Below are 54563 nucleotides of genomic sequence, written 5' to 3' on the forward strand. Positions count from 1 at the left end.
TGGCCTCGTAGGCTTCGTCGAAGACCTGGGCCTCCGTCCTTGTCAGCTCAACGGCCCGCAGGAAGGTCTCCGAGGTCAGGGTTCCCGTGATCATGCCTAGGCCCGACGGTAGTCGGCGAGGGCCTCGTCCGGGACGTCCTCAAGGTTGACCACGAGGTTCTCCGGGGTGCGGGCGGTCAGCCAGACGAGTTCCTCGGTGATGGACATGTTCGCTTCGACGTGCGGCATGAACGGCGGCACGAACACCCAGTCGCCGGCCTTCATATCGATGAACTCTGAGTAGTTCTCACCGAAGTAGATCCGGCCGTGGCCGCGGAGGACGTAGCCGCCGGTCTCTGCTTCGCCGTGGTGGTGCGGGAGGGAGCGGTAGCCGGGGGTGTTGGACACCTGGCCGAACCAGATCTTGGTTGCCGGGGTGTGCTGGATGCTGACGCCAGAGACGCGGATGCAGTCCCCGGACTGTGCCGTGTTGGTGTCCTCCGCGCCGGCCCGGGTGACGACGGGGATTACCTTGCCGTCGGGCTGGGCGTAGATGGAGTTGTCGCCTTCGAGGCGGTATTCGGTGGTGGTCTGGCTCATGGGTTTCTCCTTTGTCTTTAGGCGGGGGTGGTGGCTGGAACGTGGATCCGGAACCGGTTCTCCAGCCGGCCGATCCCGTCGATTTCGGTGGTCAAGGTGTCGCCGTCCTGGAGGAAGCGCGGCGGGGTCATGCCCATGCCCACTCCCCCGGGCGTTCCCGTGAGGACAAGGTCTCCCGGACGAAGAACGGTGAACTGCGAGATGTAGGAAAGCAACTGTGCGGGGCCGAACACGAGCGTGCGCGTGTTGCCGTCCTGGACGAGTTCGCCGTTGACGTAGCCCTTGACCTGGAAGTGTTCGCCGGCCTCATCGGCCGTCACCATCACCGGGCCCACGGGGGTGGACCGGTCCCAGGCCTTGCCCTGGAACCACTGCAGCGTCCGGTTCTGCCAGTCCCGCATGGAGACATCGTTGGCCACGGTGTACCCGGCGATCGCCTCGCGGGCCTGGTCCTCGTCCGCCCGGTACAGCTCGGAACCCACGACGACGGCCAGCTCGGCTTCCCAGTCGACGCGGGCACTGCCATGGACTTCTACCGGGTCATTCGCGCCGACCAAGGTGTCCGCATACTTGGCGAACAGCGTCGGGTACTCGGGAAGCTCCCGGCCCATTTCCTGGATGTGGTCCCCGTAGTTCAAGCCGCAGCAAATCACTTTCCCGGCGTTGGGCAGCAGCGGGGCGAAGTCAGGGTTGCTGATGGTTTCTCCGTCGGCTGCTTCCACCACGGCCCGCCAGTTGTCCTGGGCCAGGAGTGCGCCCACATCACTGGCCGGAAGCGTTCGGCAAGTGCCCTCGCCCGTGGCGAGTGCCGCCGTCGTACGTCCGCCCGAGGTGCGCAGAGTGGCAAGTTTCATCGGCTGGTTTTCCCTTCGAGATTCGATGTGTCGACTTTTTTACGATCGTCACATATGCTCAACGTAGCAGGGCGGGAATGATCTGCATAGGGGCTTTTTAAAAGTTTTCGCAACTGCCACAACCGAGGAGGACCACCATGAGCCACAAGACCATCAACCCGGAATCGCTGCCCAAGCCGTCTGGTTTTGCCCACGGCATGCTCGCCGGAAACACCGTGTTCCTGGGCGGGCAGACCGCCTTGGACAAGGACATGAACATCGTGCCTGGCGGGATTGTTGAGCAGTTCACGCAGGCGTTTTCCAACGTCCTCACCACGCTCCGCGAAGCTGGCGGGCAGCCGGAGGACCTGGTCAACGTGACCATCTACCTCACCGACGTGGACGACTACATGGCCAATGGCCGCGAGATCGGGCGTATCTGGCGCGAGATGGCCGGTTCGCAATACCCGGCGATGGCCGGAATCGGCGTCACGCGCCTGTGGCAGAAGGAAGCCATGATCGAGATCCAGGGAATTGCGGTGATTCCGGAGCGCTGATCCCTGGACTTTGGGGCACGATGTTCCCTATGGGAACCGTTACCGAATACCTGGAGAATGTCAGCGCCACCAACCGCCCGGTCCTGGAGCGGATTGTCGAGATTGCCCGGGAGCTGGCGCCGGACGCCGAGGAAGGCACCAGCTACGGCATGCCTGCACTGTTGGTTGACGGCAAGGGCTTGGTGAGCGTGCTCGAAACCAAGAAGCATCTTGCCCTCTACCCGTTCAGCGGCCAGATCCTGCCTGACATGTCGGAAGAGCTGGGCGGATACTCGTGGTCGCCGGGGACTCTGCGGTTTTCTACGGAGAACCCGGTGCCCGACTCGTTGGTGCGCCGGATCCTGGAGACCCGGCTGGCGGCGATCCGGAAGTAACTCCCCTCACCCAACTGGGTCGCAGCAGAGCACGTTCTGACGGCTCAAAACGCGCACTACTGCGACCTAGTTGGGTCAGTGCTTGGCGGAGACGTCCTGGGAGATCGCATCCGCCGTGGCCACGACGGCCTCCCGCACCGAGTCAAGATAGTCCTCCGGCTGCGCGGCGACCGCTTGCGCCTGCAGGGACACGTTGATCGCCGCGACGGTGTCGCCGTTCTTGTGGTTGTGGACCGGCGCGGCGATGGACATCAGGCCGAGTTCCAGCTCCTGGTCCAGCAAGCACCAACCTTGCGTACGAACACGTTCGACGGCGGCCTTCAGCTCGGGCGCGCTGGCTACGGTTCGCGGGGTGAGTGGCTTGAGTTCGGCCTTCTCCAAGTAGGCATCCAGCTTTGCCGGGGGAAGTCCCGCAAGCAGGACCCGGCCCATCGACGTTGCGTAGGCGGGGAACCGGGTGCCCACGGTGATGCCCACGTTCATGATGCGCTTCGTGGCGACGCGGGCCACGTAGAAAATGTCCTGGCCGTCCAAGACGGCTGCCGACGTGGACTCCCCGAGTTTCAGGCTCAGTTCCTCCAGATGCGGCTGGGCGAGCTGCGGCAACGACAATGCCGAAAGGTACGAATACCCCAACTGCAGCACCTTGGCGGTGAGGGCAAAGGTCTTGCCGTCGGTGCGGACGTAGCCGAGCTCAACGAGCGTATGCAGGAAGCGGCGGGCAGTGGCGCGGGTCAGATCCGTGCGGGCCGCGACTTCGCTGAGGGTCATCACCGGGTTGTTCGCGTCGAAGGCCCGGATCACCGCAAGACCCCGCGCCAACGACTGGACGTACTGGTCGCTGGCCTGCGGGGTCGCTGCGGAGTCGCTCATGGTTACCAATCGTAGTTTGCGTTGCGGGGCCTACTCTGCGGGCATTCCGGACGAAATAGAACGTTTAGTGGGCCCCACAACGGGAAAGGCTCAACTTGCGGGGCCTACTCTGCGGGCATTCCGGACGAAAAGGAGCGCAGAGCGGGCCTCACAACGCGAGAGGCTCAAAATTGCGGGGCCTACTCTGCCTTCTTCAGCGGCAGCGGGACGAGTTCCTGGACTTCTTCGAAGGTGCAGCCAAACGTTTCGCGGACGGTCACACCCTGGGGGCCGGTGAGGAACACAGCTTTGTCCGTGTACACGCGGGTCACGCAGCCCACGCCGGTCAACGGGTAGGTGCAGGCCTCGACGAGCTTCGACGCACCCTCACGTGTCAGCAGGGTCATCATCACGAACACATCCTTGGCGCCGGTAGCAAGGTCCATGGCGCCACCGACGGCGGGGATCGCGTCCGGCGCGCCCGTGTGCCAGTTGGCGAGGTCGCCGGTGGCAGAGACCTGGAACGCGCCCAGGACACAGATGTCCAGGTGCCCGCCGCGCATGATCGCGAACGAGTCGGCGTGGTGGAAGTAGGACGCTCCGGGCAGTTCCGTGACGGGGATCTTCCCGGCGTTGATCAAGTCACCATCAACGGCATCCCCTTCGGCGACAGGGCCCATGCCGAGCATGCCGTTCTCCGTGTGGAGGGTGATGTTCTGGTCCTCGGTGAGGTAGTTCGACACCAGCGTCGGCTGGCCGATGCCCAGGTTCACGAACGAGCCCGGGGCGATATCGCGGGCCACCAACTGCGCCAGTTCATCGCGGCCCAGCGGCTTCTCGGACGTCTGGATGCTTGTTTGCGTGCCCATGCTCAGGCCACCTTTCCGTTCGAAGAAGCAGCAGCCGAACCAACCCGGACCACCGAATTCACGTAAATTCCCGGCGTCACTACGTTTTCCGGATCCAGCGAACCCGTGGGAACGATCTCCGAGACCTGCACAATGGTGTGCTTCGCTGCGGCAGCCATGATCGGGCCGAAGTTCCGGGCGGTCTTGCGGTACACAAGGTTTCCCTTGCCGTCGGCCTTGAGCGCCTTGATCAGCGCGACATCGGCGTGGATCGGGGTCTCGAACACCTGCCACTTACCGTCCAGGAACCGGGTTTCCTTGCCCTCGGCCAGCGTGGTGCCGTACCCGGTGGGCGTGAAGAACCCGCCAATACCGGCCCCGGCGGCACGGATGCGTTCGGCCAGGTTGCCCTGCGGAACAAGCTCCAGTTCGATCTCCCCCGCGTGGTACTTGGCGTCGAAGTGCCAGGAATCGGACTGCCGCGGGAACGAGCAGATCATCTTCTTCACCCGGCCTTCCTTGATCAGCAACGCCAGGCCCTGGTCGCCTTGGCCGGCGTTGTTGTTCACCACGGTCAGGTCCTTCGCGCCGCAATCCATGAGCGCATCGATCAGTTCGAACGGCTGCCCGGCATTGCCGAACCCGCCGATCATCACCGTGGAGCCGTCCTTGATCCCGGCCACGGCCTCGCCAACAGTGTCAATGAAATTCAACATCGCCCTAACCCTTCACAGAACCAGTTACGTTTTCCAGCACCACGGCCAGGCCCTGCCCAACGCCGATGCAGATCGCCGCGACGCCCCAGCGCTGGCCCGAAGCCTGCAGCGACCGGGCCAACGTCCCCAGGATGCGGGTACCGGAGGCACCGAGCGGGTGGCCCATCGCGATCGCACCGCCGTGGCGGTTCACGATCGACGGGTCGATCCCCCACGCGTCCACGCACGCCAGCGATTGCGCGGCGAACGCCTCGTTAAGTTCGACGGCGCCAACCTGGTACCAGCCGATGCCCGCCTTCGCGAGGGCCTTGTTAGCGGCCTCCACCGGGGCGAACCCGAAGAACTGGGGATCGTTGCCGTGCGCACCACGGCCGGCGATGCGGGCCAGCGGCTCCAAGCCAAGAATCGAGGAAGCAGCCTCGGAGCCGATCCACGCCGCAGAAGCACCATCGGACAACGGCGAGGCATTCCCGGCGGTGACCGTACCGCCGTCGGGCCCTGAGCCCTCGGGACGGAACACCGTCTTCAACCCGGCCAACTTCTCAGCTGAAGACCCGGCACGGATGCCTTCGTCCCGGACCAGGTCCGTCCCCGGAACCGCCGTAACCAAAGAATCGTAGAAGCCTTCATTCCACGCAGCGTCCGCCAGATTATGCGAATCCGCGGCAAAAGCATCCTGCCGCTCACGCGTGATCCCGTACTTCTCCCGCAACCGCTCGGTGGCCTCGCCCAGGGAAATGGTCCAGTCCTTGTTCATGGCCGGGTTTACCAAACGCCAACCCAGCGTGGTCGAAGCCAGGGTCATGTCACCGGCCGGGTAGGGCTTGGACGTCTTCGGCAGCACCCACGGCGCGCGGCTCATGGACTCCGCACCACCAACCAGCACCACGTCCGCGTCGCCGGCGTTGATCTGCCGCGAAGCGATGATCGCGGCGTCCAAGGACGAGCCGCACAAACGGTTCACCGTCGTCCCAGGAATCGAGACGGGCAGGCCGGCAAGCAGCGTCGCCATGCGCGCGACGTTGCGGTTTTCCTCGCCGGCACCGTTGGCGTTCCCGAACACCACCTCATCAATCCGCTCCGGGTCCAGGCCGGGTGCACGCTTAACGGACTCCCGGACCACGTGGGCCGCCAAATCGTCGGGACGGACAGCAGCAAGCCCGGAGCCGAACTTGCCAAAGGGCGTGCGCACGGCATCGTACACAAAAGCCTGGTTCATAAGATTTCCTTTGTTTCTTGTTACCCAACTGGGTCGCATTTGTGCGCGTTTTGAGGGGTCTAAACGCGCTTAACTGCGACCTAGTTGGGTGAGTTGGAGCTAGTTGGGGGTGGATGCAGCGTCGATTTCTGCGAATACTTTTTGGGCCGTCTTGAACGCCGAGTTGGCCGACGGCACACTGCAATAAATGGCGGTCTGCAGCAGGATTTCCTTGATTTCGTCCCTGCTCAGGCCATTGTTGAGGGCTGCCCGGACGTGCATGGCCAGCTCCTCCCAGTGACCGTGGGCCACCAGCGCCGTGAGGGTGACCGCGGAACGCATCTGCCGGCTCAGCCCCGGCCGCGTCCAGATCCCACCCCAGGCGATCCTGGTGATCATGTCCTGGTAGTCCTCCGTGAAGGAATCCTTTCCGGCGTTGGCTCGGTCCACATGCGCGTCCCCGAGCACTTCGCGACGGACCACCATGCCAGCGTCGTAAATTTCCTGCGCGGTGGCCTCAGGCTGAACGGCACCGTTGTGTTCAGAGGTCATCGCCCGTTCTCCTTCATGAAGTTCCGCATCAAACCAGCCACGACGGCGGGCGACTCAGCGGGCGCAAGGTGCCCGACGCCGTCGAGCGCTTCAGCCACAGCGAACGTGCCGCCGGCCCGGATGCCAGCGGCGGTCTCTGAAGCGAACGGCGGCGGCGCCACTGTGTCCTCGACGCCGGCAATCGCCTGGGTGGGAACCGTGATGCTGCCGAGCTGCTCGCGGACATCGAACGCAGCGAGGGCTTCGCAGCAGAACGAGTAGCTGAAGCGATCGGCGTCGCGGAGGGCGTGCAGGAGCCGGCTGCTGATGTCCGGCTGGCGGTCCATGAACCCCTTGGCGAACCAGCGTTCAGCCGAGCCTTGGATCATCACCGGCGTACCAAGCGAGCGAACGGTTTCCGCGCGTTCCAACCAGCCTTCCGGGGTGCCGAGCTTGGCGCCGGTGCACTGCACGGACAGGCTGCGGAGCCGGTCGCCGTGCTTGATCCCGAGCTGCAGGCCTGTGGCCCCGCCCAGCGAGACGCCCGCGTAATGGAACCTCGCGCCCGGCGCAACGGAATCGACAAGATCGACGACGGCGTCAGCCAGTTCCGCGACATCGAACCCTTCCGTGGCGGCCGGCGAAATGCCGTGGCCGGGAAGGTCCCAGCCGATGACGTCGTACTCGTCGCCGAGGAGCGCAGCGGTTTCGGTCCAGAGAACAGTGGACGTGCCCAGCGACGGGCCCACCACCAGCAGCGGTTTGGTTCCGAGTTCGCGCTGCGGTGAAAGCAGTACGGCCTTGACAGTTGGCTTAGTCATCAGAGGCTCCCTTCGTTGAAGCGGTGAAGTCTGGGTAGGCGGCGAGGATGCGGCGGCTGATTTCCCGGGCTTCGCCCAGGTAGCTAGCGGGATCCAACAACGCTTCAAGCTCCGCATCGGACACCTTGTCCGAGGGAACCGCGTCGCGGAGCAGCTTCCGGTAGGTGTCCGCCTGCTGGGCGGCGGGAGCCGCAAGGGTTTCGTCGACGACGGCCTGCAGCTTCTGCTTTCCGTCCTCGCCCAGGAGAGGCCCGACGGCGGCCGCCACACCTTCGCTGAGCAGCAGCGGACCCGAGATCTCGAGGTTCCTGCGCATGGCCTCGGGGAAAACCCGGATACCTTCTGCGAGCTCGCGCAAATGAAGTGCGGCACCAACAGCCAGGGCCAGCAGCCGACGGAGGGCCGGCCATTCCGTGTGCCAGGCACCGTCGGGCCGCTCATCGTTGAAGGTTGCAGCGGCCAGGTGGAGCTGCGATGCCAGCCCGGGAGCTTGGAGCGCCGCGCTGCGGATCAGCACAGAGAGCACGGGGTTCTGCTTCTGCGGCATGGCCGACGAGACACCACGGCCGGCAGCCAGAGGTTCGCCGAGTTCACCCAGTTCCGGACGGCTCAGGAACAGCAGGTCCGCGGCGATCTTGCCGAAGGCATCCAGCAGGGAAGCCAAGGAATCCCCGAGGGACGTCACGGCCAAACGATTGGTGTGCCACGGGGCCGGCGCCGGGGCCAGGTCCAGCTTGGCGGCCAGGGAATCGGCCAGCGTGAACGGCGTTGAGCCAGAGCCGGCAGTCAGCTTGGTCCCGGAGGCCAACGTCCCGCCAGCCCCGCCGAACTGCACCGGCAACTCAAGCGATGCCAAACGCGCAGCCCCAGCGGCCACCCCGTGGAACCACTGCGCAGCCTTGAGCCCGAACGTATACGGAAGCGCGTGCTGCGTCAGGCTCCTGCCCACGCACAGCGTGTCCGCATGCTGTTCCGCCAAGGTGGCGAGCGCCGTCGTCGTTCTCTTGGCCTCAACCAGCAGAGCCGAAACGGTGCGGCTAGCCAGCAGCATGAGTGCCGAGTCGAGAACGTCCTGGCTGGTGAGGGAGGTGTGGACGGCTTTGCCCGCGCCGACCCCGGCTGCGTCCAGGCTGCGCACATGTGCGCGGAGTTCGCCGAGGAGCGGGATCACCGGGTTGGCACCGCCCTGGGCACGTTCGGCGATGACGGCGAGGTCGTAGTGATCGGGGTCGGCGGCTTCGGCCACCACAGCTGCCGACCCTTCCGGGGCCAACCCGGCTTCCTCGAGGACGGCCGCCCAGGCGGCTTCGACGTCGAGGATCGCCGCAATCACGGCACGGTCGCCCGTCAACGCCGTCACCGCAGGCGAGGCAGTGACGGGGCTGAGGAGGCCAAAGTCGCCGTCGGTCATGACTGGTCCGAGGCCAGATCCAGCGAACCGTCCTGCTGGAAGTCCAGGAACACGGTCTCGTCACCACCCTGCAGGCGGATGTCCCACGTGAGTCCGCCGTCGGGATCGCGGCGGGCGATCAGCGTCTTGCGGCGTTCGGGGTCGAGGGAGCTCAGCAGGGGATCGTTCGCCAGCGCTTCCTCATTTTCCGGCAGGTACACGCGGGTGAAGAGGCGGTTCATGAGGCCACGGGCGAAGACCGCGACGGAGATGAAGGGCGCCGCTCCAGCCTTAAGAGGCCCAGGGTTGACCGTGGTGAACGTGTACACCCCGGAGTTGCCCACGGAGCCGCGGCCCCAGCCGGTGAAGGTGTAGCCGTCACGGACCAGTGAGCCGGTTCGCTGGACGATGTTGCCTTCGGAGTCCGGCTGCCAGATTTCGAGGATGGCGTCCGGAATGGTGTTGCCCGCGCCGTCGTACACCGTGCCTTGGAGGCGGATGCTGCCGGGGCTGCCGGGTGCCAGGAGTTCGTTGTCCTTGTTAAAGGGAAGGGCGTAGCCGTAGAAGGGGCCAACGGTCTGTCCCGGTGTGGGTGCCAGCTTGCTCATGCGCTTACTCCTCGTCCCCGGCGTCGCCGTATGCTTCGTTTTCGGTCCAGGTCCGCTTGGAGCCGGTCAGGATGATGTCCCACTTGTAGCCGAGGGCCCATTCGGGGCTGGTGAGTTCGTGGTCGTACTGGGCTACGAGGCGGTCGCGGGCATCCTGGTCCACGATCGACTGGTAGATGGGGTCCAGGGGGAACAGTTGGTCGCCCGGGAAGTACATCTGGGTGACGATGCGCTGGGTGAACTCCGAGCCGAACATGGAGAAGTGGATGTGGGCCGGGCGCCAGGCGTTCAGGTGGTTCTTCCACGGGTACGCGCCGGGCTTGATGGTGGTGAAGGAGTAGGAGCCGTCGGCACCCGTGATGCAACGTCCGACGCCGGTGAAGTTGGGATCCAGCGGGGCGGGGTGCTGGTCCCGCTTGTGGATGTAGCGGCCCGATGCGTTGGCCTGCCAGATTTCCACCAGCTGGCCGGCAACCGGGCGGCCGTCACCATCAAGGACGCGGCCGGCCACGATGATGCGCTCACCCTGCGGCTCGCCGTTGTGCTGGATGGTCAGGTCCGATTCCAGCGCGTGCACATCCTGGTGTCCGAACGCGGGCGAGTAGAGCTCGATCGTCTCCGGGTCCGCGTGGTGCAGGCTCTTGGTGGGGTGCCGCAGGATGCTGCTGCGATACGGAGCGTAGTCCAGGCGCGGCATGGTTTCCGGCGCCTTGCCGTTCTTCAAGGCCTCGGCGTACCGGTCTCCGATGGACTTGATCTCAGCACTGAGATCCCCTTGGGTTTCCACTTTCTTGGAATCGTGCGCGGCATGCGGCTCAGCGGGCGGCACGAGTTCCTCGGATTCTTCGAGAGCTTGTGCAGTGGTGTCTTGCGGCACAGCCGGCTCCTTTCGGTTGGTGGGTTCTTTGTCAGGTCCAGGCAGCTATGCCCGGTGGAGTGAGTCGTATTGGACGGCGTGGCGGACGGGGGCGTTCGGGGCTCCGTAGCCGTCGTAGTTGCCGCGGCGCTCCACCATTTCGAAGAACACGCTGCCCACAGTGGCGGTGTAGAAGTGGAGGAATTCGCCGTTGGCGTCCCGGTCATACAGCAGGTTGAGTTCCTGGAGGGTGGCCAGGAAGCCGGGTTCAAGATCGAACCGGGCGTCCAGGTCCTCGTAGTAATTGGCCGGAATCTGCAGGAACTCAAGGCCACGATCGCGGGCGGACCGGGCCGTGGCCACGAGGTCCCCCACAGCGAACGCGATGTGTTCCTGATAAGTCTTGGGTGTGGATGCCTGCTGCACTGGAGCCAGATTGAGCACCAGCCGGACCGCGCCATCAGTGGTTTCCATGACCTGCGAGCGCACCAGGCCGCTGGGGCTCGGGACCTCCGCGAACGGCTGCGGTTCCAGGGCCAGCGCGCTGGTGTAGAAGAGGACGGCTTCGTCGAAGTGCTGCCAGGGCTGGGCCAGGTTTACGTGGTCAATCACGGCGCTTTGATGTGCGCGGGGGTGTTCCAGCCCCTCGCCGAACTCGTGGGTCCACGCGGCGGTGCCGTCCGGGCTTCCCTGACACAGGAAGATTTCGGTGGAGTCCGGAGCGGAGATGCCTTGGAAGACTTCTTCGTCGGCCTGGACTTTGCGCGCAACCACGGGCGCCTTGAGTTGCTGGGCGCGAGCGGAGGCAATCACTGGCGAATCGACGTCGAACCCCAAAGCGGCGATAGCCGGTTCCGAGTGCGAGGCCGCCTGCTCGTTGATGATCACGCGGGCCTGGCCCATGGTCCAGAGCTGGACGTCCTTGGTGCGGTGGCGGCCCTCGAAATCGAAGCCGAGCTGGCCCAGGAGCTTCTCGAGCTGCGCGGTGTTGTCTGCTTTGACCTCTGCGAAGTTGAATCCGGCAGGTTCGTTCACCTTGGGCAGCGTGGCCAGTTCCATGGGATAACGACGGCGGCTGGCGGCTTTGTCTTCCAGCGCCCCGTCCGCGGGGTTGCCTGCCAGCCACTTGGCGCTCTGTTCTTCGAGCCAGATGAGCGAACGCATGGCATCCACGGCCGTGCGCTCCACATCCGACTGGCGGAACACATCGTTGAAGACCTCCAGGGAAACCGGGCCCGTGTAGCCGGCGCGGACCACGTGGCCCATGAACTTGGCGAGCTCGAACTGCCCCTCCCCGGGGAAAACCCGGTAGTGACGGCTCCACGAGAGCACGTCCATGGAGAGCTTGGGAGCGTCGGCAACCTGGACGAAGAAGATCTTCTCAGCGTTGATCTGCTCGATCGGTGCGGTGTCCCAGTCCCGGGAAAGGATGTGGAACGAGTCCAGGCACGTGCCCAGGTTGGGGTGGTCCACGGCTTCCACCAAGCGGTAGGCGTGCTCGTAGTCGTTGACGTACTTGCCCCAAGCCAAGGCCTCGTAGGCAACCTTGACGCCGTGGTCCCCGGCCAGTTCGGCGAGTTCGGCCAGCTGTTCGGCCCGCAGCCCGTCGTCGTCGATGGTTGCCGTGGCTACGTTGGAGCAGACCAGGATGGTGTCCATGCCAAGGCGGGCCATGAGCTTGAACTTGGCCTCCGCCCGCTTCAGGTTGGCCTTCAGCAGCTCCGGGGTGACGCCGTCGAAATCGCGGAACGGCTGGTACAGATCGAGGCCGAGTCCCAGGTCCGCAGCCATCTTGCGGACGTCTTCCGGGCTGAGCGAAGACGTGACGAGGTCCTGCTCGAAGATCTCGATGCCGTCGAAGCCCGCGATGGCGCAGGCCTGCATCTTCTCCTTAAGCGTGCCGGACAGGCAGACCGTGGCGATTCCGGTTCGCATCAGTGGGCCGCCTTCACGAGTGCGGATTCTTCGGCGGCGATGAGGTCCAGGAAGTGTTCACGCATGCGGTCGCGGTCAGCGTCCTTTCCGGTGAAGATTCTGAAGGCGTCGGCCGCCTGACCGACTGCCATCCGGCCGCCGTCGAGCACGTCGCAGCCCTTGGCGCGCGCCTCGCGGACCAGTTGCGTTTCGATGGGGCGGTAGACGATGTCCGCAACCCAGTGCCGGGGTTCCAGGAGGTGGATGTCCAGGGGCAGGCCCGGGTGGGCGGCCATGCCGATCGGGGTGCAGTGGACCAGGCCGTCGGCGAGGGGCATGACCTGCTCCAGCTCAGTGGTGCTGCGCGGGGTGACGCTTGCTGCCGGAAAGAGCTCGCTGAGTTCGGCTGCGCGTTCCGCAGCCCTGCTGGCGTCCATGTCCACGAGGTCAAGGTGCTTGACGCCCGCCTTGAGCAGCGCGTAAGCGACGGCGGAACCGGCACCTCCGGCACCGAGCTGGACCACGCGATCCAGCTTGGCGCCCGGAAGGCCGTCCGCGAGCGCAGAGCCGAAGCCGGAGAAGTCTGTGTTGTGGCCGATGAACCGGCCGTCCTGGATGAGGACCGTGTTGACGGCACCCAGGCGACGGGCGTCGTCGGAAATTTCGTCAAGGTGCTCCAGCACCAACTGCTTGCACGGATGCGTGATGTTGAGCCCGTTGAAACCCATCCGCCGGGCTGCTTCGAGGAGATTCCCGACGGCGGTGGCCGGCAGCGCGAGCTCCAGCAGGTCGATGGGGCGGTACAGCAAGCGAAGGCCCTGCACATCGGCCTCGCGTTCGTGCATGGGCGGAGTCAGCGAGGGCATCACGCCTTCGCCAATCAGGCCCACCAGAACGGATTCGGCTCGGTTGCTCATCCTCAAGCTCCTTTTACTTTCACGGCCTGCCCGAAGCGTTCAACGCTGTCCGGACCGAACGTATGATTCAGATTACTACAGTTGTTCATATTCCGCACGTATGTTCTTATAGCGAACATTCGTGGATTTCGCATATGCGTTGCGGGGCCTCGTCTGCGCTATTCCTCGCGCATGGGGCGCAAAGCGGGCCTCACAACGGCAGTGCCCAACTTGTGGGGCCTATTCTGCGCGCTATTCCTCGCGCATGGGGCGCAAAGCGGGCCTCACAACGGGGTCATCGCTGGGGCAGGCGGGCCGCGAGTTCAGCCGCGGCTTCCTGCAGGGTTGGCACGTGCGCAATGAGCTCCTCCATGGTCAGGCGGAACACGGGGACCGCAACGGCGAGGGATGCGAAGGCATGACCCTGGGGATTCAGCACCGGCACGGCGACGGCGCGCATGCCGATCTCGTTCTCCTCGTCCATCACGGCGTAGCCCTGGCGGCGCACCTGCTCGATCTCCTCGCGGAACTTGTCGCGGTCCGTGATGGAATGCTCCGTCAGTGCTTCAAGAGGAAGGTCCTCGAGCAAGCGCTTGCGTTCAATCTCGGATTCGAACGCGATGATCGCCTTGCCCACGGATGTCGTATGCAGCGCGCCGAGATGGCCAGGATCGCTCGTGACCCGGAAGGTCTTGGGACCGTCCACCTTGTTAACCGTGAGGTGGTGGTCGCCGTCGCGAACCGAGAGGATGGTGGCCTCATGTGTGCGCTCAGTAACGCGCTGCAGTACAGGCAGTGCAGTCGCAGCAAAGCCATGGTGATTGGAGACGCGCTGGCCGAGTTGGAACACGCGAAGGCCCAAGTGGTAGCGGCGACCATCCGGCTCATAGTCCACAAAGCCGTCCCGGGTCAGCGAGCCCAGCAAGCGGTACGTCGTGCTGAACGGCAGGCTTGCACTCCTCGCAAGATCCGCGGCGCTGGCGCCCTTCGGTTCGTTGCCCAGCAATACCAAAAGGCTCAAGGCCTTGCCGACCATGTCGGTCTTTGTGTCCTCTTTCACACTCATAAGTGAAATGCTCTCATATCGTGAGAGCTATTTCTAGATGGTGATTACTTCTCTTGACAAGTGACCCCACTCACAGCCACTATTGCTGTATTACACAAGTAGCTCTCACCATGTGGTTACTTATCGGGAAGATCCGGCCGCACCTCGCTTGGCACTCCCACTCAGCTTTACCGACATCGTCGTCACAGAAGGAACACCCCAATGAGCCAAACAATGCCGTCAGCGACGCCAGGCACAGCAACAACGCAGGGAACACCCAAGAAAGCGGCACTCGCCAGCTTCCTCGGCAGCGCCGTCGAGTACTACGACTTCTTTATCTTCGGATCGGCAGCGGCCCTGATCTTCCCGCACGTCTTCTTCCCGGATGCGGACGCCAACGCCGCGATCATGTCCTTTGCGACCTTCGGCTTCGCCTACGTCGCCCGCCCTGTGGGCGCCATCATCCTGGGGCACTTCGGTGACAGGATCGGCCGCCAGAAGGTCCTCATGTTCACGCTGGTCCTCATGGGCGCAGCAACCTTCGTGATCGGCTGCCTCCCCGACTTCAAGACCATCGGCTGGTGGGCACCCGTCCTGCTGGTGCTGGCACGTCTCGCTCAGGGGCTCTCTGCCGCCGGCGAGCAGGCCGGCGCCTCGTCGATGACGTTGGAGCACGCTCCGGACAACCGCCGTTCGTTCTTCACGTCATGGACCCTGACGGGTACGCAGGGCGGCCAGATCCTCGCAGCACTCGTCTTCATCCCCGTGGTGGCACTTCCGGACGAGATCAAGTACGGCATCGGCTGGCGTATCCCGTTCTGGCTGAGCGCCGTGGTTGTCATGGTGGCCTACTTCATCCGCCGTACCCTGCACGAGCCGCCGGCGTTTGCGGAGGCCAAGAAGAACAACCAGATCGCCAAGCTCCCCATCGCCGATCTCCTGAAGCTGCACTGGCGTGACGTTCTCCGCGTGGTCTGCTGCGCCTTCATCGCCGCAGTCAGCACAGTGTTCGGAACCTTGGCCATCAAGTACGCCCAGGACGTAGCGCACGTCAACAGCACCATCACCCTGTGGCTGGTAGTTGCTGCCAACGTCGTAGCCCTTGGCACCCAGCCCTTGTTCGGCATGCTGGCGGACAAGATCGGCCGCAAGCCCGTGTTCATCTACGGAGCACTCGCCAGCGCCGTCATGACCCCGGTCTTCCTGCTGACCCTCGAAGGCGGCAACGTGCCGCTGATGTTCGTGGTCTCCATCGTGTTCTTCTCGTTCGGCTACGCCGCAGCCAACGCCGTGTGGCCCTCGTTCTACGGTGAAATGTTCAGCACGAGGGTCCGCTTCTCCGGACTCGCCATCGGCACCCAGCTGGGCTTCCTGATGGCAGGCTTCGCTCCGGCCATCGTGACCGCCATGGGTGGAACCAAGGCCGGAGGCTGGGTGCAGATCTCCATCTTCAGCGGCGTGATCTGCGTGATCGCTGCCGTCTCCGCCCTGACGGCCCGCGAATCGGCGAAGGTTCCCACGGTGCAGCTCGGCCTCTACAAGTAACGCCCCGATAAAGAGGCGCTCCTTCCCGGTTCCTGGGAGTGCCCACCTGGTGACGACAAACAGAATGCCCGGCATGTTCCCCGACATGCCGGGCATTCCTGCGTTTTCGGAACCCAATCCGCGGGTCCACGGGAAGGCGGAGCGGGTGCGGCACGGACCCGGGCGATTAACCAGCGAGCCCCAGAAAGACCAGCAAGGCCCTTTCAATGTCTACGAGCTGAGACGCCGTGACCCTTCCAAGGCGCTGGTGTACGTTGCTTCGCCGGACAGTAGTTGGCTTGTCGATCATGACGTGACTTGCTTGCTGGAGACCATTGACCGCATTCGGATCCAGCGGAATACGCAGCAGCGGCGCGTCAATCAGCGTGCTCGTCAGCGGGAGTACCGTCACAGAGTCAGTTGCAGCGTACTTGTCATCCTGGATGACGAGCGCTGGCCGCGGCTTGGACGCGTAGACACCCCCAGGGACGATCCAGAGTTCGCCGCGGTTCATTCGTCCCAGGGTGCCGCGACGGCTTCAATGAAGTCCTGATCGTCACTTTGGCGGTCTTGCGCTGCTACCAGCGCCGCTTGCCGCCGGGCCTCCGCGTCGAAGTTGGCCGCCTTCACGTCCGGAACCCATACCTGCATCATGCGGAAACCCCGTTCCCGCATGCGGGCCCGGTGTGAATAAACCCGCTCTCTAACTCCCATACTCGATTGTTACATGTAACGAGGTACTCGACCATGGCACGTGTTGAGCGTGTGGATAACGGCGGATTGATTCCAGCGCCGGGGCCGGCCTTACCGCGGATTCAGCGCCACGGGCTGGAACTTGCCCCCGCCCGTTCCGGAGTACAGGAGCAGCGACCCGTCACCGGCTACTCCCACCACAGCGGGGTCCCCCGTCCCGGTGAACCCGTTCCCCAACGCAGCGATGCTGGAGAACATGTTCCAACCCGAGCCCAGGTAGGAACGGGCAAGGAATCCGCCCGATCCGTTGCCCGGATACAGCCAGAGACCGCCATCGGCAGTCCGGCCCAACAGGTCCTCACGCCCGTCCCCGTTGAAATCCCCGGCCTGCAGGACCAGGTTGAACATGTCCCAGCCAGTACCGATTTGCTTGCGCGCCAGGAATCCGCCGGAGCCGTTGCCCGGGTAGACCCACAGCGTCCCATCCGGGGAAGCCGCCACAATGTCGGGCTTCCCGTCGCCCGTGAAGTCGCCCGGAGCAAGCAGCTGCGTGAACCCCTGCCAGCCAGTCCCGATCTGCTTGCGGGCCAGGAACTTTCCCGCGCCGTCCGTCGGGTACAGCCACAGCGTTCCGTCAGGAGTCCGCGCCACCAGATCCGGCCGGGAGTCGCCGTCGAAATCGCCCGCACTGAGCACCGTGTCGAACATGTTCCAACCGGATCCCGCCTGGACGCGCGGCAGGAAACTGCCGGAACCGTTTCCTCGGTACAACCACAGGGCGCCGTCCTTGCCGCGGGCCAGGACGTCGGCGACGCCATCGCCGTCGAAATCCCCTGCTTCCCAGACCGGGCTGAATTGGCCCCAACCCGCGCCGATGGCCAGGCGGTCCGCGAAGCCGGAGCCGTCGCCCGGGTACAGCGTCATGCCGCCGCCCGACGCGGCCGCAAGCACATCCGCGGACCGGTCGCCCGTCAGGTCCGGGCCGCCGATGATGTCGCCGGCACCGTTCCAACCGCTTCCGACGGCGGCACGCGGCAGGAAGCCACCCTCGCCGTCGCCGGGGTAGACATAGAGCGTTCCGTCAGCCGCCCTGGCCAAGAGACCTGCCGTTCCACCACCGAACGATCCCGCGGGAGCAAGCGTGTTGAAGACGTCCCAGCCTTGGCCAATCTGGGTCGCGGCCAGGAAACCACCGGAGCCGTTGCCCGGGTAGAGCCACAGTCGTCCGTCGTTCCCTGCGGCAATGAGGTCGTTGCGCGAGTCGCCGTCGAAATCGCCCACAGCCACGATTTGGGAGAAACCCTGCCAGCCGAAGCCAACTTGGCTCCGGGCAAGGAACCCGCCCTTGCCGTTGCCCGGGTAGAGCCAGAGACCGCCGTCGCTGGCCCGTGCGAGGATATCGGCGAAGCCGTCGCCGTTGAAGTCTGCAGTGCCAAGGACGGCGTTGAAAATACCCCAGCCCGAACCGATCTGCACTGGGTCGGCGAGCCGGTTTCCGGCAAGGCCCCTGAACAGCAGCAAGGAGCCGTCGGCCTCGCGCGAGATAACGTCGGCGAGTTTGTCGCCGTCGAAATCCCCCGCCGAGAACCGCATCCGGGTCTTCAACTTGGGGTCGGCGTTGATAGTGACGGTGGCCGATGTGGCCGTCACCGACGTCATGGTGACCTGCGTGCCCGTGTAGGTAGTGAAAGTGCTGCCCTGCTGCCAGGCGTGGTTCTTGGCGTACCAGGGCTCGGTGAAGGGGATCGTGGACGGCATCAGGATCAGCGACGAAGCGATGGTTGCCCCGCCGCGCTGGACGATCTTGACGCCCCTGTTGCCCTCCCGACCCGCTTGGGAAAGATAGCTGTCGTAGCCAACCGGCTGTCGCAGCTCAAGATAGTAGACCTCTTTGCTCACCGGGTCCGTGAACTTGATGGCTCGCTGGGCATCGGTGCCACCCCAGGGTTTGAGGGTGTAGCTCTTGACACCGCTGGCCACGCCCACGTCCCGGATCTCATCTCCCCTGCCGAACCCTGCGTAATCCCAGAACGACGAACTGACCACGGGTTGCGCGATTTGTGCCGCGCCCATGATGTCCGTAGTGTCCCCGTACTCGCGGATGTAGCAGGACGGATCGGTGAATCTTCCGCTGCTGTCCGTTCCGACGTCGGACACACCGCTTCCGCACTGCAGTGCATCGGCGTGCATCAGTCCGATGACGTGCCCGAATTCGTGCGTCATGACGTTGCTGGAGAAGCTGCTCAGCTGCGGCATCAGCACGCGCCCACTGTAGCTTCCGCTGCTGTACCCCGCGCCGAGTGCGTTGCCGGACAACGTGGAGGAAGGGATGAAGATGACCAGCGCCGTGTACGGGCTGGCCGACCACTTCAGCTCGCTGGTAATCGTGGAAATGATGGTGGCATAACTGTCAGTGGATCGGGCGCTGGACTGGAACCCGGCCACCTTGGTGTCAACGGTCATGGACAGGCGGCCCGCCGTCATCGCTTGCCAGTAGCCACTGGTTGCTGCGACCGCCTGTTCGGCACCGCTCATGGAAACGGTATTGCTGTTGTCGGCCAGTTTGGCGGTGACCAGCCGGATGCGGATATCGCCCGACGGACCCGCCGCGGCCACGCCCGCACTGAGGCGGCTTTCGACGTCGGTGGATCCCAGCGTGGGTTGCGGCGAAACCTTGGGCGGCGTCTCGAAGACGTGCTCCGAATGCGGCGTGCCCTCGACGAACCTGACGTTCGGATTATCCGGGCTTGGCAACGGCACGGCCTTTGCCGGGGCCTGGACGAAGAACAGGCCGGTGGCGAAAACCACCAAGCCCGTGGACACTGCGATGGAACGCCGCAAGAAACCCATGAAATCTCCCGGGGGTGGAGGCTGCGGTTCCTGTGAGACGCAGGAACCGACATCAGGGTACAGCCGTGGTCTCGAAGTCCCGCGGAAGTGGGAGTCAACCGTCGGCGCGTCTCGCCGCCGATGTGGCCTGCCGCCGTCGAACGCGTCCGGAAACGTGCGCTGCCCGCAATGCTAACCGGACCCTAACCATGCCGAAATACGACGGCAACAATGCCCCGCCACACTGGAATAGCCGGCAATTGCAGGCACCAGCTCCAGCCGGGAGGACACCATGCTGAAGGAAGTCAAAACTCAGATAACACGTATACGCGCGATCAGCCAGCTTCACCGCGGAGACGAAATCGAGGCCCGATTGTCCGTGGGACCCGCTTACGATGACGTGGTCATCCGTCGCGGACTCGTCCAGGAAACAGCGCCGGGAATCGGAGTGGTCTGGATCATGGACCGCGTCTCCGGGATGAGGAAAGCCATCAATACCGACGAATGCAGCGTTTGGCGCGTCGCCTGAACGGCTCGACCCCGAACGCCCCCTCAGCCGCCGGCCACGGACTGGATAATCAAGACCTCCTGGCCGCCCGCAACTTCCGTATCAAGCCCTTTAAGTCGCCGGACCTCGTCACCGTTCACGTAAATATTCACGAAACGGCGGAGCGCACCGGTTTCATCGCGCAGGCGCCGGGCCAGCACCGGGTATTCACCGGTCACAGTGTCCAGCAACTGTCCAACGGTCACAGCCCCGTCGGCGGACGCAGTCAGGTAGGACTGTCCGCCGACGAGAGGCTGCAGGACACCAGGCAGCAAGACCGTAATGTCAGCCACAACGGACCTAGCCGGGTACCGGGGCGCTGGCTTTTGCTTCCAGCCCAGCGCCGCTGTGGGATCCAACCACGACGGCGGCCCTCACGCACAGCACGTCCGGCAGGTGCGAGGCCACTTCAGTAAAGGTCTCGCCCTCGTCGGCGCTGGCATAGACGGACCCTCCGCGTGTTCCGAAGTACACACCCACTGGTTCGCCGGTATCCACGGCTGCCGCGTCACGCAGCACTGCGTTGTATTCATGGTCCGGGAGGCCCGTGTGCAGCTCAGTCCACGTGCTGCCTGCGTCATTGGTTCGGTGAACGCTGAGCTTGCTGTCCGGCGGGATGCGTTCGCCGTCAGCTTTTAGCGGGATCACCCATGCCGTGCCCTCGCGGCGCGGGTGGGTCAGCATCACGAATCCGAAGTCGGCCGGGAGCCCCTCCGCAATGGAGTTCCAGTTCTCGCCGCCATCGTCCGTGCGGTACACGCCGTGGTGGTTCTGGGCGTACAAGCGGCCTTCAACCGTGGCGTCGGCCGCTATCTTGTGGACGCACTGGCCGAACTCGGGGTTGGGATCCGGCATGAAGTAGGCCGAGATGCCCTTGTTCCGGGGCTCCCAGGAGGTGCCGCCGTCGAGCGATCTGTAAACGCCGCCGGTGCTCATGGCGATATGGACCTTTTCGCCGGACGGGTCCACCACAATCGAGTGTGCCGCCGCTCCGCCGTAGCCCGCGCCCCACTCGCTGCGGTGGGGATGGTCCCAAAGGCCGCGGTTCAATTCGAAGTGCTCGCCGCCGTCGGTGGATTTCCAGACGGAGATGGGCTCGCAGCCTGCCCAAACAACTCCCGGCCGGGACTCGGCATCCGGGTAGATCTGCCAAATGCGTTCCAAAGCGGCGTCGGTGCCGTCCGGGAAGGTGATAGCGCCGTTGTCAGGTTCGGTCCACGTGGCGCCAAGGTCATCCGAATGTGCAACGGTGGGACCCCAGTGCTCGGAACGGACGCCCACCATGATTCGTGTTTTGCCGTCCCGCGTGTCAATCCCGATGCTCGGTATCTCGTTCATCAGGAAGTGCGGGCCGGAGAGGGACCAATCCTTGCGGTCCGGGCTGGTTGCCAGCCACAGGCCTTTCTTGGTCCCGATCGCCAAGACATAGCTCTCTGCGGTATTTGGGGTAGCCATGAGTCCCATCGAACCATCGTGGAGTGGGGAGGGCAATGCTTTTGGGGGCTATGTGGATAGTCCTGCGCTCCCAAGTCCGGCGAAGAACAGTTCCAGGGATACGCATCACGTTCCAGTGATTGCTCTCACTCGTCTGTCATCAGTGGAGTTGGCGATGAGGATAGCCCAACTCCTTCACATCCGAAACGAAGTCCGGCTTCAATGGTGCAGAAGTCCGATCGCAATGGCAGAGGAGACCATGAATAGCGTCAAAAGGGTGTGCACTGTCTTGTTGGCAGTAGCTGTGGGGTTGGTTTCGCTGGAACCAACCCCTATATCTCCCTCCCCGCGAACCCTTCATGTGGAATCTGGTGAACTGGAGGTGCTTTCGGAGATCCTTCGGTCCGCAATCAATGAGCGGAATCAACTGATGCTGACGGGTCAAAGCGACGATTCGACGCAAATGAGCCTGCAACGGTACAACGCCAATTCGAGAAGCAGAATCGCAGCCGAATACGACGAGCTGAGGGCCCGAAAGAAGCGGTTGGCAGCGTTCGGACTGGGCTACTCGCACATAGAAACGACCTTCGAGTCAGTGGATGTCGAAGTGTCCGGCGACATCGCCACAGCCAAGGTCACCGAACGAACTGAAATGACATACACGACCGGAGGACCTCCGGAGAGTTACAGGTATGAGCAGGTCGTGGAGTTTTCGAGATCAAGCACGGGCTGGGTCATCGACGCGATTAAGCCAAAGTCTCCGGAAGGAATCCCACCGTCGACGGTGGTCAGCGCGGAGCAGCTCTCCTATGCAACACGAAAACCTACCACCTGAAGCGCTTACCCATGCGGTGCCCCGATTCGGGCCAGGCGCCCCCGACGACAACGGGCATTAGCCTATGTGGATAGTCCTGCGCTCCCAAGCCAGACGAGTCATCAGAAGGTCAGTTCAGCGGAGATCCTCTCCGCGTGGACCCGGAGTTCCCGCAGAAGGGCCTCGCGGGACGCGTGTCCGTCACCCTCCTCCCCGAAACGCGATGACGGACCGCTTACCGTGAGCGCGCAGAGAACCCGCCCCTTCGGACGTTTCACCGCAACCGCGAGCGCAGCGACTCCCGGTTCCACCTCGTTCAGGCTCTGCCCGAAGCCCTCGGCGCGGGCACGGCGTACCTCACTCACGAACCCCTCCATCGATGTCGCACCCGCCGGCGTCAGGGCAGCAGGCAATCCCTCCGGGTAGAGGCTCGCCAACTCGGAATCGTCCCGATGCGACAGGAGCAGTTTGCCGGATGCCGTGGCATGGGCAGGCATCAACATCCCCACGCGGCTGGTCACGCGCATGATATTTCGGGATTCGACGCCGGCAACGAAGCGGATCGACTCCTTGTGCAAGACGGCCAGCTGGACGGTCTCACCGGATAAGTCCCGCAAGCTCTCCATATGGGGCTGGGCCTTTTCGATGCAATGCTCAATGGCTGCGGCATCATTGGCACCCAGCATGGCTGGACCGAGCCTGTATTTCTTCCCGGTGGTGGCTCTCTGTACGTAGCCGGCCTCGGCCAGCGTGGAAATGAGTCGATGCGCCGTGGACATGGCACACCCGAGTTCCTGGGCCACGTCAGTAACGCCCAGCTCTGACCTGGTTTGAAGCGTGTCGAGGATCCGAAGGGCCTGCTGGACAGACTGCAAGGTGTCGCTCATAGGATCATCATCCCAAAATTCCGCATAAAGGAATACTATTCCAAACTATTCCTTCATGCGGAGCGTCCAGCTACATTGATCAACACCGGCCATCATCGGACGGCAAACCCATCAATGATCAGGAGTGGTTGTGGCGCGAATCGGCGTACTTGGCGGCGGCGGAATAGCAACCAGCATTGCGTCTTATGTTCTGCAAACGGCGAGCCACCAGCTGACCTTCGTTCAGGGGCGTTCTCTCGGCTCCGGCATCGCCACAACCACACGGGCAACCAATGATGAACTCCGCGAAACCGACTTAGTGGTTGAGGCCGCCCATCCGGAAGTGGTCAAGGAATACGGGGCGCGGATCCTCAGGACATCGGACCTCATGGTCCTGTCGTGCGGCGCCCTGGTAGACGACGACGTCCGGCTGGCCCTCGCTGAAACGGCAGCAGAGCACGGGACCAGATTGATACTGCCACACGGAGCGCTGGTGGGTGTTGAAAGCCATCTCTCCCAGCAATGGGACTCAGCCACCATCGAATTTGTGAAGTCCCCTTCCAGCCTTGAGCCGGCACCTGAGCAGGCGGACAGGCGGACGGTCCTCTACGACGGGCCGGTGCGGGGAATCGTTGCCCTGTACCCAAGGAATGTCAACGCCATGGTGACCTATGCGCTGGCAACGGTGGGACTGGACCATTGCCGCGCCCGGCTGGTCAGCGATCCCGATGCAACCGTGGGGCGCCTGGAAACGAGCGCCGCAGGAGCCGACGGATCACGTCTCAACATCATCAAGGAGCAGCCGATGAAAGGCGTCTCCGGCACGGAAATGGCCGGCTCCGTCCTGGGAAGCCTGCAACAAGCCATGGAACAGCGACCCGGACTGGTCTTCGGTTAGTCACTATCCACTCCGCCCCGGCAATGACGCCGCGGGCGCCTAACAAACAACGAGGTGAACTGTGAAGGAAATGATCTCCCACGAGGCTGCGCCGGACCACAAACCGGAATCCCGCCCATCACTCGTCAAACTGGCCACTGCGTCATGCGCCGGTACAGCGATCGAATACTACGACTTCCTGGCCTATGCCATCGCGGCATCCACTGTCTTCAACGTGGTCTTCTTTCCCGCCACGGACCCACTTATCGGCACACTGTTGTCTCTGGCGACGTTTGCAACAGGCTTCATCGCACGTCCTTTGGGTGGAATCGTTATTGGGCATTTCGGCGACAAGCTGGGGCGCAAGAAAATGCTGCTCCTCACCCTCATCGTCATGGGTGCCTGCACTGTTCTCATCGGCGCACTTCCTACCTACGCCCAGATCGGCATCTGGGCGCCCATAGCTTTAGTGCTCCTCCGCCTCATTCAAGGATTCGCGGCAGGCGGCGAATTCGCAGGTGCCGCACTGATCGCGATTGAACACGCGCCTTCCGGGAAGAAAGGGTTCTACGGGAGTTGGACAGTCCTTGGCGTGTCCATCGGCGCACTGCTGGCGACCGGAGCCTTCGCGCTGCTTGGCGGTCTGCCGAAGGAAGAATTCATGAGTTGGGGTTGGCGGATGCCCTTCCTCGCAAGCATCGTCATCGGCGCCATTGGGCTGCTGGTCCGGTTCGGCATTGAGGAGACACCAGCGTTCCTGGAGGCCAAAGCCGCGAAACCGGCAAAACTGCCCATCGTCCAGGTCATCCGTGACCAGCCAAGGGCGATCCTGCTGTCCACCGGAGCACTCATCGGCTACTCGACCTTCGTGTACATCGTCTTCACCTTCCTCCTCAGCTACGGCACGCAGGAGTTGGCGCTGCCACGGACGTTGCTTCTCAATGCTTCGATGCTGGGCCTGCTTCTGCAGGTTGTGACGGTACCTGCTTGGGCGGCCTTGTCCGACCGGATAGGCCGCAAGCCGGTGATGCTTCTTGGTGGGGCTTTCCTGGTCATCTTTGCCTTCGCCCTGTTCCCGCTTGTCCGCACCGGGAATTCCAGCGTCATCCTCATCGCAATAGTCGTCGCCTACAGCGGCTCCGCCGCGATCCACGCTCCCATGGCCGCCTTCTTCGCCGAACTCTTCGGTACAGGTGTGCGCTACAGCGGAATTTCCCTGGGCTACCAAGTGGGCAATGTGCTCGGCGGAGGGCTTGCGCCGGTCATTGCCACAGCGCTCTTTGCGGCCAATGGGAAAAGCACTGATCCAGTAGCCCTCTATCTGGCCGTGACGGCCGCCATCAGCATTGTGTGCCTCCTCCTCCTTCCCAATACAGGACGAAAGGAATCGTCAACCGTGGATGCATGAGTTCCGGAATGCGGGACGGCATGGCGCCGGGAACCAACGCCCGCCTAGGATTGGACCTCAACAAATGTTGAGGTTTTAGGGTGGTAACGGCCCCGAAAATCCAGGGCCCGCAACGAAAGCAAAGGTTATGCCCCTCTCCAGCGCCCCGGCCGACACCACACACCACCTTTTCCGCAGCGCTTTCCGCTCCCATCCCGCCGGCGTTGCCATAGTGACCGCGGCCAGTGAAGTGGGGCCTGTGGGGCTCACCGCGTCCTCCGTAGCGTCGGTGTCCGCCGAGCCGCCGGCGCTTTCCTTCTCCCTGTCCGGCAGCAGGTCCGCCGAGCAGCTGATCCAGGCCGAAACGGTCCTGGTCCACATGATGGATGCCGGACAGTTGGACTTGGTGAAGACCTTCTCCAAGCCAGGCACGGAGCGCTTCACCACTGCCATGGACTGGGCCACACTGCCCACGGGTGAGCCGCTGCTCCGGGCAGCACCATGGGCGTTGCGTTGCCGGATCACGCACCGCGTGCCGGTAGGTACGTCCATCCTGTTGGCCGCCGAGGTACTGGCGATCCACGGCCAACCCGGCACAGCAGACCCGCTGGTCTATCACGACCGGTGGTTCCACCGGCTCACGGACGAGTCCCGGATCGGCTAGAAACGCCCGACGGCGGATGGCCGCCAAGGTGACCATCCGGCGTCGTGGTTCAACGGATGGTGCTTCCCGCGTAGTCGGACAGTGAGGCAAGCAGCGCGTCCTGGAAGCGATGATCGTGGACAGACGGGTGCGGTTCCCGGGTTTTCCGGTGGTACCAGTACTGGCCGATCCCCTGCGTTTCCGGCCCTGAGCCGGCTGCAAGCCAGGCTTGCGTGAGGTGTCCCAGCCGAAGATCGTCGGGGGCGCCGGCTCCTCCCATGCGGGTGGGCACCCATCCCGGATCCACCGCATGAGCGGAAACGCCCGGCCACAGCCTGGCCACGGCAGCCATGAGGGTCGTGACGAAAAGCTTGCTGTCCGAGTACGAGCGCGACGCCGTTGCTCCACTCCAATCAATCCCGCGCAGGTCCGCGTGGCCGCCGCGATGCATGCCGCTGCTGAGGTAGACCAGCCGCTGCGGCCGCGCCATTTCGGCGGTCAGTACGTACGGTGCCACGACGTTCACCGGCAATACCGATGGCCCGTCCAGGACGCCCGCGTTGTGGATGACGGCATCGAAGCCGCCCAGCTCGTTGGCCTGCCGGGCCACGCCGCGAACCTGGTCGAGGTCGGCAAGATCGCCAACAACCGCCTGCGCGCCGCGGTCGAGCAGATCCTCGACGGCGGTGAGCCGCGCTTCGGTGCGGACGTGCACCACCACTGAATGGCCGCCGTCGAGCATTTCTTCGGCAGCCCCACGGCCGAGGCCGTCGCTGGAACCGGTAATCAGAATTCTTGCCACGCACCTCAGCCTAGGCGTCGCGCGAGGGCCGCTGGGAGGTACTGCCATAACCCGTACAGGCTGTACCCTCGCTAACTTTCGTCGCGCAGGGTTTAGTAGAGGGAACCTAGGGAAACGGAGATGTGCTGATGCGCGCAACAATCATCCATGCACCGGGCGATGTCCGGGTGGAAGAACGGGAAAAGCCAACCATCCAGGAACCCACCGACGCGGTCATCAAGCTCGTGGCAGCCTGCGTGTGCGGTTCGGACCTATGGTCTTATCGCGGAGCCGACACCATCGACGAGCCCCGGCCCATGGGGCACGAGTACGTCGGGATCGTCGAGGAAGTCGGGGATGCCGTCGCCAACGTGCGGCCTGGGCAGTTCGTGGTGGGCTCTTTCTACGCCTCGGATAACACCTGCGAAATCTGCTTGTCCGGTTACCAGTCCGGCTGCATCCATCGCGAAGGCGTCGGCAGCGCCCAGGCCGAGTACCTGCGCGTCCCGCTCGCGGACGGCACACTGGTGGCCACCCCGGAAATGCCCGACGCCGGCAAGGTCGCCTCGCTGCTTGCGGCTTCCGACGTCCTGGGAACCGGCTGGTTCGGTGCGAAGGCCGCCGAAGTCGGCCCCGGCAAGACCGTAGCGGTGGTGGGCGACGGCGCCGTCGGACTTCTTGCGGTCCTGGCCGCCAAACACATGGGCGCCGAACGCATCATCGCCATGTCCCGCCACGCCTCACGCCAAGCCCTGGCCCGCGAATACGGCGCGACGGACATTGTTGAGGAACGCGGTGACGAGGGAGTGGAGAAGATCAAATCACTCACCAACGGCCTGGGCGCACACTCCGTGATCGAGGCTGTTGGCACCCAGGAATCCATGATGCAGGCCATCCGCGCCACCCGGCGCGGCGGGCACGTGGGCTTCGTTGGCGTCTCCCACGGCGTGGAAATCCCTGGCCGCGAGTTGTTCTCTTCCCACGTCCACCTCCACGGCGGCCCAGCGCCCGTCCGCGACTATCTGCCCGAACTGATCGACCTCATCCTTCGCGGTGAGATCGACCCAGGGAAGGTCTTCGACCTGGAGCTTCCGCTCGACGAAGCCGCCGAGGCCTACAAAGCCATGGACGAACGCCGGGCCATCAAGGTCCTGCTGCGGCCGTAGCCCCGTTAAGGAATCCCCAGTACGTAATCCCCCGAGGAGGAACGCATGAAATACACCAAGAGCGGCGGACGGACAGGCGCCGGCCCCGCGGAATGGTTCACGGGAACCGTGCACGTGGACACCATCCGCACGCCTGACGAACAGACTGCCATCGGCTGCGCGCACGTCCGGTTCGCTCCCGGCGCCCGCACCGCCTGGCACCACCATCCCAAAGGCCAGACCCTTTATGTCACGGACGGGGTCGGGCTGGTTGCCCGGCGCGGCGGGGACGTGCAGGAGATCCGGCCGGGCGACGTCGTATATATCGAGCCCGGTGAGGAGCACTGGCACGGGGCAACGCCGGACAGGTTCATGGCACACGTCGCCATGCAGGAGGCAGATGGGAACGGACAAGTAGTAACGTGGCTGGAACACGTGACGGATGAGGAGTACGGGGCTTAATTGCGGAACTTTCGTGCCAGGGGTGGCAGAAAGGTGTAGGTTCCGCAATGATGGAATCGTCTTTAGCAGCAGGGGCGCTGGACCGCAGGCTTCGAGATTTTCACGGATGATGATCCGCGTCTACGAGCACGAGAGCCGGTCCAGGAAAAGTCCATCCCAGAGCAGAGCTCCCATGCGCACTTCATTCCCCGCAGCGCAGCTACACCCCAAGAACCCGTCATGAATGAGGCTCCTGCGCGGCGGACGTGCCTCATTGTCGAGGATGACCACGATATAGGCCAACTCATCGAAAGCATCCTGATAAAGGAAGGCTTCCATACCCGCCTTCACACAACTGGTTCTGCCGCACTCCGGGAAATGGAGACCCTCCAACCCGACCTCATCACGCTGGACGCTGGCCTTCCCGACATCGACGGCCGCGGTGCAGTGGGCCCGGCCAGCTTCGCCCGATTCGCTTCCCTCTTGGCCTATAGACGTCGGAGGAAGGCTGGACGGTGTTCCACGCCGTGGCTGGTGATGCCGTAGAAAACGGGCAGGATCACGAAAATCACCGACGCCACAAGTGGATGGATCAGGACACCTGCCGCTCCTGCCGCGAGGTACAACACCACCCCCGTAACTGCACGGGGCCTCTCGCGTGCGAAGTAGGAGTCCTCCACCTCTTCCTCAGTGAGCTCGGGATGCCGCGCCAGGTGCGAGAAGAAGACCAGCCATGACAGGCACAACAGCGCTCCGATGACCGCATACAGAGCGACGGCGACCCGTTCGTCGGCCAGATTGCCCGTCTTGGCCGTATCGACGATTACCGCTGTGGGCCAAGGTATAAGCGCGAGCGTCGCGAGGATTCCAAGGTTGGCCCACTGCAGGCCCACGTCCATCTCGCGGATGCGCAAGAAGGCGGACTTGTGGTTAAGCCAGATCACGGCCAAGTAGATGTATGAGGCCGCGTACGCCAGATAGGTTGGCCACTGGCCCAGCAAACCGGCCAGCAGGGCCCCGGGTTCGCTCTCCGGGGGCTGGAGCTCAAGCACCAGGAGGGTGATGACGATTGCGATAACGGCGTCACTGAACCCCTCGGCACGGCTGGTATCCGAACGTGTCACCCTGTGCTCCTCCGCCTTTGGATGAGGAAGCTCCGCTACCCCTAGCTGGTTTCGCCCGGCAGCTTGTATGCGAGCACGTCGACGTTTTGTATGGCGGGCTCCACGCTGAACAGCTCTGCTCCTTGGGCGGCAAGTGCTTGCCCGACACCCCCTGCGAGGTGGGCCTTGCGGGCGTCGTCGTCCGGGAACACATCGAAGACTCCGAATGTCGATTCGTCGAACTGCAGGGCGAACCAGGCGCGTGTACCCTCCTCCTGCTCAACGATGGAGCGTGCACTGCGGAGGAAATCCGCGACGTCCTTCTCCTTGCCGGGCTTGGCCTTCAAGATCACCGACAATGCAACCTCAATCATGCGCCCTCACCGGGCCTGATCTGGCGGATCTCATACAGCATGACAGTTTTCATGGCGAGCCTCCTTGAAACAGTACTGCGGCGGAATACTGCGGACGGGTCTGGCCTCGTGGCACCTCCTCAACCCATCGAGGGAGCGGCGCGATGCAGCCCAGTCTCGCAGTGATCGCTGGGCACCACAAGAGCCCGTCCCTGCCGGACCCGGACATCGTAGACCTGCAACGCCGGACGCCAACTCCCCGAGTATTCCCATTCCCGAATTTGTAGTGCCGCCGCTTTTTCCCTAGGGTGCAGAGCAAGCTAAGTATGCTTAGCATTTCGACCATCCGTCGAACACTGCTGGTTTCACGCATCCTGAGGAGAAATTCAAAATGGCGGAAAAGAAGAACAGCATCGACATTCCCGGCGTACCGGGAAGCGAGCCGGCGAGCCTGGAACAACCGACAACACCCAGGGAGCCCCTGCCGCCCAAGCCGGATCAGCGCGGACCTGAGGCGGTTTCCCCGACGGGAACCCCCACTGGAGCGCCGGACACCTCGCGAGCACAGTCCGGCCCCTACCTGACAACCGCCCAGGGGCTCCGCCTTCGCGACACCGACCACTCGCTGAAGGCAGGTTCCCGCGGCCCCATCCTGTTGCAGGATCACCATCTGCGGGAAAAGATCACCCACTTCGACCACGAGCGCATTCCGGAGCGTGTGGTTCACGCTCGCGGAGCTGGAGCCCATGGGGTGTTCCGTTCCTATGGCACCGCAGCCAACATCACGCGGGCAGGGTTCCTGGCGAAAGATGTTGAGACTCCGGTTTTCGTCCGTTTCTCCACCGTCCTCGGCTCCCGCGGTTCGGCCGACACGGTGCGCGATACCCGCGGCTTCTCGACGAAGTTCTATACCGACGAGGGCACCTACGACCTGGTGGGAAACAACATCCCTGTCTTCTTCATCCAGGACGGCATCAAGTTCCCCGACGTCGTGCACGCAGCCAAACCCCACCCGGACCGCGAGATCCCGCAGGCCCAGAGTGCCCACGACACCTTCTGGGACTTCGTATCCCTCCACACCGAGGCCCAGGCCCACACCATGTGGAACATGTCCGATCGTGGAATCCCCCGCTCCTACCGGACCATGGAAGGCTTCGGGGTCCACACCTTCCGCTTCGTCAACGCCGAGGGCCGCACCACTTTGGTGAAGTTCCACTGGAAGCCAAAGCAGGGCGTCCACTCGCTGGTTTGGGAAGAAGCCCAGATCATCAACGGCATGGACCCCGACTTCCACCGCCGCGACCTGGCCGACGCCATCGAGGCCGGCGCTTATCCGGAGTGGGAGCTGGGAGTCCAGACCTTCCCGGACACCGAGGACCAGATGTTCGAGGGGATCGACCTCCTGGATCCCACCAAGTTCGTACCGGAGGAACTCGCACCAGTCCAGCCCATTGGCATCATGACCCTCAACGCCAATCCCACCAACTACTTCGCCGAAACCGAGCAGGTGGCATTCCATCCCGGTCACTTGGTCCCCGGGATCGACGTCACCAATGATCCACTGCTGCAGGTCCGCCTCTTCTCGTACCTGGATACCCAGATCTCGCGGCTGGGCGGCCCGAACTTTGGCCAAATCCCCATCAACCGGCCGCAGGCTCCGGTCAACGACATGCTGCGCGATGGGATGCACCAGCAGGCGGACCACAGCGGAGTCGCTCCGTACCACCCGAACTCCCTCGACGGCGGCTGCCCGTTCCACGCGGGCCAGGACGTGGGTGCGTTCATAGACGTCCCGGAGGAACTCGCCGCATCGCTCAAGGAGCGCCGAAACCCGGCTTCGTTTGACGACCACTACAGCCAGGTGGGGCTCTTCTTCCGCAGCCTGAGCCCGATCGAGCAGGACCACGTGATCCAGGCCTACACTTTTGAGCTCGGCAAGTGCTACGAAAAGTCCATCCGCGAACGCCAGCTCGCAGCTTTGGCCAACGTGGACGCCGGCTTGTGCGCAGCGGTGGCCAAGGGCCTTGGCCTTCCGGCACCGTCCGCGACTGTGGACGTTCCGGAGGCCGCGCCGAGCCCGGCCCTCTCACAAGTGGGGAAGACATGGCCTGTTGCCGGACGGATCGTAGGGATTCTGGCCGGTGAGGACAGCGACCTTACCGCCGTGGCCGCAGCGCGGAAGGCTTTGGACGCAAAGGGCATTGTGCCGCTGGTCATCGCTCCGGAAGGTGGCTTCCTGGGATCAGAGGACGACGGCGGGGTCCCCGTGCAGCGTACCTATCTCACCGCACGCTCAACAGAGTTCGACGCCGTTATCGTCGCGACTGCGGCCGCTCCGGCCCCCGATGCCGTACCGGGACTCGACGCAAAGGCCGGCGCTCCCGGCGTCGCCTTCGACCCGCGGGCGGGACTGCTGCTTGGAGAGGCTTTCCGCCACGCCAAGGCCATTGCCTCGCTGGACGGCGCCGCACCGGCCTTGGCCGCAGCAGGCGTCCCGCAGGATGCACCCGGGATCGTATCCGGGACGGATGTGGGGGCCTTGGTGGAGGAGCTGACGGGTCTTTTGGCAACCCACCGGGCTTGGGAGCGCTTCCCCGCTGCATCGGCCTGAGGGGCCACTGGCAACGCATCGGTGACAGCCGTGTTGACGGCTCCCATCGGTCCAGCCGGCGACCATCAACCAGCAGCTTCAGGGGCTCCTGGGAAGATTTTGCCGGCGACCGATGGGGGTCGCGCCGGATCCATTGGCCTAACCCCTCGACATCGTTAATAAGGTTCCTTAGTATTAAGACTTGATCGGTTTCACCTTGTAAACAGGCTGGGCAACCGGGAATCTGCCGGGGCAGCCAGTCGTCTTGAATCCTGGGCCTCACGCCCCTCCGGGCACCCGAGGTCTTCTACGTATCACATTCCTTCGCGGCCTGATGGCGCGCGCCTCCAAACAGCTTCGTGGATGCCACGCAGGGCCCTTGGGATAAACCAAGGAAGAGAGCGGAACAGTGAAGGCAGTAGTTTACAAAGGACCAAACGATGTCAGCGTCGAGGAAATACCCGATGCCAAAATCGAACACCCGGCCGATGTATTGGTGAGGATCACCTCGGCCAATATTTGCGGTTCAGATCTCCACATGTACGAGGGCCGGACGAGCTTTGAACCCGGGCGCTCCTTCGGCCACGAAAACCTGGGGGAGGTGGTGGAGACCGGCCCCGCGGTGAGCAAAGTCAAAGTGGGCGAGCGTGTGGTCCTGCCCTTCAACATCGCCTGCGGATTCTGCAAGAACTGCGAGCGGGGCTTCACCAACTACTGCCTGACGATGCAACCCGAGCCAAAGCTTGCCGGAGCGGCCTACGGCTTCGCGGACATGGGCCCTTACCAGGGTGGACAAGCCGAGTACCTCAGGGTTCCATATGGCGACTTCAACTGCCTGCGACTCGGTGAGGACGCCGTGGAGAAAGAACTCGACTACGTCATGCTGGCGGACATCTTCCCCACGGGCTGGCACGCAACCGAACTGGCCGGCGTATACCCCGGTGACTCCGTGGTCATTTACGGCGGTGGACCGGTGGGACTCATGGCCGCCTACTCTGCCGTCATCAAAGGTGCCGGCAAAGTCATGGTGGTGGACCGCCAGAAGGACAGACTGAAGCTGGCAGAACAGATCGGCGCTATTCCCGTCAATGACGCCGAAGTGGACCCTGTGGAGTTCGTCAAGGACCAGACCATGGGATTTGGCGCTGACAGGGGCTGCGAATGCGTTGGCTACCAGGCCCACGATCCCGAAGGCAACGAACATCCCAACCAAACCCTGAACAGGCTCGTCGACTCCGTCCGTTTTGTGGGCGGACTGGGCGTAGTGGGCGTCTTCCTGCCGCAGGATCCAGGTTCCCCCGACGAACTCGAGAAGCAAGGCCAGGTTGCCTTCGACTACGGAAACTACTGGTTCAAGGGCCAGACAATGGGCTCGGGCCAGTGTCCCGTCAAGAAATACAACCGCGCCCTCCGCGACCTCGTCGCCGGCGGAAAGGCCACCCCCTCCTTCATCGTCAGCCACGAGTTGACCCTTGACGAGGCTCCCGACGGCTACCGGAACTTCGACAGTCGCGAAGACGGCTGGACGAAGGTCGTCCTGCACCCAGCCGGCGTCTGAGGGGAGGTACTGATGCGCGCAATGGTCTATCGCGGCCCCTACAAAGTCAGGGTCGAGGAGAAGGACATTCCAAAAATCGAGCATCCGAACGATGCGATCGTCCAAGTCAGTGCAGGCGCCATTTGCGGCTCGGACCTGCACCTGTATCACGGCATGATGCCGGATACCCGGGTTGGCATGACCTTCGGTCACGAGTTCGTGGGCACCGTCCACGAGGTGGGCTCGTCCGTGCAGAACCTGGCGGTTGGCGACCGGGTCATGGTGCCGTTCAACGTGTACTGCGGCTCTTGCTACTTCTGCTCCCGGGGCCTGTACTCGAACTGCCATAACGTGAATCCGAACGCGACGGCGGTGGGCGGCATTTATGGCTACTCACACACCTGCGGTGGTTACGACGGCGGCCAGGCGGAGTTCGTCCGCGTACCGTTCGCCGACGTCGGGCCTTCAAAGATTCCCGAATGGATGGACGAAGAGGACGCGGTACTGCTCACCGACGCCCTGCCCACCGGCTACTTCGGCGCCCAGCTGGGGGACATCGTGGAGGGCGATACCGTAGTGGTGTTCGGCGCCGGCCCCGTGGGTCTCTTCGCCGCCAAGTCGTCCTGGCTGATGGGCGCCGGACGGGTGATCGTGATCGACCACCTGGAGTACAGATTGGAGAAAGCACGCAGCTTTGCCCATGCCGAAACCTACAACTTCACCGAGTACGGCGACATTGTGGTGCACCTCAAGAAGGAAACCGACTTCCTGGGTGCCGACGTCGTCATTGACGCCGTGGGGGCCGAAGCCGACGGAAACTTCCTGCAGCACGTCACCAGCAGCAAATTCAAGCTGCAGGGCGGCTCCCCCGTAGCCCTGAACTGGGCCATCGACTCCGTGAGGAAGGGTGGCACGGTATCCGTGGTGGGCGCTTATGGTCCGATCTTCAGCGCTGTGAAGTTCGGCGACGCCATGAACAAAGGCCTGACCCTGCGCATGAACCAGTGTCCGGTGAAGCGGCAATGGCCCCGGCTCTTCGAGCACATCCGCAACGGGTACTTGAAGCCGAGCGACATTGTGACCCACCGCATTCCGCTTGAACACATCGCCGAGGGCTACCACATGTTCTCCGCCAAGCTGGACAACATCATCAAGCCGCTGGTTGTCGCCGGCCAGTCCTGAAGGGAAGCACACCTTGCCTGAAACAGCCACACCATACGTTGCCAGCAAGACTGGCTTGAAGGAGTCCGCGGAGGCTTTGCGGGCCCGGATCCCGGGGTGGGGCGCAGACCTCGACCCCGCCGACCGCCCCTCCTACCCCCGCGAACAACCCGGCATCGAGACGGGCGCGCACTGGGACTTCCCCGAACGCCAGCCCGAGAAATGGCCCCGCGAAAGGTCGGTGGAACACGCCTTCCTGCCTCCCGTTTTCGGAACGTCGACCCCTCCGGCCGGGGTCTCGGGCGCCATCCGGAAGTACGCCTACAAGTACAGCGAGGGCCGGGCCGCGCACTGGCTGCTGCTGGTCGCAGCAGACAGGGTGGACGCCTGGGAGCACCACCTCCGCTCGCTCGCTACGCTCCGGCCGGACAACCCCATTACCGAGACGGGGGTGCTCAGCGAGTTCTCCCGCGGAGGGGTCAGTTCCCGGGTGGGGCAAAAGCGCGCCGACATCAACCACCAGTGGATGGATCCCATCCTTGTCGGGGGCCCTTGGCTCCTGGCGGCAGGAGGCATCACCGCCGTCCTGATCCGCGGATTGCGGAAACGCAGGGGAGCCTGACAAATCCCTTCAGCGCTTGAGCGTACAGGTGCCACCAGCTCTTGTTGGTGGCACCTGTTGCGTCATCCTTGACCCAGGTTCGTGACCGCGTTGATGGAGACCGCGATCAGGACAGTGCCAAAGAAGTATGACAAGAGCGCATGCAGGAGGGCTTTGCGCCGGATCTCGGTACTGCCCGTCTCGACTTCAGGCGGAGCATAGGTCATCCCCACGGTGAAGGCGAAGTACGCGAAGTCGCTGTACGCCGGTTTCCTGCCGCGCTTGTCGTCAAAGCCGCCCCCGTCGCGATCCACGTAATAGACGCGGGCATACTTCAAGGCATAGACCGTGTTGACCAACGCCCAGGCAACAATCGTGCCGAGCACCCCCAGGATGACCAAAGCGATGGAAGCCGGATCATCGCTTTGGTTTTTTGACTGGATCAACGCAACTGCCACGGCGGCGATGCTCGCTATGCAGGCCACAACGATTGCATTGTCGGTCAGGCGGGAGGCCGACTCCTCACGCGCGATGTGTTCAGTCCCTGCCGGGTCCTGCCGCCAACAGATCCGCCAAGCCCATACCAGGGCGATGACACCGGCGGTGCACCACGCAGTCAGGGGCGCAAGGGCGGGCGATACCGCCAGTCCTGCCACAGTGCCAGCCACCACCCCGAACCCCACGCTGACCAGGGCGCGGCGGGCTGAGAGGATCCGACCGTTCATTCGTGCTCCCCGAGTCGAGCCAGCAGGAACCCGCGTCAAGATCAGCACACAGGCATTTAAGGCAGCATTTCATCCTTGGTGCGCTTTTGAAAGGTTTGCAGGAGCAGCGCTGCTGCGGACAATGAGGGTCGGGGCGATGGGAGTTCGATCCACCTCCCGCCCCTCCATCGCACCGATGAGCACCTCCATGCTCATCAGGGCCAGCGCCGTAAAGTCCTGCCGCACGGTGGTCAGTGGGGGCAGGAAATAGTCCGAGCCTTCAATGTCGTCAAAACCAACCACACTCACATCGTCCGGGACGCGGACGCCGTTCTCGGCGAACGCGCGGATGAGTCCAAGGGCAGTGTGGTCGCTGGCGGCGAAGATCGCCTGCGGAACCTTGTCCTCGCGGACCAACTGCAGTCCGGTTTCATAAGCCCAGCCAGGACTCCAGTCGCCCTCGAGGCAAAGACCCGGCGCAAGCCCCGCATCCCGGAGCGCAGCTTCCCAGCCGCGCTTGCGGACCCGCCCGTCGAACCAGTCCATGGACCCCGCGATGTGGGCGATGTCCTGATGGCCCAAATCAATCAGGTGCTGGGTTGCCAGGCGTGCACCGAGTTCCTGGTTCTCGGAGTAGGTAAAGACCTTCGGCGTCGATGAGGCACCTGCCGCGATCATCTCCACCGGCACGCGGCAGGATGCCTTCCAGACGGCCTCGGCCATATCAACCACCGGGGCGATAACGATGATCCCGCCTACGCCGATGTCATCGAGGGTGTCCAGAGCGGACTGCACGGACTCCGTGTAAGGGTGTTCCACACTGATGACGGTGATGGCGTAACCCTTTCTCCTGGCCACGTTTTCAAGGGCCATGAGGGTTCCGACTGGGCCGAACCTGGGTGAACCGGCCGCAAGTATTCCGATGGATGTCGAGCGGCTCGTGACCAATGCCGTTGCCGCCCGGTTCCGGCGGTAACCGATGTCCTGAATGACTTCCAGGACGCGCTGGCGGGTTGTCGCACTGACATCCGGTGCATCGTTGAGAACCCTGGAAACTGTCCCAAAGGAGACCCCGGCGACGCGCGCGACGTCGTTAATGGTTGGCTTCCGTCGCAAGGTCTCCGGACGCCGTCCCGTCTCCCCGCGTGGGGCTGCAGCGCCTGCCATGCTTTCTCCTGTCTTACGCCGTCCGCGCCGAAGCGGCCACGGACCCCGTGCGTCCTAATCCTACGTTGGGCAACTGCTGCCAACGCCCATGGAAATTCTTATATGTGAGGTTTGACACCTCCGATCGTAAACGTTTACGATCCTTTCCGTAAACGTTTACGGTATGGCGTTAGCGTTTACGGAGAGCGCCAGGGGCCTGATCCACCCCAACCACCCATCCCCCCAAAGCACTGGAGAACAATGATGATCCGCAGGCTTCCCCTCATGGCCTTGGCCGCCGCACTGACTCTCACCGTCGCTTCCTGCAGCAGTTCGACCACGGCCTCGTCGAACGCTCCCGACGCAGGCGTTTCCGAGAAAGCCCAACAGGCCCTGGAGAAGATCAAGGGCCAAGTACTGAGCAAGGGCCCAAATGGCGAAACCCCCTCGCCTGCTTCCGTAGCGGACCTGACCCCCGAAGAGATCGAAAAGATCAAGGGACTCAACGCCAAGGCCGCGATCGTGATGCACTACGGCGGCAATGACTGGGCCACCGCCCAGGTGAACGGCCTGAAGAGCGAATTCGAGAAACTGGGCATCAAGGTCATCGCCACAACGGATGCAAACTTCAAGCCTGACAAGCAGGTCTCGGACATCGAAACGGTGATGACCCAGGACCCGGACATCATCGTGTCCATTCCCACGGATCCGGTGGCCACCGCATCCGCCTACAAGAAGGCTTCCGCCGCCGGCGCAAAACTCGTCTTCATGGACAACGTTCCGCAGGGGTTGACCGCCGGCACGGACTACGTCTCGGTGGTCTCTGCGGACAACTACGGCAACGGCGTCGTCTCCGCCCACCAGATGGCCAAAGCCCTGGGCGGCAAGGGAAAGATCGGGCTGGTGTTCCACCAAGCCGACTTCTTCGTCACCAAGCAGCGCCACGAAGGTTTCAAGGACACCATCACCAAGGAATACCCGGACATCCAGATCGTGGAAGAGAAGGGCATTGCGGGCCCGGACTTTGCCGGTGACGCGCAGGCGGCCGCGAACGCCATGATCAGCAAGTACCCGGACCTGTCCGGCATCTGGGCCGTTTGGGATGTCCCGGCCGAGGGAGTCATGGCTGCGGCCCGTGCCGCAGGCCGCCAGGACCTGAAGATCGCGACCGAGGACCTCGGCAAGAATGTGGCCATAGCACTGGCCAAGGACGAACTCGTCGTCGGCCTGGGTGCGCAGGTCCCGTTCGACCAGGGTGTCACCGAGGCGCGCCTGGCAGCAGGCTCGCTCATCGGCAAGAAAGCACCGGCCTACGTAGCCCTGAGCGCCCTTCCCGTTGACCACTCCAACGTCCTGGAGGCCTGGAAGCAGGTCTACCACGAGGACGCCCCGAAGGACATCCAAGAGTCCTACAAGAAGTAGCCATACCCCCACGGCGCGGGGGCTACCCACCCCCGCACCGCGCTGAAAGGGCAATAATGAACACCGCAGACAATGTCGTCGAGATGCGCTCGATCTCCAAGGGATTCAACGGCGTTTCCGTCCTGAAGGATGTCAGCTTCGAGGTCCGCCAAGGTGAGGTCCACGCACTGGCAGGCGGTAACGGTGCCGGTAAGTCGACGCTGATGAAGATACTCCAGGGCGTCTACCAGACAGACTCCGGCCAGATCCTCATCGGAGGCAAGCCGGCCTCCATCAACTCGATCCAGGATGCGAAGGCTGCCGGGATCGGCATGGTTTTCCAGGAGTTCAGCCTGGTCCCGAGCCTCACGGTTGCCCAGAACATCTTCCTGGGCGTTGAACCGCTCAACCAAAGCGGGCTTATCGACGATCGTGCTGCGGTGAAGCGGGCAAGGGAAGTTTTTGCCGAGATGGAAGTCGACGTCGATCCCCGGGCGGAAGTCTCCCGGCTCGGCACCGCATATTGGCAGCTGACCGAGATCGCCAAGGCCTTGGCTCAGAACGCCACCGTGCTGATCATGGACGAGCCCACCGCCAGTCTCGCCCGGCACGAATCCGAGGCACTCTTCGAGTTGATAGACCGCCTCAAGCAGCGCGGCATCTCCATCATCTACATCTCCCACCGCATGGACGAGGTGTACAGGCTCGCCGATCGCATCACCATCCTTCGGGATGGACGGCACCTCCTCACCGAACTGCTGACGGGAGTCACCCCTGAGCAGATCGTTGAAGGGATCGTTGGCAAGAAGATCGAGGGCCAACTCTCCTACCAGAGCCGCGACGTGGCAATGGACCGGGAACCCCTCTTGGAAGTCCGCAGGCTCAGTGCGGGATCGCGTGTCCGCGATGTTTCCTTCACGCTCCGGCCCGGGGAAATCCTTGGTTTGGCGGGCCTGATGGGCAGCGGACGAACCGAACTTGCACGTGCGCTCTTCGGCATCGACAGAGTGGACAGCGGCGAGATCCTGCTGCGGGGCAAACAGGTCACCATATCTTCCCCGCGCCAAGCCATCGCTGCCGGCGTTGCCCTCATACCGGAGGACCGCCGGGCGCAGGGCCTTGTCTTGGAGCATTCCGTCCAGGACAACCTGCTGCTGCCGCTCCTGGGCCAGATCCAGCGTGGACCCTTCCTGGATGGCGGCAAGGCCAAGGAACTGTCCTCGTCCTTGATCAAGAAGTTTGCCGTGAAGGTGGCCCATCCCCACCGGCCAGTGCGGCTCCTCTCCGGCGGCAACCAGCAGAAAGTGGTCATCGCCAAATGGCTGGGCAACGATCCGGACATCCTGATCCTGGACGAGCCGACGGCCGGCGTCGATATCGGCACCAAGAGCGAAATCCTGGACACGATCCGTGAACTGGCCAACGCAGGCAAGGCCGTCATCGTCATCTCCTCCGAGTACCCCGAACTACTCGCGGTCAGCGACCGCGTCCTCGTCCTCAAGGACGGCTCCATCATCCGCGACATACCCCGCAGCGACATCGCTGACGAGGAATATCTCCAACTTGCAGTCCAGGGAGTCTGACAGTGAGCAAGGCAAATACGATCACGCCCCGGGAAACCACGGCTTCCCGCAATTTCGGCACCATCCTGAAAGAACTCGACTGGCGACGCTATGTCATCTACATCGGCTTCGTCGTCGTCTTCATCTTCTTCGCCGTCCTTCTGCGCGACCAGGGCTTCCTGTCGCCGAACAACCTGCTGAACATCTTCCGGCAGACAGCAACCATCACAGTCATCGCCGTGGGTATGACCTATGTGATCGCCTGTGCGGAGATCGACTTGAGTGTCGGCTCCGTCGCCGGCCTCTCGAGTGTCTGCACGGCCATGGCACTCTCCCAATGGGGCCTGGTCCCGGGCATCCTCGCCGGCCTCGCGGTCGGGCTGCTGGTCGGCTCCGTCAACGGTGCTCTCGTCAGCCTGCTCGGCATCCCCTCCTTCCTGGTTACCCTCGGCATGCTGGGCATCGCGGCCGGGTTGGCCCAGTGGATTACTGCCTCCGCACCGCAGCCCATCCTGGACGACACCTTCAACATGCTGTTCGGCTCCGGAAACTTCGGTCCCATTCCAGGCCTTGTCCTCTGGAGCGCAATCTTCGTCGCAATCGGCGCCGTGGTGCTGAACCGCACCCGGTTTGGACGGCAGGTCCTGGCCACAGGCGGTAACCGCAACGCCGCAGAGTTCACCGGCATCAACACCAAGCGCATCAAATTCCAGGTGCTCCTCATTTCCGGCATGGTGGCGAGCGTCGCCGGCATGCTGTACGCCGGCCGTCTCCAATCGGGCCGGTTCCAGTGGGGAGCTGGCGACGAACTTTCCGCCATTGCTGCAGTCATTCTTGGCGGGACCAGCCTCTTCGGCGGATTTGGCTCGATCATCGGCACCCTCTTCGGCGCCCTGCTGATCGGCTTGATCAACAACGGCCTGATCCTTGCAGGACTCGACAGCAGCCAGCAGCAGGTGGTCCGTGGAGCGATCATCATCCTGGCCGTCGCCCTCGCCCGGAAGAAATAGGCACCCATGGCATCCGAACCACGGGCCGGAATCATCGGCACCGGTTTCATGGGCACCGTCCATTCCCGCGCTGTACACGCTGCCGGAGGCACGGTGAGCGCAGTGGCCGGAAGCAGCCCGGCTTCCGCCGAAGCGGCGGCACCAGCTTTCGGCGCCCGGACCGCAGCAGCGTCACCTGAGGCGCTGATCGCGCGTGACGATGTAGACGTCGTCCACATCTGCACCCCCAACGCCACCCACGCCGACCTCGCACGGAAGGCCATCGCCGCAGGCAAAGCAGTCATTTGCGAAAAACCCCTGGCCACCAGCGTCGAAGACGCCACCGAGCTGACCGAGCGCGCCCGGGAGGCCGGCGTCGTCACCGCTGTCCCGTTTGTCTACCGCTTCTATCCGGCAGTCCGCGAAGCGCGGGAGCGTATCGGCCGGGGTGAAGCCGGGCGCCTGTGGCTCCTGCACGGCTCCTACCTGCAGGACTGGCTTGCCGGTGCCGAAGCGACGAACTGGCGGGTTGACTCCGGAATCGGCGGCGCATCGAGGGCTTTCGGCGACATCGGCGTGCACTGGTGCGACCTGATGGAGTTTGTCACCGGGCACACCATCACCCGGATCATGGCACACACGAGCCGGGCGTATGAGGAGCGGGAAACCGGCGGCCGGGTGTCGCCGGTGGCCACGGAAGACGGTGCGACGCTCCTGTTCGAAACCGACCAAGGCGCCTCAGGTTCATTGGTGGTAAGCCAGATGAGCCCGGGAAGGAAGAACCGCTTGTGGTTCTCCTTCGATGGAACCGAGGCGTCGTTCAGCTTCAACCAGGAGCGGCCGGACTCGCTGCACATCGGGCGCACCGATTCCAGTTCAACTGTCCCCGTCGGCCCGGAAACGCTGTCCACTCCCGGTGGCCGCCGCTACGCAATACTTCCTCCCGGCCACCCGCAGGGATACCAGGACAGCTTCAACGCCTTCGTCGCGGATACCTACTCCGCCATCCAAGGCCAAACACCTGAGGGCCTGCCCACCTTCCAAGACGGTCTCCGGGCCGCGCTCCTGACCGATGCGCTGGTGACCTCCGCGGCCAGGCAGTCACGGGTTGAAGTTCCCGGAACCGGACGGGCCCTCGAATACGTCAAGTCTTCCCCAGCAGTTGAAAGGCAAAAGCAATGAAACTTGGTTACTGTTCCATCACCTGGGGCGGCGTCGTCGGCCACCCGCAAGGCGTGACCAGCGTCAAGGACCTTTTCTACATGACGCACGGATCCATGCAGGACGCCGTCCAGGACATCGCCTCCGTCGGCTACCAGGGCGTGGAAATGTTCGACGGCAACCTGGCGGAGTACGCCGACCGGCCCGAACAACTGAAGGAGCTCCTGGATAACAACGGAGTAGGGCTGGTCAGCGTCTATACCGGAGCCAACTTCATCTACGCCGACATCCTTCCGGATGAGATGCACCGCATCCACAAGGCTGCGGAACTGGCAGCCACCTTCGGTGCGGAGCGCCTCGTCGTCGGTGGTGGCGCCCGCCGGGCAGCCGGAACCACAGAGCAGGACTACCACCTCCTGGGCCACGCCCTGGACCGGGTAGCGGACATCGCGGAGAGCTTCGGCCTGTCGGCGAGCTACCACCCGCACCTGAGCACCATCGTGGAGAGCCCGGACGAGCTGGACAAGCTCATGCCGCTCACCAGGATCGGGTTCTGCCCTGACACCGCCCACCTCGCAGCAGGCGGGGCAGACCCGGCCGCAGTCATCCGGAAGTACCCCGACAGGATCCGGCATGTCCACCTCAAGGACTTCCAGCAGGACCCGTTCAACTTCCTCCCCGTCGGCCAAGGTGAACTCGACTTCCCGGACATCATCGCCGCGATCCGCGAAAGCGGATACGACAGCTGGCTCATGGTGGAACTCGACAACTACGACGGCGACCCGAAGGCTGCCGCGGAAATCAGCAAGAAATACCTCGAGCAACTCCTCTGACCTCGCATTTTCACCCACGGGCAGCCACATTCGGCACCCGTCATCCCTTGGAAGGAACCGTATTCACATGCAGAACCTCAACGTCGGCCTGATCGGCGGCGGCTTCATGGGCAAGGCCCATTCCCTGGCCTACAGCGCGATGCCCATGTTCTTCTGGCCGGCGCCGGCATTGCCCGTCCGCAAAGTCATCGCCGAAGCCAGCGAGGACCTCGCGGCCGAAGCTGCCCGGCGCTTCGGCTTCGAAAAGTCCACCTCCGACTGGCGGAGCATCATCGAGGATCCGGATATCCATGTGGTGGACATCGCCACCCCCAACCACCTCCATGCTGAGATCGCCATTGCCGCGGCCGAAGCAGGCAAGCACATCATTTGCGAAAAGCCCCTGGCCCGTACCGGCGAGGAATCAAAGGCGATGTACGACGCCGTGAAGGACAAGGACATTGTCCACATGGTTGCCTTCAACTACCGCAGGACCCCCGCGGTAGCGCTGGCCAAGAAGTACATCGAAGAGGGGGCAATCGGCCAGGTCCTGAGCTTCCGCGGAACCTACCTCCAGGACTGGAGCGCGGACCCCAACTCCCCGCTGTCCTGGCGCTTCCAGAAGTCGATCGCCGGCTCCGGCGCCCTCGGCGACATCGCCACCCACGTCATTGACATGGCCCGCTATCTCGTCGGGGAGTTCAGCGCCGTCAACGCTGTCCTTTCCACTTGGATCCCCGAACGGCCGCTCCAGACCGGAAGTGCCGACTCGCTCGGAAACGCACGCGGCGGGGAGGGCCCCAAGGGCGCGGTGGACGTCGATGACGAAGTCATGACCATGATCCGTTTCGCCAACGGTGCCGTAGGCTCAATCGAGGCGACCCGCAACGCCCACGGCAGGAACAACTACATCACGTTCGAAATCCACGGAACCGAAGGCAGCATCGTCTTCAACTACGAACGACGTGACGAACTCCAGGTGGCCTTCGCCTCGGACCAGGCCGACCGCCGCGGATTCCGGACCGTTTACACCGGACCGGCACACCCGTATGGCGAAGGCCTATGGCCCATCCCTGCGCTGGGCATCGGATATGGCGAGACCAAGATCATCGAAGCCCACGATTTCTTCAAGGCCATCGCAGAGGGCGGAAGCGTCAGCCCCAACTTCGCCGATGGCTACCAGGTTGCCCTGATCGATGACGCAATCGTCGAGTCTGCGGCCAAGGAATCCTGGGTGGAAGTCCCCCAGATCGAAGCCTGAGCAAGCCCATAGGGAGGGGCGGCACGCGCCGCCCCTCCCCGTCGATGCTCGCGGATGATTTCCGGAATACTCTTGTAGGAAATGACGCACCGTGTGCAGGGAGGAAACCGTGCGAATACCCTCTGAGGAACGAAAAGAGCAGCTCATCGCCGCAACCGTGGAATTGATGCGGCGCGAGGGAGTTCAATCGGTAACCATGCGTGCCATAGCCAAGGAGGCAAATGCCCCCTTGGCTACGGCACATTACTGCTTTGACAACAAAGATGTTCTCATGGAGGCCGCAGCCGGGGCCTGGTTGAAAAATCTGGGACGTTTTTCCCGCGACCTTCCCCTGCATTTGGGCTTGCGCAAGACCGTGGAACAGGTGGCCGACGGATACTGGCGTTCCCTTGAAGAAGAGCCCAAAAGTTTGCTCGCGGAATTCGAACTCATCCTGTGGGCAACACGCAACAGGGCCTCCAGCCAGGTTGCCGCGAAGATTTATCCGGCGTACGTGGTTGAACTCGGAAGCTTGCTGTCCGAAGCTGCAGGCAATGATTCCGAGGACTGCCGGATGGACATTGACACGTTGGTGCGTTCATTCCTGATGATCTTTGACGGAGCTGCAATTCAATACATCACCGATCCCGAGGCAGCCGACCATCGTGCAACCTTTTTCATGTTGATCGACGCCCTTTTGGTCAAAGCTGGCGTCTAGGGACTCCTACGAGCGGTAGCTCAACGTGGAATCGTCATCCCGCTGCGGCTCTGTTTCCACGATCAGTTCAGCGTCGGATGTTTCGGCGTCGAGGCCGCCACGTGCCTCCACCGGCACGGAGGGCACAGCCGCAGCCGCCCTCTTGTGGCGCCGCTGCTCATACTGGGTGAAGAACCAGATGGGGACGTAGAGCGCCAACGCAATGAATCCCAGCCACGTTGAGGCCCAACCGATCTCGAGGCTGTTCAGGTAAACGACGCCCACCAGGCACAGGGGCAGGTTGAACAACCCAAAGAACAGGGCCACGTTCTTCCAACCACCGGGTGCCCGGAAGGGGCGTTCCAGGCGCAGGAACTGTGCGTTTCGCTTGGACCTGACGTAAGCGAACAAGCTGATTCCGTTGGCGCACGTGTAACCGATGGCTGCCGCCGCGAGAATCGCCGGAATGGATCCCAGGGAGATAAGGGCCACGTTGAAGGCCGCGGTGAAGAACATGGCAACCCAAGGAGTTCCATGGCGGTTCGTCTTGCCGAAGACCCTGGGCAGGTTGCCCTCGGCGGACATGGAGTGCATGGCACGCGAAGAGCCCAGGTAGGCCGTCTGGATGATCAGGACCATGGCGGCAATCAACATGATGATAGTGACCACGGACCCGACGCCGCCAAACACGGCCTGCGCCACGGGAATCAAGGGCGAGATCGGTTCTGCCATCACACCGTCAACGCCCAGCACGCCTATGACGGCTGCTTGGACCAGGACATACGAGAAGAAGCAGATGACACCGCAGAAGAACAGCGCCTTCGGTACGTCTTTTCCTGGCTTCTTGTACTCCGGGCCGTAGATGGCGGCGGTTTCCCAACCACAGGCACTCCACTGGGCGATGGCGAAAATCCCGAAGAGGACCATGATGTGGTGCATGTCCCACGACCAGTCGGCCGGCAGCCAGTTTCCGCTGATGTGGCCGAAATCGACGTGCCCGGTTGCAAAGGGAGCCACCGTCAGGATGACCAGCGGGATCAAGGAGACCGCAGCAAGGATGTACCCCAAAATCGCGCCGTCCTTCAGGCCAAACCAGTTGACCACGGACAGGACAACGAAGATGGCCAAACCTGCGAGCAAGGAGAGCTGGTACTCGGTGAAGGCTTCAGCCAGGGCCGGAAACAATCCATGCAGGTATCCGCCCACCAGCATGGCAAAAATGGCCAGCACCGGATTCCACGCGAACCAATAGCTCCACGCACTGAATCCGCCGATCAACTGGCCTTTGTCGAACCGACCCTTGTGGTTCTCGGTACGGAAAACGTGCTGCGCAAATCCAGGAAGGCCGGAAGCCTTGGGAAAGGTGGTGGCGAGTTCCGCGTAAGCGGTGTTCTGGAAGAAACCCTGAATCACGGACAATCCCCAAATAAGAACTGCCGCTGCGGAAACGTACATGGGCAGGTAGCCCAATGAGGGAAGGATCAGCAGCGGCACGCCCAGCGAAATGGCCAGCCCTTGCTTCCAATCAATTGACCGTTTGAGATGGTCGGCTCCGTTCAAACTGTCTTGACTCATTAATTTCTCCTTCGAATGGCAATGGAATCTGCAAACCGGGATGTTTGCAGGCAGGACAATGTCACTGCATGCCGAATGGAGTCGCTCCAAATGATGATCAGAATGCAGTTAATTGCGCAGCATCGCGTCCATGGATGCGTGAAATGGTGTTGATGTAAACGCGGCTGGTAGCCGCCTACTCCGGATACGGAGTGGTTTAGAGTTCGAAGTAACGGAAGGAATCCGACTCCAGGCCCTCAGGGTTGGGACCGTAAATGGTGACCATATGGGCGTAAACCGGCGCCCAGTAGCGGCCGAGTTGCCCGGGGTTGACCCTGGCAGCGTCGCCTGGCTTCAGGATGACGGTTTTGCCTTCACTCTCAACGTAAAGTTCGCCCGCAAGAAGGACGTTGGTTTCGGTGTGGGGATGGAAATCCTCCCAGCCGCAGGCTTCCAACTCCCACTCGGACAGAATGAAGTCGGCCCAACGGCCAACCGGCTTGGAGTTGATGAATCGGCACCGCAACCGCGGCCACTCCGCCTTCATTGGAATCATGGACTCAGTCGGCCAGAGGTCAATAACCTCCTCCGTCATCGGCGTCCGGGTCTGCAGCGCAGGGGTTGTTGTCAAAGTTCTCACCCTTTCGTAGGCGTGGCCCACTGCCCCGCAGAATCAAAGGGAATTCGTGGCACATCGCGCCAATATGATGCGGGTCACAGCGAGGTCAACTGTGACAGGAACAGATGTTCAAGTCAACGGTTCAAGACAAAGAAATCCTTATGCGAAAGATCCAATTAATTTTTCATGAACGGTTGACTTGTACAGGCGTTCATGTCAACGTAATTCAGGCAAGGGCGTGACTCCCATCACAGATCCAAGGCCTTCAAGCCGACGTCGTCCGGCGGTAAATGGGCGATGACAAACAGCCAACCTGTCCCCTGGCACAGCTCTGCCGAAATCCCACCAGATCCAAAGGAGAAATCATGGAAACGCTTAACGGAACCCTGAGCAAGGCTGGATCCATCCACAAGGTCGAGGGCGGTTTCCTGAACCTTCCATCGATGAACGAGGAAGGCTGCGATGCAGCCATCGGTGACTCGCTCTCCAACCCTGCCGGCTCGGTCATGTGTGCCGGATTCTTTGAACTGAAGGCGTCCAAGCCCCTCGTCTACACCTACACCTATGACGAGATGAAGGTTGTTGTCGCCGGCGAATTCATCCTCACCGACCAGGCAACGGGCGAAGTCACCCGCGCCAAGGAGCGCGACGTTCTCTTCTTCCCGAAGGGGACAACCGTCAAGTTCGAAACGCCCGACTATGCCCTCGGATTCTTTGCCGGCGACCGCGACTTCGCTGCGTAGGTTCCGGCGCCTTCACACAACCTGAAAGAGGTAAGCAGCATGACACTTCGAGTCGGAATCATTGGCGCAGGACCCAGCGGCCTGGCCCAACTGCGGGCGTTCGAATCAGCGCGGCAAAAGGGCATCGACATCCCGGACATCAAGTGCTTCGAGAAGCAGGACGACTGGGGCGGTCAGTGGAACAACAGCTGGCGCATCGGTTTGGACGCCAGCGGCGAGCCGGTTCACTCCAGCATGTACCGGCACCTCTGGTCGAACGGCCCCAAGGAGTGCCTGGAGTTCTCGGACTACTCATTCGACGAGCACTTTGGACGCCCCATCTCCTCTTTCCCGCCCCGCGAGGTGCTCTTCGACTACATCAAGGGCCGGGTGGAAAAGTCCGATGTCCGCAAGTACGTCAAGTTCAACACCGTGGCCCGTCACACCACCTACAACGAGGACACCCAGGAATTCACGGTGACCGTTGAGGACCTCCGGACCAACCTCACCGAAACCCACGTCTTCGACAAGCTTGTGGTCTCCACCGGGCACTTCCACGTTCCCGCAGTCCCCGAATTCAAGGGAATCAAAACGTTCCCCGGTGAGGTCCTGCATGCCCACGACTTCCGCGGAGCCGAGCGGTTCGTGGGAAAGAGGCTGCTGATGATCGGCAGCAGCTACTCCGCCGAGGACATCGGGATGCAAGCCCACAAGATGGGCGCCGCCTCCATCACCATGAGCTACAGGTCCAACCCCATGGGCTACCACTGGCCGTGGAACACCGTTGAGCGCCCTCTGGTGACCCACTTCCAAGGCCGCACAGCCTTCTTCAGCGATGGCACCCACGACGACTTTGACGCCGTCGTACTCTGCACCGGCTACCAGCACAAGTACCCGTTCCTGCCCAGCGAACTGTCCCTGAACTCCCCGAACGTTCTCTACCCGGCCAATCTTTATAAAGGCGTGGTCTGGCAGCAGAACACCAACCTGTTCTACCTGGGGGCGCAGGACCAGTACTACACCTTCAACATGTTCGACGCCCAGGCCTGGTTTGCCCGCGACGTCATGACCGGCGTCATCGACCTGCCGTCCCTTGCCGAACGCGAGGCCGACATCCAGCTCTGGTTGGAGCGCCAGGCAGCCCTCCCGGACCACGATGCCGAAGCCGATTTCCAGTCCGACTACCTGCGTGAGCTCATCGACGCAACGGACTATCCGCCTTTCGACCTCGATGCCGTATCCCAGCTGTTCAAGGACTGGATGCACAACAAGCACACGGACATCCTGGGCTACCGCGACGCCATCCATCGCTCGGTGGTTACGGGCACCATGGCAACCAAGCACCACACGCGGTGGATCAACGCCATGGATGACTCTTTGGACCGCTACCTCAACGGCCCCTCCCAGGAGCTGGCCGGCGAATCGCCAAAGGTGCTGGCGGACGAACGCGCCTGACGCACGCGGTTGGCCCTCCGCCGGTCAGACAGACCGGCGGAGGGCCAACCATGGATCAACGTGGAGAAGTGTGGTGAGAAGGGCCTACTGCTTAGCCGACCACGAGGAATGGGAAGCGGAACTCTTCGCCTCCCTGAGCAGGACAGACAGGTACGAGCTTCGGCATCAGCTGCGGTGCCTTGCCTGCGGCGGAAAAGCTCTGTTCCGCAGCGCATCCACACGCCGGCCGGCTATGTTTGCCGCCCGGCATTCGTCAACGTGCCTCCTGGTCAACCACCCAACATGGGGCGTCTTCAGGTATCTGCAGTAAGGGTCGCCCTAAAGGCTTGCGAGGAGCGTCCGCGCGGACTTGAGGTACGCCGGTCCGGTTCCTTCGATACCAAGGGCTGACTGGATGGCGAACCCCTGGATCAGGCCCATGACGGCCGGGGCGAGGCATCGTGCCGTGGCCTCCGCGTCTTCGGCCGGGCGCGACGCGCGGATCCATGCCTCCAGGTATTTCTCAAGATGGCCGCGGATCTGGACAAGGATGTTTTGCGCCACCTCTCCCAGCTGGTGGTTCCGGACCGCTTCGCCCCACACCTGCACCGCGACATCCGGAAAGAAGTCCATTTTCATCAGGCCGGACATGAGGGCTATGACGGCCTCTTCGGGCGGCGGGACGGGATCATGGCCGCTGAGCCGTTCGAGCGCCGCCATGCGCTCCTCGAAAACCCGCCGGCCGGCGTCGACAATCAATTCCTCTTTGCTGCGGTAATACACGTAGACGGCACCGGCCGAGAGGCCGGCCTTGGCGATGATGTCACCCATCCCAACGTTGGAGAAACCCTTCTCCGCTACACAGGCCAGCGCGGCCCGCTGGATGCGCTCCCGCATCGCGGCACGGTGTTCCTCACTTACTTTCGGCATGGATCAACGGTACCCCAAAGAAAACGAATGATCATTCTTGACGTTCGTCCGGCAATGGGTCAAAAATGGAGAACGAACATTCTTTTTGCACGACCCTGAGAGGACACGCCATGTCCGCCACCACTGAACGAACGGCAGCCCCGGAGCGCAGGCAAGAGCCAAGCGCGGGACCCCGCACCCCGTGGCCGCACGCACTCCGGACGGCACTCCTTGCCGCCGTCGCCGTCTGCACTGTACTTCTGGCCTTCGCCTGGCCGAGCGTCACCGCCAAGGTCCAGAACCTGCCCGTCGCCGCCGTCGGCAGCACGGAGCAGATCGCCCAGATCACTTCGCAGGCACCGGCCGGCGCCCTCGACGTGCGCACTGCGTCCAGCCGGGACGAAGCCGTGAACCTCATCAAACAGCGGCAGGTCTACGGCGCGATCATCCTCGGCGCATCCCCGGAGATCCTCGTCGCCAGCGCCGGCAGTCCTGTCGCTTCCCAGGCCCTGACCCAAATGGGCGCCCAGATGCAGTCCCAGATCCAGGCCCAGGTCATCGCCAAGCTCCAGGCCGCCCTCGCGCAGGCTGCCCAAGGAACGGCACCCCAAAGCGGACAGGGCACCCAGCCCGCCCCAGTCCCCCAAGTGGCCGTCACCGACGTCGTTCCTCTTTCGTCCGACGACGCACGCGGCACGGGACTGGCCGTCGCCGGCCTGCCCCTCGCCATGGGCGGAATGATCGGCGGCGTCCTCATCTCACTGCTCGTCTCCGGAACGTGGCGCCGACTGGGCGCGATCCTGGCCTATGGCGTCATCGCCGGCCTTGGGCTCGCTGGCATCCTGCAGGGCTGGTTCCACATCCTCCAAGGAAACTTCTGGTCCAACGCGGCCGCGATCGGCCTTGGCGTAGTGGCAACAGCGGCGATCATCGTGGGACTCAATGCACTGATCGGGCGGGCGGGCATCGCGCTCGGCGCCGTCATCACCCTGTTTATCGGCAACCCGCTCTCCGCGCTGACCCAACCCAAGGAATTCCTCCCCGCCCCATGGGGCGACGTCGGCCAGTGGATGGTGCCGGGAGCTTCGGGAACACTGTTGCGGGACCTGTCGTACTTCCCCGACGCTTCGGCGGCGTTCCCCTGGCTGGTGTTGGCCGGCTGGGCCGTCGCCGGGGCACTCCTCATCACACTGGGCCACTTCCGGAACGCCCCGGCGGTGGCGGAGGCGTAGCACCGCCCCGAAGTGCTCTCGCGTCCCGGAGTACTGCACAAAATAAATGGCGGGCGTGGAGAAAAATCCACGCCCGCCATCCCCCCAATCACCAACCGATCAACGGGTATTGACCAGTTCCCGGTTGGCCTTCTGTGCGTCCAGCCCCACCACGACGAACTCTCCAATTACGGTCCTACCGTCAGCCTCATAGACGGGTATTACCCGGTCGGCGCGGCCCTCGGTTTCCATCCACCTAACGGCGTCTTCAGGGGTTTTGAACTCCAGCGAAGCTGATGTTCCGTTGGCGACGTCGAGTTCGGCCTTGGAGACGTAGCCTGCCCTACCCTCGGTGGTGAGGGCGGCGATGAGATCCGGCTCCCCTTCGGGTGATGCGGAATCACTGGCAAATCCATAGGTGTTACCGCTGGCATTCTTCGGATACCCGGGGGCGTGCTTGGCCTGGGAAGCCACGCTCGCAGGGACCGGGCCACCCGCGGCCGCAGCCACAGAGGCACCGGCTCCCAGTCCCAGAACTGCGCACAAACCGACGACAATCACGTAGCCCCGCATGGGCATTTTTTGAAGGCTCATGATTTCCCCTAGTAATTTCCCTGAAGAACGGTTTTGAAGGTGTAGGCGTCGTTATAGGAAGAGCCGTTCCAGCCACGGGCAACACCCCAGCTGTACCAGTTGTAAGGCTGGTAACGAGAGCATGAATGGGACTCGGCGATTGTCCCCGGAGAGGGGTTGTATGAATTCACGGCTTCGCAGCTCAGGTAATTATCCTGCGTGAAAAGGCGGCCTCTGGCTCCAGCCCATCCCGTGTAGGTACCTCCTCCGGTGAATGAACTCTTGGTACCGGCCACCGCATACGATGCAGGCGCCGTATAGATCACGGCATACGCGTCGTACCAGTGGCCAGCCACGTAGTACTGGCTGATCGCGCCGTTCACCGCCCCGTACGCCAGGGCGGATTGGGCACCAAACATAACAGCAAATGCAGCAACAAAGGTCGCAATCATTATTGTCAGCCGCTTGCGAAAGCGCACAGAAAGGCGACCATTTCCGGATTTCTGAGTATTACCCATTTACCCCACCTCATTGACATTGAACGGATTTCGACAGCCTATATTGTGGGCCGTGAAATGACTATCCGATAATGACAAATGAAGGGCTGGCAGCTTTTCTGTTACGAGTACCGCGCCTCATCCTGGGGCCATGAATACCCCCACTTCAGTGGTGCCATCGCTGAGGAAGACCGGGATTTCCCGTTGAGGTCGCGGAAGGTTCTTGGCTGCTTCCTCCGGGCTGGACGGGTCGGTGCCTTTCATCTGATCCGAGTAGGCGTAGCCCGTTGCTCCGTTCGTGGCTATGACCGCGATCAGGTCGGGTGCTCCACGCCCTGGGACTTCGACACCGTAGGTCTCGCCCTTGGCATTGACCCTCCAATCCGTGGGAACTTGTGAGACGTATTTCCCACTGATCTGCCACCTGTTCCCTGGATCGGTCGAAATGGTCACCCCGTGGGTTGAGGGGTCCAAGGCGACGACGTACTTTGACCACGCGCCGTGAGTGCCAAGATCGGACGACGAGCACGAGACGTTGGCGCCATCCGGAAAGGTGAACCTGCCGGCAGTGAGGCAGGTCAGTTCCACTTCAATGCCGGTCGCTCCTTCCGGGGCCGGTCCAAGATCAACGGTTGCCGTGCCGCTGTAAACGGCAGTCGATGGGGTCGTCAGGACAGTTGTTGTGGGTACGCCCGGAAGGCCAAAGAGCCCTGCAGCTGCAGCCCCTACACCGCCCAGCATCCCTGCCCCGGCAAGTGCGCCGGCGATCAGCAGGCGACGCCGCTTGTGGGCTCGAGGTTTTGCGCCGTTTCGAACGTGAGCGACGAGTACTTCCCGGAGGGCCTGGTCGAACTGCGGATCGATGCGAACGTCGTTCATGACGGATCTCCTTTCAGTGCTGGCGCGTAAGCGTGGTGAAGTGAACGGGGCAGGGCCTCTTTCAGCTTTTGACGGGCACGGTGCATACGGACTCTTGCCGCCCCATGTGAAAGACCAACCGCTTCAGCGGCCGCCTGCAACGGCAACTCCTCGAAGACGACGAGGCTTACGAGTTTCAGGTCCAATGGCCTCAAGACAGCCAGCGCGTGCGCGACCTCCGCATTCATCGATGAGTCGCTGGTCACATAGGCCGGATCCAGTTCCAGTTCGGCCTCGCTGCGACGGGGAATGGCATCCAGTAGCTTCCGATGCCGGGCTTTTGACCGCTGAAGGTTCCTGGCTGTGTTAGTCGTTGTCACCAACAACCACGGCAGGATCGAGCCATCAACCAGCTTCACGCTCTCCCTGCGACGCCATAGCTCAAGGAACGCGGCCGCCATGGAGTCTTCGGCGTCATGCCTTCCGCCCGCCAGCCGATAGGCATGACGAAAGACGCGGCTGCGGTGCCGGTCATACAACAGACCAAACGCCTCCGCGTCACCCTTCAGGCTCTTCGCCCAAAGGACGTCATCCCCCGGCTGAACGTTCTCCATGCCCTGTATTGTCCGGGACACTCCAGATAGTTACAGATTGGCGAAAACTTTTTTCCGGGCTTCATGGCGGAGGGCCTGGTACGCCCAAGGTCGAGAGTCCAACCCTCACAGATACACGGAGTAAGACATCGACGAACACGAGCAATGTAGCTTGCTCATATGGAGCGGCGGCGGAGTATCTTCTAGTTGGTTCGTGATCCTGGCAGCGGGGGCAGTGTTGCTGGGCTTCGTTGGGCGGATTGTTGGCGTGATGGCGACCCAGAGCCAGGGATGCTTTAGCCTCCAACTCCCCCAGATTGACGGAATCACGGTTATCGACTCTTCTATGGTTGTCAACGTAGCAATGGATTGAGGCAGTTGGCGTTGAGCGTGCGGTAGATCCGTCGGGCGAGGTAACGTTTCACGCACCGACGGATCTCCTTTTTGGTTAGACCTTCTGCCTTTCGTTTGGCTGCGTATGCGATGGTTTCCGAATCGAATGCCATTCTTGTTAGAGCAATCATGTGCAGCGCTTTA

57 protein-coding genes and 1 pseudogene are annotated in these 54563 nt (G+C 63.0%); 25 read left to right on the forward strand and 33 right to left on the reverse strand.

Annotated features, from left to right (window positions below; translation table 11 throughout):
- Positions 1-96: 96 nt before the first annotated feature.
- Together ACFVSJ_RS23110 and ACFVSJ_RS23115 are read right to left on the reverse strand one after the other, a co-directional pair.
- Positions 97-579: a cupin domain-containing protein gene (locus ACFVSJ_RS23110; protein ID WP_387439456.1), complete on the reverse strand. Its 483-nt coding sequence runs from the start codon at positions 577-579 to the stop codon at positions 97-99.
- A gap of 17 nt (positions 580-596) precedes the next feature.
- A complete protein-coding gene (locus tag ACFVSJ_RS23115; RefSeq protein ID WP_387439457.1) occupies positions 597-1433 on the reverse strand; it encodes a fumarylacetoacetate hydrolase family protein in 837 nt (278 codons plus the stop codon).
- A gap of 137 nt (positions 1434-1570) precedes the next feature.
- Between ACFVSJ_RS23115 and ACFVSJ_RS23120 the strand changes: the two genes are divergently transcribed.
- Entirely contained in the window at positions 1571-1969 is a 399-nt protein-coding gene (locus ACFVSJ_RS23120; RefSeq protein ID WP_144660636.1) for a RidA family protein, read from the forward strand.
- A gap of 29 nt (positions 1970-1998) precedes the next feature.
- Entirely contained in the window at positions 1999-2343 is a 345-nt protein-coding gene (locus ACFVSJ_RS23125; protein WP_387439458.1) for an iron chaperone, read from the forward strand.
- Between the two features lie 75 nt (positions 2344-2418).
- Here the strand turns inward: ACFVSJ_RS23125 and ACFVSJ_RS23130 are convergent, their stop codons facing one another.
- From ACFVSJ_RS23130 to ACFVSJ_RS23185, 12 genes are all read right to left on the reverse strand, one after another.
- Positions 2419-3216, reverse strand: coding sequence for an IclR family transcriptional regulator C-terminal domain-containing protein (locus ACFVSJ_RS23130; protein WP_387439459.1), 798 nt, complete (start codon positions 3214-3216; stop codon positions 2419-2421).
- A 179-nt stretch (positions 3217-3395) separates the two neighbouring features.
- Positions 3396-4064, reverse strand: a complete 669-nt coding sequence (locus ACFVSJ_RS23135) for a 3-oxoacid CoA-transferase subunit B (RefSeq protein ID WP_387439460.1) — start codon at positions 4062-4064, stop codon at positions 3396-3398.
- A 2-nt stretch (positions 4065-4066) separates the two neighbouring features.
- On the reverse strand, positions 4067-4759 hold the full coding sequence (locus tag ACFVSJ_RS23140; protein ID WP_387439461.1) for a 3-oxoacid CoA-transferase subunit A: 693 nt from the start codon (positions 4757-4759) through the stop codon (positions 4067-4069).
- 4 nt (positions 4760-4763) lie between these two features.
- Complete coding sequence (locus ACFVSJ_RS23145; protein WP_387439462.1) at positions 4764-5978, reverse strand: thiolase family protein; 1215 nt, start codon at positions 5976-5978, stop codon at positions 4764-4766.
- Positions 5979-6077: 99 nt separating this feature from the next.
- On the reverse strand, positions 6078-6509 hold the full coding sequence (gene pcaC / locus ACFVSJ_RS23150) for a 4-carboxymuconolactone decarboxylase (protein ID WP_387439463.1): 432 nt from the start codon (positions 6507-6509) through the stop codon (positions 6078-6080).
- The gene (locus ACFVSJ_RS23155) at positions 6506-7309 is read right to left on the reverse strand and encodes an alpha/beta fold hydrolase (protein ID WP_387439464.1); all 804 of its coding nucleotides are present in this window, start codon (positions 7307-7309) and stop codon (positions 6506-6508) included. The genes pcaC and ACFVSJ_RS23155 overlap by 4 nt, the downstream gene beginning before the upstream one ends.
- Positions 7302-8720, reverse strand: coding sequence for an adenylosuccinate lyase family protein (locus tag ACFVSJ_RS23160; RefSeq protein ID WP_387439465.1), 1419 nt, complete (start codon positions 8718-8720; stop codon positions 7302-7304). Before ACFVSJ_RS23160 ends, ACFVSJ_RS23155 begins: the two co-directional genes overlap by 8 nt.
- Positions 8717-9307 (reverse strand): protocatechuate 3,4-dioxygenase subunit alpha, encoded by a 591-nt coding sequence (gene pcaG / locus ACFVSJ_RS23165; RefSeq protein ID WP_387439466.1) that lies wholly within the window; start codon positions 9305-9307, stop codon positions 8717-8719. Before pcaG ends, ACFVSJ_RS23160 begins: the two co-directional genes overlap by 4 nt.
- Positions 9308-9311: 4 nt before the next feature.
- On the reverse strand, positions 9312-10184 hold the full coding sequence (pcaH, locus tag ACFVSJ_RS23170; protein WP_387439467.1) for a protocatechuate 3,4-dioxygenase subunit beta: 873 nt from the start codon (positions 10182-10184) through the stop codon (positions 9312-9314).
- Between the two features lie 45 nt (positions 10185-10229).
- Entirely contained in the window at positions 10230-12098 is a 1869-nt protein-coding gene (locus tag ACFVSJ_RS23175) for a bifunctional sugar phosphate isomerase/epimerase/4-hydroxyphenylpyruvate dioxygenase family protein (RefSeq protein WP_387439468.1), read from the reverse strand.
- Positions 12098-12994 (reverse strand): shikimate dehydrogenase, encoded by an 897-nt coding sequence (locus tag ACFVSJ_RS23180; protein WP_387439469.1) that lies wholly within the window; start codon positions 12992-12994, stop codon positions 12098-12100. Before ACFVSJ_RS23180 ends, ACFVSJ_RS23175 begins: the two co-directional genes overlap by 1 nt.
- 274 nt (positions 12995-13268) lie before the next feature.
- Positions 13269-14039, reverse strand: a complete 771-nt coding sequence (locus ACFVSJ_RS23185) for an IclR family transcriptional regulator (RefSeq protein WP_387439470.1) — start codon at positions 14037-14039, stop codon at positions 13269-13271.
- A gap of 201 nt (positions 14040-14240) precedes the next feature.
- On the opposite strand from ACFVSJ_RS23185, the gene ACFVSJ_RS23190 reads away from it, so the two are divergent.
- Positions 14241-15563, forward strand: a complete 1323-nt coding sequence (locus tag ACFVSJ_RS23190; RefSeq protein ID WP_387439471.1) for an MFS transporter — start codon at positions 14241-14243, stop codon at positions 15561-15563.
- Positions 15564-15729: 166 nt separating this feature from the next.
- On the opposite strand, the gene ACFVSJ_RS23195 is transcribed toward ACFVSJ_RS23190, so the two are convergent.
- The 3 genes from ACFVSJ_RS23195 to ACFVSJ_RS23205 form a co-directional block, all read right to left on the reverse strand.
- Positions 15730-16056: a type II toxin-antitoxin system PemK/MazF family toxin gene (locus ACFVSJ_RS23195; RefSeq protein ID WP_387439472.1), complete on the reverse strand. Its 327-nt coding sequence runs from the start codon at positions 16054-16056 to the stop codon at positions 15730-15732.
- A complete protein-coding gene (locus ACFVSJ_RS23200) occupies positions 16053-16256 on the reverse strand; it encodes an antitoxin MazE family protein (RefSeq protein WP_387439473.1) in 204 nt (67 codons plus the stop codon). Before ACFVSJ_RS23200 ends, ACFVSJ_RS23195 begins: the two co-directional genes overlap by 4 nt.
- A gap of 90 nt (positions 16257-16346) precedes the next feature.
- Positions 16347-19085, reverse strand: a complete 2739-nt coding sequence (locus ACFVSJ_RS23205) for an FG-GAP-like repeat-containing protein (protein ID WP_387439474.1) — start codon at positions 19083-19085, stop codon at positions 16347-16349.
- 271 nt (positions 19086-19356) lie between these two features.
- Here ACFVSJ_RS23205 and ACFVSJ_RS23210 point away from each other — a divergent pair, with 271 nt between their 5' ends.
- The gene (locus ACFVSJ_RS23210; protein WP_387439475.1) at positions 19357-19593 is read left to right on the forward strand and encodes a hypothetical protein; all 237 of its coding nucleotides are present in this window, start codon (positions 19357-19359) and stop codon (positions 19591-19593) included.
- A 23-nt stretch (positions 19594-19616) separates the two neighbouring features.
- On the opposite strand, the gene ACFVSJ_RS23215 is transcribed toward ACFVSJ_RS23210, so the two are convergent.
- Positions 19617-19904: a MoaD/ThiS family protein gene (locus ACFVSJ_RS23215; RefSeq protein WP_387439476.1), complete on the reverse strand. Its 288-nt coding sequence runs from the start codon at positions 19902-19904 to the stop codon at positions 19617-19619.
- 7 nt (positions 19905-19911) lie between these two features.
- Entirely contained in the window at positions 19912-21075 is a 1164-nt protein-coding gene (locus ACFVSJ_RS23220) for a WD40/YVTN/BNR-like repeat-containing protein (protein WP_387439477.1), read from the reverse strand.
- Positions 21076-21289: 214 nt separating this feature from the next.
- Between ACFVSJ_RS23220 and ACFVSJ_RS23225 the strand changes: the two genes are divergently transcribed.
- Positions 21290-21880: a hypothetical protein gene (locus tag ACFVSJ_RS23225; protein WP_387439478.1), complete on the forward strand. Its 591-nt coding sequence runs from the start codon at positions 21290-21292 to the stop codon at positions 21878-21880.
- 101 nt (positions 21881-21981) lie between these two features.
- Here ACFVSJ_RS23225 and ACFVSJ_RS23230 read toward each other — a convergent pair whose 3' ends face one another.
- Complete coding sequence (locus tag ACFVSJ_RS23230) at positions 21982-22746, reverse strand: IclR family transcriptional regulator (RefSeq protein ID WP_387439479.1); 765 nt, start codon at positions 22744-22746, stop codon at positions 21982-21984.
- 130 nt (positions 22747-22876) lie between these two features.
- On the opposite strand from ACFVSJ_RS23230, the gene ACFVSJ_RS23235 reads away from it, so the two are divergent.
- The 3 genes from ACFVSJ_RS23235 to ACFVSJ_RS23245 all read left to right on the forward strand — a co-directional run bounded on the left by ACFVSJ_RS23235 (position 22877) and on the right by ACFVSJ_RS23245 (position 25653).
- On the forward strand, positions 22877-23623 hold the full coding sequence (locus tag ACFVSJ_RS23235) for an aspartate dehydrogenase domain-containing protein (RefSeq protein ID WP_387439480.1): 747 nt from the start codon (positions 22877-22879) through the stop codon (positions 23621-23623).
- 70 nt (positions 23624-23693) lie between these two features.
- Positions 23694-25010 (forward strand): MFS transporter, encoded by a 1317-nt coding sequence (locus ACFVSJ_RS23240; RefSeq protein WP_387439481.1) that lies wholly within the window; start codon positions 23694-23696, stop codon positions 25008-25010.
- A 127-nt stretch (positions 25011-25137) separates the two neighbouring features.
- Positions 25138-25653: a flavin reductase family protein gene (locus ACFVSJ_RS23245; protein WP_387439482.1), complete on the forward strand. Its 516-nt coding sequence runs from the start codon at positions 25138-25140 to the stop codon at positions 25651-25653.
- Between the two features lie 49 nt (positions 25654-25702).
- Here the strand turns inward: ACFVSJ_RS23245 and ACFVSJ_RS23250 are convergent, their stop codons facing one another.
- Positions 25703-26434, reverse strand: coding sequence for an SDR family NAD(P)-dependent oxidoreductase (locus ACFVSJ_RS23250; RefSeq protein WP_387439483.1), 732 nt, complete (start codon positions 26432-26434; stop codon positions 25703-25705).
- Between the two features lie 128 nt (positions 26435-26562).
- Here ACFVSJ_RS23250 and ACFVSJ_RS23255 point away from each other — a divergent pair, with 128 nt between their 5' ends.
- The 3 genes from ACFVSJ_RS23255 (at position 26563) to ACFVSJ_RS23265 (ending at position 28545) form a co-directional block, all read left to right on the forward strand.
- The gene (locus ACFVSJ_RS23255; protein ID WP_387439484.1) at positions 26563-27579 is read left to right on the forward strand and encodes a zinc-dependent alcohol dehydrogenase family protein; all 1017 of its coding nucleotides are present in this window, start codon (positions 26563-26565) and stop codon (positions 27577-27579) included.
- A gap of 45 nt (positions 27580-27624) precedes the next feature.
- Positions 27625-28020 carry a cupin domain-containing protein gene (locus ACFVSJ_RS23260; RefSeq protein ID WP_387439485.1) on the forward strand — a complete coding sequence of 132 codons (396 nt, stop codon included), beginning with the start codon at positions 27625-27627 and terminating at the stop codon, positions 28018-28020.
- Positions 28021-28239: 219 nt separating this feature from the next.
- Positions 28240-28545, forward strand: coding sequence for a response regulator (locus ACFVSJ_RS23265; RefSeq protein WP_387439486.1), 306 nt, complete (start codon positions 28240-28242; stop codon positions 28543-28545).
- Here the strand turns inward: ACFVSJ_RS23265 and ACFVSJ_RS23270 are convergent.
- Complete coding sequence (locus tag ACFVSJ_RS23270) at positions 28488-29123, reverse strand: TMEM175 family protein (RefSeq protein ID WP_387439487.1); 636 nt, start codon at positions 29121-29123, stop codon at positions 28488-28490. The genes ACFVSJ_RS23265 and ACFVSJ_RS23270 overlap by 58 nt on opposite strands.
- 41 nt (positions 29124-29164) lie before the next feature.
- Positions 29165-29476 (reverse strand): putative quinol monooxygenase, encoded by a 312-nt coding sequence (locus ACFVSJ_RS23275; protein WP_387439488.1) that lies wholly within the window; start codon positions 29474-29476, stop codon positions 29165-29167.
- 370 nt (positions 29477-29846) lie between these two features.
- Here ACFVSJ_RS23275 and ACFVSJ_RS23280 point away from each other — a divergent pair, with 370 nt between their 5' ends.
- From ACFVSJ_RS23280 to ACFVSJ_RS23295, 4 genes are all read left to right on the forward strand, one after another.
- Positions 29847-32066, forward strand: a complete 2220-nt coding sequence (locus ACFVSJ_RS23280; protein ID WP_387439489.1) for a catalase — start codon at positions 29847-29849, stop codon at positions 32064-32066.
- 388 nt (positions 32067-32454) lie between these two features.
- Entirely contained in the window at positions 32455-33603 is a 1149-nt protein-coding gene (locus tag ACFVSJ_RS23285; RefSeq protein ID WP_387439490.1) for a glutathione-independent formaldehyde dehydrogenase, read from the forward strand.
- 12 nt (positions 33604-33615) lie between these two features.
- Positions 33616-34764, forward strand: coding sequence for a zinc-dependent alcohol dehydrogenase (locus ACFVSJ_RS23290; RefSeq protein ID WP_387439491.1), 1149 nt, complete (start codon positions 33616-33618; stop codon positions 34762-34764).
- A 13-nt stretch (positions 34765-34777) separates the two neighbouring features.
- Positions 34778-35365, forward strand: coding sequence for a hypothetical protein (locus ACFVSJ_RS23295; protein WP_387439492.1), 588 nt, complete (start codon positions 34778-34780; stop codon positions 35363-35365).
- Between the two features lie 62 nt (positions 35366-35427).
- Here the strand turns inward: ACFVSJ_RS23295 and ACFVSJ_RS23300 are convergent, their stop codons facing one another.
- The gene (locus ACFVSJ_RS23300) at positions 35428-36069 is read right to left on the reverse strand and encodes a DUF1345 domain-containing protein (RefSeq protein ID WP_387439493.1); all 642 of its coding nucleotides are present in this window, start codon (positions 36067-36069) and stop codon (positions 35428-35430) included.
- 69 nt (positions 36070-36138) lie between these two features.
- Positions 36139-37215, reverse strand: coding sequence for a LacI family DNA-binding transcriptional regulator (locus ACFVSJ_RS23305; RefSeq protein WP_387439494.1), 1077 nt, complete (start codon positions 37213-37215; stop codon positions 36139-36141).
- Positions 37216-37458: 243 nt separating this feature from the next.
- On the opposite strand from ACFVSJ_RS23305, the gene ACFVSJ_RS23310 reads away from it, so the two are divergent.
- From ACFVSJ_RS23310 to ACFVSJ_RS23340, 7 genes are all read left to right on the forward strand, one after another.
- The gene (locus ACFVSJ_RS23310; protein WP_387439495.1) at positions 37459-38616 is read left to right on the forward strand and encodes a substrate-binding domain-containing protein; all 1158 of its coding nucleotides are present in this window, start codon (positions 37459-37461) and stop codon (positions 38614-38616) included.
- A 56-nt stretch (positions 38617-38672) separates the two neighbouring features.
- On the forward strand, positions 38673-40178 hold the full coding sequence (locus ACFVSJ_RS23315; RefSeq protein ID WP_387439496.1) for a sugar ABC transporter ATP-binding protein: 1506 nt from the start codon (positions 38673-38675) through the stop codon (positions 40176-40178).
- Between the two features lie 2 nt (positions 40179-40180).
- The gene (locus ACFVSJ_RS23320) at positions 40181-41167 is read left to right on the forward strand and encodes an ABC transporter permease (protein WP_387439497.1); all 987 of its coding nucleotides are present in this window, start codon (positions 40181-40183) and stop codon (positions 41165-41167) included.
- A gap of 6 nt (positions 41168-41173) precedes the next feature.
- Positions 41174-42328: a Gfo/Idh/MocA family protein gene (locus ACFVSJ_RS23325; RefSeq protein WP_387439498.1), complete on the forward strand. Its 1155-nt coding sequence runs from the start codon at positions 41174-41176 to the stop codon at positions 42326-42328.
- Positions 42325-43140 carry a sugar phosphate isomerase/epimerase family protein gene (locus tag ACFVSJ_RS23330; protein ID WP_387439499.1) on the forward strand — a complete coding sequence of 272 codons (816 nt, stop codon included), beginning with the start codon at positions 42325-42327 and terminating at the stop codon, positions 43138-43140. Before ACFVSJ_RS23325 ends, ACFVSJ_RS23330 begins: the two co-directional genes overlap by 4 nt.
- Positions 43141-43207: 67 nt before the next feature.
- Entirely contained in the window at positions 43208-44380 is a 1173-nt protein-coding gene (locus ACFVSJ_RS23335) for a Gfo/Idh/MocA family protein (protein WP_387439500.1), read from the forward strand.
- A gap of 109 nt (positions 44381-44489) precedes the next feature.
- Positions 44490-45077, forward strand: a complete 588-nt coding sequence (locus tag ACFVSJ_RS23340; protein ID WP_387439501.1) for a TetR/AcrR family transcriptional regulator — start codon at positions 44490-44492, stop codon at positions 45075-45077.
- A gap of 6 nt (positions 45078-45083) precedes the next feature.
- Here the strand turns inward: ACFVSJ_RS23340 and ACFVSJ_RS23345 are convergent, their stop codons facing one another.
- A complete protein-coding gene (locus ACFVSJ_RS23345; protein WP_387439502.1) occupies positions 45084-46631 on the reverse strand; it encodes an APC family permease in 1548 nt (515 codons plus the stop codon).
- A 196-nt stretch (positions 46632-46827) separates the two neighbouring features.
- Positions 46828-47241, reverse strand: a complete 414-nt coding sequence (locus ACFVSJ_RS23350; protein WP_387439503.1) for a cupin domain-containing protein — start codon at positions 47239-47241, stop codon at positions 46828-46830.
- A gap of 353 nt (positions 47242-47594) precedes the next feature.
- On the opposite strand from ACFVSJ_RS23350, the gene ACFVSJ_RS23355 reads away from it, so the two are divergent.
- A complete protein-coding gene (locus tag ACFVSJ_RS23355) occupies positions 47595-47972 on the forward strand; it encodes a cupin domain-containing protein (protein WP_387439504.1) in 378 nt (125 codons plus the stop codon).
- A 39-nt stretch (positions 47973-48011) separates the two neighbouring features.
- A complete protein-coding gene (locus tag ACFVSJ_RS23360; protein WP_387439505.1) occupies positions 48012-49406 on the forward strand; it encodes an NAD(P)-binding domain-containing protein in 1395 nt (464 codons plus the stop codon).
- A 318-nt stretch (positions 49407-49724) separates the two neighbouring features.
- Here ACFVSJ_RS23360 and ACFVSJ_RS23365 read toward each other — a convergent pair whose 3' ends face one another.
- The gene (locus ACFVSJ_RS23365; RefSeq protein ID WP_387439506.1) at positions 49725-50315 is read right to left on the reverse strand and encodes a TetR/AcrR family transcriptional regulator; all 591 of its coding nucleotides are present in this window, start codon (positions 50313-50315) and stop codon (positions 49725-49727) included.
- Between the two features lie 110 nt (positions 50316-50425).
- On the opposite strand from ACFVSJ_RS23365, the gene ACFVSJ_RS23370 reads away from it, so the two are divergent.
- On the forward strand, positions 50426-51526 hold the full coding sequence (locus ACFVSJ_RS23370) for an ABC transporter permease (protein WP_387439507.1): 1101 nt from the start codon (positions 50426-50428) through the stop codon (positions 51524-51526).
- 99 nt (positions 51527-51625) lie between these two features.
- Here the strand turns inward: ACFVSJ_RS23370 and ACFVSJ_RS23375 are convergent, their stop codons facing one another.
- The 5 genes and pseudogenes from ACFVSJ_RS23375 to ACFVSJ_RS23395 form a co-directional block, all read right to left on the reverse strand.
- Positions 51626-52099, reverse strand: a complete 474-nt coding sequence (locus tag ACFVSJ_RS23375; protein ID WP_387439508.1) for a hypothetical protein — start codon at positions 52097-52099, stop codon at positions 51626-51628.
- A gap of 8 nt (positions 52100-52107) precedes the next feature.
- The gene (locus ACFVSJ_RS23380; protein WP_387439509.1) at positions 52108-52596 is read right to left on the reverse strand and encodes a hypothetical protein; all 489 of its coding nucleotides are present in this window, start codon (positions 52594-52596) and stop codon (positions 52108-52110) included.
- Positions 52597-52713: 117 nt separating this feature from the next.
- Positions 52714-53454, reverse strand: coding sequence for a peptidase M56 family protein (locus ACFVSJ_RS23385; RefSeq protein ID WP_387439510.1), 741 nt, complete (start codon positions 53452-53454; stop codon positions 52714-52716).
- Entirely contained in the window at positions 53451-54047 is a 597-nt protein-coding gene (locus ACFVSJ_RS23390; protein WP_387439511.1) for an RNA polymerase sigma factor, read from the reverse strand. Before ACFVSJ_RS23390 ends, ACFVSJ_RS23385 begins: the two co-directional genes overlap by 4 nt.
- Positions 54048-54379: 332 nt before the next feature.
- Positions 54380-54563, reverse strand: a pseudogene (locus tag ACFVSJ_RS23395) (IS110 family transposase); the annotation flags it as partial.

The organism is Paenarthrobacter sp. NPDC058040, from assembly GCF_042885775.1.
Taxonomy (GTDB): domain Bacteria; phylum Actinomycetota; class Actinomycetes; order Actinomycetales; family Micrococcaceae; genus Arthrobacter.

Coding starts and splice junctions, on each gene's coding strand:
- ACFVSJ_RS23275 (WP_387439488.1), bottom strand. CDS start 29,476: ATGATTGAGGTTGCATTGTCGGTGATCTTGAAGGCCAAGCCCGGCAAG.
- ACFVSJ_RS23110 (WP_387439456.1), bottom strand. CDS start 579: ATGAGCCAGACCACCACCGAATACCGCCTCGAAGGCGACAACTCCATC.
- ACFVSJ_RS23255 (WP_387439484.1), top strand. CDS start 26,563: ATGCGCGCAACAATCATCCATGCACCGGGCGATGTCCGGGTGGAAGAA.
- ACFVSJ_RS23140 (WP_387439461.1), bottom strand. CDS start 4,759: ATGTTGAATTTCATTGACACTGTTGGCGAGGCCGTGGCCGGGATCAAG.
- ACFVSJ_RS23135 (WP_387439460.1), bottom strand. CDS start 4,064: ATGGGCACGCAAACAAGCATCCAGACGTCCGAGAAGCCGCTGGGCCGC.
- ACFVSJ_RS23260 (WP_387439485.1), top strand. CDS start 27,625: ATGAAATACACCAAGAGCGGCGGACGGACAGGCGCCGGCCCCGCGGAA.
- ACFVSJ_RS23180 (WP_387439469.1), bottom strand. CDS start 12,994: ATGAGCAACCGAGCCGAATCCGTTCTGGTGGGCCTGATTGGCGAAGGC.
- ACFVSJ_RS23225 (WP_387439478.1), top strand. CDS start 21,290: ATGGCAGAGGAGACCATGAATAGCGTCAAAAGGGTGTGCACTGTCTTG.
- pcaG (WP_387439466.1), bottom strand. CDS start 9,307: ATGAGCAAGCTGGCACCCACACCGGGACAGACCGTTGGCCCCTTCTAC.
- ACFVSJ_RS23370 (WP_387439507.1), top strand. CDS start 50,426: ATGTCCGCCACCACTGAACGAACGGCAGCCCCGGAGCGCAGGCAAGAG.
- ACFVSJ_RS23175 (WP_387439468.1), bottom strand. CDS start 12,098: ATGCGAACCGGAATCGCCACGGTCTGCCTGTCCGGCACGCTTAAGGAG.
- ACFVSJ_RS23200 (WP_387439473.1), bottom strand. CDS start 16,256: ATGGGAGTTAGAGAGCGGGTTTATTCACACCGGGCCCGCATGCGGGAA.
- ACFVSJ_RS23205 (WP_387439474.1), bottom strand. CDS start 19,085: ATGGGTTTCTTGCGGCGTTCCATCGCAGTGTCCACGGGCTTGGTGGTT.
- ACFVSJ_RS23125 (WP_387439458.1), top strand. CDS start 1,999: ATGGGAACCGTTACCGAATACCTGGAGAATGTCAGCGCCACCAACCGC.
- ACFVSJ_RS23195 (WP_387439472.1), bottom strand. CDS start 16,056: ATGAACCGCGGCGAACTCTGGATCGTCCCTGGGGGTGTCTACGCGTCC.
- ACFVSJ_RS23335 (WP_387439500.1), top strand. CDS start 43,208: ATGCAGAACCTCAACGTCGGCCTGATCGGCGGCGGCTTCATGGGCAAG.
- pcaC (WP_387439463.1), bottom strand. CDS start 6,509: ATGACCTCTGAACACAACGGTGCCGTTCAGCCTGAGGCCACCGCGCAG.
- ACFVSJ_RS23360 (WP_387439505.1), top strand. CDS start 48,012: ATGACACTTCGAGTCGGAATCATTGGCGCAGGACCCAGCGGCCTGGCC.
- ACFVSJ_RS23280 (WP_387439489.1), top strand. CDS start 29,847: ATGGCGGAAAAGAAGAACAGCATCGACATTCCCGGCGTACCGGGAAGC.
- ACFVSJ_RS23290 (WP_387439491.1), top strand. CDS start 33,616: ATGCGCGCAATGGTCTATCGCGGCCCCTACAAAGTCAGGGTCGAGGAG.
- ACFVSJ_RS23240 (WP_387439481.1), top strand. CDS start 23,694: ATGATCTCCCACGAGGCTGCGCCGGACCACAAACCGGAATCCCGCCCA.
- ACFVSJ_RS23145 (WP_387439462.1), bottom strand. CDS start 5,978: ATGAACCAGGCTTTTGTGTACGATGCCGTGCGCACGCCCTTTGGCAAG.
- ACFVSJ_RS23155 (WP_387439464.1), bottom strand. CDS start 7,309: ATGACTAAGCCAACTGTCAAGGCCGTACTGCTTTCACCGCAGCGCGAA.
- ACFVSJ_RS23365 (WP_387439506.1), bottom strand. CDS start 50,315: ATGCCGAAAGTAAGTGAGGAACACCGTGCCGCGATGCGGGAGCGCATC.
- ACFVSJ_RS23210 (WP_387439475.1), top strand. CDS start 19,357: ATGCTGAAGGAAGTCAAAACTCAGATAACACGTATACGCGCGATCAGC.
- ACFVSJ_RS23300 (WP_387439493.1), bottom strand. CDS start 36,069: ATGAACGGTCGGATCCTCTCAGCCCGCCGCGCCCTGGTCAGCGTGGGG.
- ACFVSJ_RS23230 (WP_387439479.1), bottom strand. CDS start 22,746: ATGAGCGACACCTTGCAGTCTGTCCAGCAGGCCCTTCGGATCCTCGAC.
- ACFVSJ_RS23330 (WP_387439499.1), top strand. CDS start 42,325: ATGAAACTTGGTTACTGTTCCATCACCTGGGGCGGCGTCGTCGGCCAC.
- ACFVSJ_RS23380 (WP_387439509.1), bottom strand. CDS start 52,596: ATGGGTAATACTCAGAAATCCGGAAATGGTCGCCTTTCTGTGCGCTTT.
- ACFVSJ_RS23345 (WP_387439502.1), bottom strand. CDS start 46,631: ATGAGTCAAGACAGTTTGAACGGAGCCGACCATCTCAAACGGTCAATT.
- ACFVSJ_RS23220 (WP_387439477.1), bottom strand. CDS start 21,075: ATGGGACTCATGGCTACCCCAAATACCGCAGAGAGCTATGTCTTGGCG.
- ACFVSJ_RS23390 (WP_387439511.1), bottom strand. CDS start 54,047: ATGGAGAACGTTCAGCCGGGGGATGACGTCCTTTGGGCGAAGAGCCTG.
- ACFVSJ_RS23190 (WP_387439471.1), top strand. CDS start 14,241: ATGAGCCAAACAATGCCGTCAGCGACGCCAGGCACAGCAACAACGCAG.
- ACFVSJ_RS23375 (WP_387439508.1), bottom strand. CDS start 52,099: ATGAGCCTTCAAAAAATGCCCATGCGGGGCTACGTGATTGTCGTCGGT.
- ACFVSJ_RS23245 (WP_387439482.1), top strand. CDS start 25,138: ATGCCCCTCTCCAGCGCCCCGGCCGACACCACACACCACCTTTTCCGC.
- ACFVSJ_RS23115 (WP_387439457.1), bottom strand. CDS start 1,433: ATGAAACTTGCCACTCTGCGCACCTCGGGCGGACGTACGACGGCGGCA.
- ACFVSJ_RS23325 (WP_387439498.1), top strand. CDS start 41,174: ATGGCATCCGAACCACGGGCCGGAATCATCGGCACCGGTTTCATGGGC.
- ACFVSJ_RS23185 (WP_387439470.1), bottom strand. CDS start 14,039: ATGAGTGTGAAAGAGGACACAAAGACCGACATGGTCGGCAAGGCCTTG.
- ACFVSJ_RS23315 (WP_387439496.1), top strand. CDS start 38,673: ATGAACACCGCAGACAATGTCGTCGAGATGCGCTCGATCTCCAAGGGA.
- ACFVSJ_RS23265 (WP_387439486.1), top strand. CDS start 28,240: ATGAATGAGGCTCCTGCGCGGCGGACGTGCCTCATTGTCGAGGATGAC.
- ACFVSJ_RS23130 (WP_387439459.1), bottom strand. CDS start 3,216: ATGAGCGACTCCGCAGCGACCCCGCAGGCCAGCGACCAGTACGTCCAG.
- ACFVSJ_RS23305 (WP_387439494.1), bottom strand. CDS start 37,215: ATGGCAGGCGCTGCAGCCCCACGCGGGGAGACGGGACGGCGTCCGGAG.
- ACFVSJ_RS23310 (WP_387439495.1), top strand. CDS start 37,459: ATGATCCGCAGGCTTCCCCTCATGGCCTTGGCCGCCGCACTGACTCTC.
- ACFVSJ_RS23355 (WP_387439504.1), top strand. CDS start 47,595: ATGGAAACGCTTAACGGAACCCTGAGCAAGGCTGGATCCATCCACAAG.
- ACFVSJ_RS23160 (WP_387439465.1), bottom strand. CDS start 8,720: ATGACCGACGGCGACTTTGGCCTCCTCAGCCCCGTCACTGCCTCGCCT.
- ACFVSJ_RS23120 (WP_144660636.1), top strand. CDS start 1,571: ATGAGCCACAAGACCATCAACCCGGAATCGCTGCCCAAGCCGTCTGGT.
- ACFVSJ_RS23385 (WP_387439510.1), bottom strand. CDS start 53,454: ATGAACGACGTTCGCATCGATCCGCAGTTCGACCAGGCCCTCCGGGAA.